This window comes from Blautia intestinalis (genome assembly GCF_014297355.1).
Lineage (GTDB): Bacteria > Bacillota > Clostridia > Lachnospirales > Lachnospiraceae > Blautia_A > Blautia_A intestinalis.
This window is the reverse complement of the sequence record NZ_JACOQE010000013.1, coordinates 1-57671: the sequence shown is the minus strand read 5'-3', so window position 1 is coordinate 57671 and position 57671 is coordinate 1. Positions and strand designations below refer to the sequence as shown.

Genomic DNA, 57671 nt, shown 5'->3' with positions numbered 1-57671 from the left:
CTGTAATATCACGCATCTTGACAGACGAAATTCACTCAGGGAACAGATCTTACAGGAAGTATTTGGCAAACAAACAGCACCCCAATGGAATGGGCGATGGTTTTTCTCTCTTTTCAATATATTATTTCTGCTTGGATATAATCCTGAAACAAGCTATGAAAAACTCCATCGTGAAACCTGGGTAACTCCGGATGAACAATATATTGATTCCCTCATGGAGCACATGCTTCCTTCTGAAGAATATACACAGGAAAACGCAAATAAAATCATGCAATGGATTCAATCTCACTTAAACAAAGATGGGCAGATCAAGGAAATAACTGATTCCACTTATGGAAGAATTCTCTGGGATGTTCGAAACAAAACAATACGACCTGACTATAGAACTATTATAAAATGAAATGGGACTTTACTATGACTCAACATATATTTTTAACTGGTAAAAAACACATTGGAAAATCTACATTGATCCAAAAGATATTAGATGATTATAAGAAAACCTCTGATGGATTCCTGACTGTCCGCACAAAAAACTATCTGAAGGATCAGTATTCAGTTCATATGTACCATCTAAAAGAGAAGGAGCTCCCAAACGAATCTAATCTTTTGTTTTTATGCGGAAAAACAGATGAACACACTGCCGATACCTTTGATCGCCTTGGATGCAATATTCTTTCCATGTGTTCTGACTGCTCTTTAATTGTTATGGATGAGCTTGGTCCACATGAAGCAGACGCAGCTTTATTTCGGAGAAAAATCCTAAACCTTTTGGATGGGCAGACTCCCATTTTAGGGGTATTGCAAGAACCTGCAGAATCTTTCTGGCCTGAAATCGTAAATCACCCAAAGGTAGAAATCATTATAATTTCTGAAGACAATCGAAATGATTGCTCTTTACTTAATCACATTCAATATAAAATCTCATCTCCTTAATAACTCTGCCCACTCTGTCGTCCTCCTTCTTTTCTGTAAATAAAAAGAACCGGCTTATTCATAAATGCCGATTCCTGGGTATAAAAAAACTGAGGTCATTGTTCCATAATTAAAAGAATCTGACCTCAGTAACTTTTGAAATATTTAGTTATCACAACGATATAATAGCGGTAGTTTTCAACGCATCCAGATATGCATTCATCTCAAATCTGATATCCAGATTTCTTTAACTCTTCCCTATACAATTCAGCTATATATGCCGGACCATTGCACCACAGCTTTGTTTTCTCATCATACAGTGCTTTTCCTGTCTTTGAACATAGAAAATCTGTCAATATCTCTTTTCTGTCCTTGCCCGTTTCTTCTGCAATCTCATCTGTCACCATAGTGATAAGAAGATCTATTGTATAATTCATTTTTTCCTTTGGAATTGTTACTTCAGCCATATCTTCTCACCTTTCACAAATTTCAGACACTTAATAGCGGATTCTGTTTTGAAGCAATATTGATCTTTTAGTTTATTGGGCAGCAACTGTCTGATGCAGAAATCGTCTGCTTCCTTATCTCCTGCTGTCCCGAAAGCCCCGGCAAGGTAAGCAGTAAGGGTAGCGTTTGTTGCATCATCCGCAATCTTTCCTGCAATGATATCATACCTCGCCATTTCACGTTCAACTTCGATAAACATTTTTTTCTTTCGATGAGCTGCAATGCAATGTAACCAGTCTACATCTGCATTTTCAAAAATATGCGTTTCAAGATTTTCTGAAAGTTTGAATTCAAAAGTTGAAATATATCCATACTTCTGTCCCTCTTCAATTGTTCCGGTTGCGATTGCTTTGGCTATTGAGGTTCTCAGGAAACTTTCTGCCTGCTCCTTTGATGTAATCAAATAAAATCCCTGCCCAAAGTCTTTTCTCTTTGCACATTTAGCAAGTTCTGGCTCTTTTACTTCACAATAACTTCCATGATAGAGAACAAATCCATCTTTTAACTCAAGCACTAATCTCTATCCCCTTTCCTTGCAAAAATTCAGTAATATCTTCAAGCACAGCTTCATCGCCTTCACAATGAAAAATTCCATAACATTTTTCTATATATCCAAGAACATCAGCTTCTTTAAACAAGTGGATAATCTGTTCAACAGGTAAATACCACTCTTCTGAAGCAAGCCGGATTAATCTTGTTTGCATGAAAGTAATCTCTGTTTTCTCACTCATAATGAATCCTCCTCATTTTCTTGGTCAACTGAAAGTTAACAAACAAACTCATTTTTTGCTCATTAAACACTTCTTAAATATCCAACTTACAGCAGCTCCAATAACAAAACCTATATTCGCTGTTGTTAAATCACCCTTGAAAGTACCTAGTGCAAATCCTACAACAGCACCTACATACCAATTACTAAAAAGTTTGGCTAATGTTAAAGTATCTTCTTCGTCATTTTTATTTTCATTATGATGTTCTTTGTTCATTTATTCGTTACTCCCTTTGAAAATTTCGAGTTGTTAAAGTCCACAAGTCGAAATTTGTTACCTTCTACATATTGTATTTCCCAAGACAATAATTATCACAACATCAGCTAAAATAATACCCAATGCAATATACACAAAAAATGCCGGTAAAATATTTTCAAACACTCCCATAATTAATAGAAGAATTGCTATAACAGACATTCCAATTCCCATTGTTCTACATAGTTTTTTTTCATTATATTTTGCCTTTTCTTCTTTTGAAGCTGTATTATATCCGGAAATTAACCAACTTCCGTGTCCAGAAATCAAAACTATGGAAAGTACAGCAAATATTATAAATCCAACATATACTACCCAGTCTGGTCCAGTTGATAAGTCTGCCAGTTTCATTTGTATAACACCTCCCACGAAATCCCGATTTTCTTAATTCTACAAATGGAATTTAACGTTCTCTTTTATGTCTATCAATAAGCAACAAAACAAACATAATAAGCCATATCCCCCATGCAATCAAACAACCAATTCCTAGATATTGGATATCTATGATTATTCCAATAATAAAAGGAACTGACATAAACATCATTCTTTTTCCATATGCCTTACACATAGCATTCTCATCGTATTTCTTTCGTTCATCCGCTGATTTCATATTATAACCCGACAAGAAATTAGCAGCTTTTCCTTCTGATTTATAAAACCACATTCCAAACAAAAACATAATCACTGCCATCATAAAGTCAAAAACAATATAGATCATATAATCATAGAACATATAATACAATTTCTCCTTTCAACCAATCACTCTTATCTCTTTGAATTTTCTACATTACTCCTCATCTTTGACCAAACATAGCAAATCAGTATATCCTGACTGCATAAGTAATTGCTTAAAACCAGAAAGCACTTCTTCTTTTGTATAATTGTTATTTTTCAAAAACTCACTATCCTTCTCACTAAGGTATTGGTAGAAAAGAGCTGCTGCCATTACCTCATTTCTGTCTGTATAATCAACGCTATCTAAAAGTATATTCTCTGCTTCGTTAATTTTCCCAGAATCAATCATATCAAGAAAATCTTTCAAATTTTTCCCTGATACTTCATATTTATTTTCTTTTTCAAGTTCAACAGAAACATACTTTTTCCCAAACATTAAAGAAAATAGTACTCTTACCATTTCTTTTATCATTCGCATAATATAGTCTTTTTCGTCTGTGAAATACATTTTTCACCTCCATAACTACCGATTTCTCTGTTTCAAAAACTGGAAGTTATCTCAGCATACTGTATATACATTCTAACAGTGTCAGTGCTAAAATCACATTGATGATTCTGTAATGTTTCAGGTAATATTTTTGAATCAAAACACCCATCCCGATCCAAGTGCCAGTTGCTATTGTTCCGATTGTGGCAATTACAAGCTCGAAGAACAGAAGTACAGCAAATGATGAATTCAAGTCAACAATATATCCCGTCAGCGCTGTAATACCAAACATATAAATTTTCACATTCACGAACTGGAGCATAAAGCCTTTCAAAAAAGAGGCGGACTTCTCAGCACTCTCAGCATGTGGCTTACTGATTGCTATATGAATGGTCAGCCACAGAATATAAGCTGCTCCTATGTATTTCGACACACTTATTAGATTCGGTAAAAACATGCTGACTCCATATACAAATACAGCACACAAAATCTGAACCACATAGTATCCTGTAAAGATTCCAAAAAACAGCGGTTTTCCTTTGTTCCAGCCATAGTTCGTTACAGTATTCAGGGCAAGTATATTTCCAGGACCCGGAGTAAATGCATTAACAATACAATATATCAGAAAATTTCCAATCACATAAGTCGGTATTATCATTGACCACCTTTCTATCAATCATCATATCAGATAGAGGCGTATCATATATAATACCTATTTTATATGCAACGTATCGATCTTCCAACAGTTCCATCTGCTGAATGACTTGCCTTGCATATCCAAGGAATTCCATTCCTTCTTTTGTGAGAGTGATACCTGCATGACTCCGAAGGAAGATAGCAATCCCAATTTCCTTTTCGATTTCTTTTACTGCATTTGAAAGGCTGGGTTGCGAGATAAAAAGCTGTTTAGCTGCTTCTGTAATCGATCCTGTTTCAGCCACAGTCACAATGTATTTTAATTGCTGTACAGTCATTTGTTTTTCACTACTAATTCTAATTTTTCTGATTCCCAAATATAATTTTTAGCATCTTCACACCATCAAATCCCGATTTGTTAATCACATAATATCACACTTCTCCTACAATTACATCTATCTATTTTCATTGCACTTCCACTCTGCTCACTTCTGTCATCAGCATCCGGTTAATCTTCTCCTGCATGGTTTCTTTCGCATCTTCATTGAAGTGATAGCGGACAACATATACCGTCTGTCCGATCTTCTTTGTAAAAATGTGTCCCTGTGTCTTTGTATTCATCATTTTTTCCATAATCATCAAATTCCTTTCTGTTATATGCCCGACAGAGAGAGGTTCGTATTGTCTCTGCCGGAAGTTTATCTGTAAACTGTCAACGTAAATGTCAACATGAGTTTTCAAACTTCTTATGGGATGTTTTTTCCTATCTTCCAAATACATCCCAAGAATTTTTTGAATATCTGTAGGCAATCTTCATCAGAATATTACTGACATGGATTTTATTGACGCTCTGCCGGAAAGCACGGAACAGGAACGTTTCCAAAGGCACAACCGATTCCTGCGTTCTCTGAAATCTGATACTCTGTTGATCATAGATAATTTTAATGTCACTGCTACACAAGACAGCTTTCTGTCAGTAGTATTAAAATATCGCTGCCAGATTTTGTTTACAACCAGAAGCAAACTGGATGAATACTGTACTCTGCCATTAAAAGAAATATCAGATATGAACGCTCTCTTCCAGCTGGCATCAGTATTTTATTCAGAGGCAGACACGTACCGGGCAACAGTTGAAAAGATCATCGAAACTGTTCACTCTCATACTTTTGCTGTGGAACTGGCAGCAAAACTTCTGGAAAATGGAATCTCGACTCCAGACCAGTTATTGACAAGACTTCAGGTGGAAAAAGCATCTTTCCATAACGAAGATAAAATTAAAATAATCAAAGATGGACAAAGCAACAAAGCCACCTATTATAGCCATATCCATACGCTGTTTTCTTTATACACTTTATCTCTTAAACAGCAGGATATCCTGTGTAATATGTGCTTTCTTCCTTCCACCGGTATTTCTGCCCGTATATTTGCCAAATGGCTGGAACTGCCCACACTAAATGAAATCAACGATTTAGTTGAGACTGGTTTCGTTCAGACAACAACACGACGCACTATCTCTCTGCATCCGATGATTCAGGAAATCACTCTTTCAGAGACAAAACCATCTGTAAGTAGTTGCCACAATATCAACCTTTTCTTCCATGTTTCAGTTCCTCCACGATCTCGTTATAACGTTTTTTATTCAGCCGGTAGAAAAATAATACAACTGCCGTCACAATCCATAGTACACCAGGAATCGTCGTAAATGCATGCTTCATAATTGAAAGTACAATTGCATTTTGTGCCTGATTTGCAATATAACCATATTTTCCAAGTAATCCTGCTAAAAGTGCTGTTCCAACTGCCATTCCGATTTTATTTCCAAGTGAAATAAATGCATACTGAAACCCATCATTTCTAAGTCCGGTTTTCCACTCCCCATATTCCACACAGTCTGGAATAATTGCATAGATTGCGGTATTAAATCCAGAGAAAAAAAACTGTGTGAGACCAGATAATGCGTAAAAAATAGCTGGTGATTCTTTGGCATTGAAGAAAAACATAGACAACATGGAAATTCCTGTAAATAAAGCAAAGAGAGATGCCGTTCTTCCTTTGTTATTCAACTTGCGGAATAATGGTTGAAAACAAGCTGCCCCGATGATAGAAGGAATAATGATGCACATCGAATAAGTTGTGTAGTAGGAGGCATTCCCTTCCACATATGTAAAATAATACAGAATATCTGCGTTTCTACCATATAATGTAAATCCAAATAATATCTGTCCTGCCAATGCAAGAAGATATGGTCTATTCTGCATGACTGCTTTCAACTGTACCTTTACAGAAATTTTTTCTTTTTCCGGAGTAATCACCGCCTCTTTCGTCTTCGCAAAGCAGAAAAAATGACAGGCTGTAAAAATACATCCATATATGACCGCAACCGTCAGATATCCTGTCTTTGCACTGTGACTGCCGAATTTGCTGAGCAGTGGAACTGTGATAATATTTAACACACCAATTGCAATCATCGCTGCAACCGAACGAGATGTATTTATTTTTGCACGTTCATCAATATCCTGTGTCATAGCACCACACAAAGTTCCATATGGAATATTCACACAGGTATACCCCAAAACCAGCAGACAATATGTAATTACCATATAAATGATCTTTCCATTCTGCGGCCAGTCAGGTCTTGCCCAGAATGTCATGACAAGAAGAATCGCTGTAATTGGTGCCGCTACTAACAGCCATGGACGGTACCGTCCCCATCTCGATTTTGTTTTATCTGTAAGTCCCCCGACGATTGGATCATTGATTGCATCCCAGAATCTTGAAAAAAGCATAAGTGCTGATACAGCCGCCATACTGATTCCGAACACGTCCGTATAAAATATCATCAGAAAATTACTGACGAACATCCAGCTGAAATTACATCCAACATCACCAAACCCATATGCAATCTTACTAATCAGCGGTACTTTTCCATTTTTGTTTTCGCTTCCCATATGTCCCTCCTGTTTTTATCAGAGTTTCTGACAGAACTCTATTCTTTCCTCATTTGGTCCCTTAATCATAAAAAACTTCACACCATTTTCCCAAAATGGCAGTTCTTCGATTCCATCGGTAATAACTTTGTATTTTTCATTGCAGATTTTCTGATACATACTTTCAATGTCTTCCACATCAAGTGCAACATGCTGGTATGCACCGTCTGACATTGTCGCCTGCCCATTTTCAAAAGTCTCTATACAGTAATTTTTTATCTGTAAAAATGCCACTTTTTCCCCTGCTTTTTCATTATAAGACTGCATAATTACTTCAAATCCAAGACTCTTATAAAACTCAACTGTTTTCTGTAAATCATTTGTCGGAAGCCCGACATGGGCAACTCCGACAATTCCATATTTATTTTTCATATGAACTCCTTACTTTTCACTGACGTTGATAATTACTTTCATCGTTGTCTCGCGGTTATCATCAATATACTGGTATGCCTTCAGATAATCTTTAAAAGCAAATGTCTTTGAGATGAGCGGTTTCAAATGAACTTTGCCCTCATTTACCAGTCTGATTCCATCTATATAATCATCATGGCGGTACATCATCGTGCTCTTAATGTCAAGTTCGTGGTCATTTGCCACTGCAAGATCTACTTCTGCCATTCCTGCAAAAACAGCCACCAGTACGATCGTGCTTCCTTTTCTTGCATATTTAATTGCCTGTCCCATTGTGATATTATTTCCGGCACAGTCGTAGATCACATCCGCCTTATCCGGTCCAAATGCTTCGATCATTGCCTCACCAAAGTCTTTATTTTGGGTATTCACACACACATCAATTCCACATTCTTTTGCCTTTGCCAGTCTAAGATCACTGATATCTGTGATCAGCACTTTCGCTGCCCCCATTCCTTTTGCTGCCTGTGCCACGAGATTTCCAATCGGTCCTGCTCCAAGGACTGCAATATTCATGCCAGCCACATCGCCCATCTGTTTTACACCATGGACTGCCACAGCAAGAGGCTCGATCATAGCTCCTTCTTCATAGGACATATCTTCTGGAATAGCTGTTACTTTAGATATATCCACTGCAAAATACTCAGATGCTGTCCCTGTCGTCTGAAATCCCATTACTTTTAATTCCTCACAGAGATTATACTTTCCATGACGGCATGGATAGCAGTGTCCACAATATACCTGCGGCTCTATCGTCACCTTCTGTCCCACATGAAACTCTGTGACATTTTTTCCAAGTTCTGTAATCTCACCGGAAACCTCATGTCCCTGTGTTACCGGATATTTTGTAAACGGATGTTTTCCATGATAAACATGAATATCTGATCCACAGACACCAATATTCATAATCTTTACCAACACCTGATTTTCCTTTACCTCCGGAACCGGAACCTCTCTGAAAATAATTTCTCCTGGATTTGTCATTATCTGCTGTAACATAATTGTTTCCTCCTTTTTTATATTATTTTATTTTATGTTTTATAAAATATTTTATTAAAGTAATTATATTATTGCCATGTAAACACAATTTGTCAATACGTTTTTTCATATTTTTATATATTTCATAATTTCAAAATACATTTTTTGTATATTTTTAACAATTAACACGCAAAAAAAACGGAAAGGAAACCGTAGTTACCGTTTTCTTTCCGTTTTTTACTATAATATCTTTTTCTAATTTTACACAACTTCTCGTTTTTCACACATATAAAGCGGACATCTGCATTCAAAAAATTTACAATTCTACCATATGTTTTGTAAAAAAGTATTTCGCGGCTCCAACAGCTGACGCTTCTTTCTTATACGAACAATTTTTCAAGTATGAAACATCATGCTCAAAGCCATTATATGCCATCACTTTTTCTCCCAGCGGTATCATATAATCTGACAATACCCCTCCCACATCACCTCCTAGTATGATATCCATATCATATGCCATCCGCAGATTTGATATCAAAACAGCAAGATGATCCAGATACTCATTCCATGTCTGCAAATTTTTTTCATCACCACTTTCAACTTTTTCCATAAATGCATCCAGTGACTGCCTGTTATCTTGTGTCAGTACACTTGCAGCACAATATGCATCCGCACATCCTGATTTACCACAATAACACTTTCTTCCACCGGGAACGAGTATCATATGACCAAACTCCCCTGCTTTCTGGTTCTGCCCTCGAAACAGCTTTCCATCTATGCAGAATGCACCTCCTAAGGTGTGGTTCAAAGACAGATATATCGCATTTGGATACTTTTGCTTTTTTTCTGCAAGCATTGCAGCATTAGCATCGTTTTCAAAATATACTGGAATTTCCAGAGCCTGCTCTAAAAAACGCAGACTATAATTTTCTATCCCTAAAGCATGGGATTTTAAAACGATCCGTTCTTTCTGATCAATAATTCCTGGGATTGCCACTCCAATCCCAAGTAGCGTATCCTTCGCTAATTCGCCTTCAAGAAAAGTTTTGACCTTTTGTGCCACCTCTGTACAATAGGATAACTCTGCCGTAAATTTTAAACGGATGCGATCTTTTTTTATAATCTCATCTCCAAGATTTACTAATACCATTTCTATATGATTCGCTGTAATCAAAATTCCCATTGCATGACAATATGACTTATTAATCCCTATACTTTTTGCCTTCCGTCCACCGGTCGAAGCATATTCCCCAGTTTCCTCCAACACCTTTTTTTCTAACAGGTCATTCACATTTGCTAACACAGTCGGCATACTCAAGTTTAACTCTTTTGCGATTCCCGCCTTGGATGTAACATGATTGTTCAGCACATAATTAATTATTTTTTTTCTTGTTGTATTTTTTTTATCTTTATTTTCCGTTTTCTTATCCTCTTTTATCAAATATATTATAAAAGAATTATATGCTTTTTTATTCTTCTTGTAAAGTAATGTTTTATAATAGGAATTTACATTAAACATAGAAATGTCCCCTTTCAGATTTGACTAATAGAACTTTTAGATAAAGATTAGGGTGTCAAAAGGTTTATTACCTTTGATATAAATTTATACCTTGAAAACTTAACACGATATGTAAAAACATTGGATTCTTTGGTAAAATGTAGGTAGCATTTTATGAGGTGATCCATATGTCTTTTGTTAAAAATGATAATCAACAGCTTACTGTTTTAGACAGTACTTTTAATCTTACAGAACGTGAAAAACGAATGTTAGAAAAATCATGGGCAAAAACTTTTGCTGACAAAGTTTTTCCTGCTATTGATGAAAATATTTTTTCTGTTCTTTACAGTGAAAAAGCATCCAGACCTAATACTCCGGTCAATGTGATTGTTGGGGCACTGATTCTTAAAGAAGCTCTTAATGTTACTGACTATGAGATCGTTGAAGCTATGGCATTTGATATTCGCTATCAGTACGCACTGCACACAACCAGTTTTGAAGAGCAACCAATTAGTGACAGAACCCTCAGCAGGTTTAGAGCACGAGTTCTTTCTTACGAAACAGAGAATGATGTTGATCTTATTCATGAATGTGTTGTAAAAATGGCAAAAGAAATATCTGATTTTATGAACATCACTCCGGATAAACAACGTATGGACAGTTTAATGGTTGCTGCAAATATCAGAAACCTCTCATTGCTTGAATTGTTTTACACTTGTGTTGCTAATCTTTGCAAAATAATGGATGAGCGTGGAACAAAAATTCCGGATGAACAACATCATTATATTGAAAAAGATGATTATAATAAATGCATTTATCACAAGCGGGATATGGATGCAACTGAGAGAACCTTTATCGTGATGAAAGATGCAGATATCTTGATAAAGATTTGTGATTCAACCGGTGATTTTGATGATACAAGTGAGTACCAGCTTCTTATTCGCCTATTAAAGGAACGCACGATCATTGATGATGATGGCTTAAGGCGGCTTCGACCAAAAGAGAAAGTTGAAAATCCTTCTGAAGTATTGCTTAATCCTTCTGATCCAGAAGCTACTTTCCGATATAAAGCATGTGCACGCATCTTGTCTGTTCAATGATATTTTCTCTTTCTATTTCTGCAACCGCAGACAAAACAGAGATTAAAAGTTTTCCACTTGTCTGTGACGAGTCAATTCCTTCTTCAATACAAATACTGCATAAAGCATAACAAGATTGCTCGGCTCAAACTCCCGCAGATAGGATAACAGGTCAATCTGTCGTACCCGTTCAAGCACATCAGGGTCAATCTGCACATAGGGTCGGTTAGTTCTCAATGGATAAAATCACCTCCAGAAAATAGAAATAGCCGAGGGCTTTCGTTAAATGAAAACCTCTCGGCTATGTAAGTTCTATTTGTTATTCTTGTGTTGTTGAATTACTTTTGTCATAACAAAAAGTAGCATTACTCAGATATGGATAATAGTGAAACTCTCCTGAACATATAGCATTAAACATATCTTGCCGATAATCTGAAGTTATGCTTCTATATTTTCGATAAATTAAGTTATGCTCATCTCTTAATTTGTATGTTTCATTATCTTCTGGCTTTAATATGCCTACAATTTCATTATTACAATCTTTAAGCATAATAATCGGATATACTGAATTAAACATTTCAATGCGTTTATCTTCATCATTATCAGCTTCCGAGCCATCACAAACAAGCATAATTTGGTATTGCGGTAATATATTGTTCGCATCTACTTCAATAAAATGATAATGATTTTTTGCATTTTTCAGTTGCTTATAGTCCTCTTCATTTTCAAAAAACATATATAGATGCGTCCTCCTTTCGCATAGATTTAGCCACTTTGTCAAGGTGGCTATGTAAACAGTACCAGAGAACGCAAAAAAGCCGCCTACTCTTAAAATCAATAAGAATAAGCGGCTTTGTAATTTGCCTTAGACATATTCAATTTTCATTCTCTTGGTCGGTGCATTTATGACCTTAAAAATAAGCTCGTCAACACAATCCGTATATCTGCCTTGCTGAATGAGCTGACTTTTTAACTCTACAAGGCTATGTATCAAAAGTTTTCTTTCGTGGCTATCCAAATACAGATGATTAAATTTCTCTCTCATAAGCACACCTCCACTTCTTTAGCTTCATTATATTGGAAAGCAGGGGAAAGGACAAATCTGCAAAAAGGGACAAAAATAAGCGTACCACTGTTTTTAATGATACGCTCATCATTATTAAATTACCTCAAAATGCTTCAACGCATCCTTTATCGCTTCCACTTTCTCCGCTGTCGGATGCTTCCTCGGCTGTTTCAATTCTTCTACCGCATTAGGAGCATCATACATTGGCAAGCCTAAATCTCTCTTTACCTCTGCGATATATGCGGTATGTACTTTGAAGCCGTATTTAGCTTCTATGTACTCCTTTATCATTTTGTAGGTCACTCGTTCCTTGGGCTTGTACTCTTCGGCTCTTTTAGCGATATTATCAAGCGGAACTTTTCCCTCACCTTCGCCAAACTCAACTTTTACGTTGATATGTCCGTCTGGCTTTTTGTGGGAAAGCAGTACTACCGTCTCCACATGTTCGGTCGCCGGGAACATATCAAATGGTACAGCGGTTCTTACACGATAGCCATGCCTGGTAAGATATTTGAGATCTCGTGCAAGTGTAGTTGGTTCGCAGGAAACATACACGATTCGTTTCGGATGTAACGTTACTACAGAAGATAAAAACTTCTCATCACTTCCACTTCGCGGCGGATCCATAAATACAACATCTGCACTTTCACCCTCATCAGCCATCTGTCTCATAAACACACTTGCATCGTTCCGGTAGAACCGTACATTCCTGATTCCGTTCCGCTTTGCATTGACGATTGCGTCTTTGACTGCATCCGGATTCAATTCTACACTGATAACCTCTTTTGCTTTATCACTCGCAATCAGACCGATCGTCCCAATTCCGCAGTATGCATCAATTACACGCTCTTTTCCTGTCAGGCCGGCAAGTTCGATTGCTTTTGCATATAGCTTTTCCGTTTGAACCGGATTAACCTGATAAAAGGACTTTGATGAGATACGAAATGTATGACCACAAAGTTCATCCTCAATGTACCCTTTACCGTACAGTACAGTTTCTTTTTCGCCAAGAACCATACTTGTCTTCTGATCATTGACATTCAAAATAATCGTCGTAATCTCCGGATGAAGTTTACGAAGTGCTTTTACAAAATTGTTTTTGGATGGCAGAATCGGGGAGCCAAGTACAAGAACCACCATCACCTGTCCACTGTGATAACCGGTGCGTATCAGCACATGACGGAATAATCCGTATCCAGTGTCCTCATTATAGGTCTTGATCTTAAATGATTTCAGAAGTCCGCGAATATCGCAGATGATCGCATCTGCTCTCTTATCTTCAATCAGACATTCATCAACGGGTACGATAAAATGCGTTCCCTGCTGGTATATTCCCGAAATCACGGTACCGTCCTTTCGATGGCCGAATACAGCATGTACTTTGTTTCTGTAATGGAACGGATCCTCCATTCCAATGATCTTCTCTGTCCTGCAATATGGCTGAACAAGTTTACTTACATGATTCTGTTTCTTTTTCAGTTGTTTCTCATAAGGCATATCCAGAAGCTGACATCCACCACATTTTCCGTGCACCGGACAAAGTGATTTTTCATTCTTCTTTGAAGTCACTTTTTTAGGCTCAGATTTTTCGTCTGTTATCTTCTTTTGCTTTTTCGCCGTTTCTTTATAAGTTTTCTTTTTCATATATGTGTTGTCTTTTATCTTCTTTTTTTCACTTTTAAAATCTCGTTTCTGTCCAAATTTCTTCGTTGCTTTTTTCTCGGCCATTTATACTCCCTCTCCGTCAAATTCCGGTATAAAACTTTCTTTTGCCGTTTCACCTTCCTGAATAAAACCATTATTCAATCCCAGCGAAATCGCATAATTAATTAGTCTCTCATATTCTCTGTCTGTTACTTTTCGCGATAACTGCGGATCATCTTTCATCGCCGGCATCGGTGTGTACTGATTCATCATGCTTATATAGATTTTATCTCTGTAAGTTTCATACAGATACTTTAATACATTTTTGGAATTTTTTACATGTCCCGGTAATAACAGATGCCGAACGATCACACCTCGCTTCATCATCCCACAGCTGTCAAATTCCGGCATTCCCACCTGCCGAACCATCTCCTCCAGTGCCAGTTTCGCCACCTGCGGATAATCCTTCGCATGAGAATACTTCCCTGCAAGTTCTGGATCCATATATTTAAAATCCGGCAGATAAATATCCACCAGACCATCGAGCATTTTAAGCATCTCTGCTTTCTCATAGCCGCTGCTGTTATATACGACCGGGATATGCAGTTCCTGTGCCTTTGCTCTTTTCAGTGCTTCCGCCACCTGTGGCAGAAACTGTCCAGCCGTCACCAGATTAATATTATTTGCCTTCTGTTCCTGCAGATTCAAAAAAATATCCACAAGGTGTTCGATCGTAATCTGCTTCCCACACTGTCCTCTTGATATGCGTCTGTTCTGGCAAAATCCGCATCCCAGCGAACAGCCTGAAAAAAACACAGCTCCCGATCCTTCTTTTCCGGAAATGCAGGGTTCCTCCCACATATGAAGAGCAGCCCTTGCAACCATCACTTTTGCATCTACGCCACAGAATCCTTTCTTTCCTTCCAGCCGGTTCACGTCACACTCTCTCGGACAGAGCCTGCAGGCTTCCATTAAATGCAGGATCATATCTGTTTCGTTCATCTGATTTTTATCTCCAAATATCATTTTTATGCTTCCTGATACTGCCCATTCTGTCCACAGTATTCACACTTTTTTCTATTCTATCAGAAATTGTGAACATTGACAAATATAGTCTCTTATTTTATAATTATCTCCATAGTTGTACCGCGGATTTTCGGTCCTGAGTGTTTTATATGCTTGGGATTTTTTTATAGACTTTAAAGCAAATTTATCCGCTTTATGGTATAGAAGGAGGTAGTCTATTGAGACAGATTACAGGAAATAAATTACTGGTAAAAGCCTTAAAAGAAGAGGGCGTAACCACCTTATTCGGTTACCCGGGCGCATGCACCATCGATATCAGTGATGAATTATATCGTCAGAGCGGCATCGACATCATCCTGCCGCGCCATGAACAGGCACTTGTCCATGAAGCAGATGCTTACGCAAGAACTACGGGAAAGGTCGGTGTCTGTCTGGTAACCAGTGGTCCGGGTGCCACCAATCTTGTCACCGGACTTGCCACTGCCAATTACGACAGTGTACCGCTTGTCTGCTTTACCGGACAGGTTGCACGGCATCTGATCGGAAATGATGCTTTTCAGGAAGTCGACATTGTCGGCATTACACGTAGTATTACAAAATACGGTGTTACTGTCCGCAACCGTGAAGATCTCGGTCGCATCATTAAAGAAGCCTTTTATATCGCAAGAACCGGCCGCCCCGGTCCTGTCCTGATCGATCTTCCGAAAGATGTCATGGCAGAACTCGGCAGTGCAGAATATCCAAAGAACGTCAATATCCGTGGTTATAAACCAAACACCAGCGTACATATGGGACAGCTCAAGAAGGCTCTGAAGATGCTTCAAAAAGCCAAAAATCCTCTGTTCCTCGCCGGCGGTGGCGTTAACATTGCTAATGCAAATGAAATTTTTACCTCCGTTGTAGAAAAAACTCAGATTCCGGTCGTTACAACCGTTATGGGCCGCGGTGCTATCTCCACGAAGCATCCTCTCTTTATCGGAAATCTCGGCATGCATGGTGCTTATGCTGCAAATATGGCTGTTACCAACTGTGATCTTCTTTTTTCCATCGGTACACGTTTTAACGATCGTATCACCGGTAAACTCCACGAGTTTGCCCCGAATGCCCAGATCGTTCATATCGATATCGACACAGCATCTATTTCCAGAAATATCCATGTAGATGTCCCGATCGTTGCCGATGCTAAAGAAGCCATCACAAAAATGGCTGAATATGTTACTGAATGTAATACGAAAAAATGGCGTGCGGAAATCGATGCATGGAAAAACGAACATCCGCTTACTATGAAGAACCGTCCGCTGATGGGGCCTCTGGATATTTTCAATGAGATCAATAAACAGTTTGACAAAGTGATCATCGTAACCGATGTCGGACAACATCAGATGTTGACCTCCCAGTTCGTAGATATCACTGAGAACCGTAAACTTGTCATGTCCGGCGGACTCGGAACCATGGGATACGGACTTCCGGGAGCAATCGGTGCACAGATTGGTAATCCAGGTACTCCTGTCATCTCCATTTCCGGTGATGGCGGTATGCAGATGAACATTCAGGAACTGGCAACTGCTGTTCTTGAAGAACTGCCAATCATCAACTGCATCTTCAATAATACTTACCTTGGCATGGTACGTCAGTGGCAGAAACTTTTCTACGGAAAACGTTACTCCATGACTAACTTAAGATCCGGTGCACTTTCCCGCCGTACAGACGGACAGGAATATCCAAAATATACTCCGGATTTTATCAAGCTTGCTGAAAGTTATGGTGCAAAGGGAATCCGCGTAACTTCACGTGAAGAAATTGCAGCTGCATTTGAAGAAGCACGTAAAAGCACAAGGGTACCTACCGTGATCGAATTTATCATTGATCCGGAAGAAATGGTTTATCCGATGGTCAAACCAGGAGGAACACTGGCTGATCTGATTATGGATTGTTAGGAGGAATCAAAAATGGATAAAGGAATGAAAACTAGATGGATCTCTCTTTACGTTGAAAATCAGGTCGGTGTACTTTCCAAAATCTCCGGACTTTTTTCCGGGAAGTCCTATAATCTGGACAGTCTTACTGTAGGTACTACAGAAGATCCAACCGTCTCCAGAATGACGATTGCAACCGTCAGCGATGATGAAACATTTGAGCAGATCAAAAAACAGCTCAACCGCATGGTAGAAGTCATTAAAGTCATCGACTTCACCGATGTGTTTGTCCGCATGAAAGAAATTTTATATATAAAAGTACGGAAATGTTCTCCTGCTGATAAAGTAGAACTGTTTCAGATTGCAGAAACCTTCAAAGCCAGAGTCATTGACTATGGCAAAGACAGCCTGCTTCTCGAATTTGTACAGACAGCAACCAAAAATGACGCGGTTGTCAAACTGATCAAAGAAGAATTCAAAAATATAGAAGTGGTACGCGGAGGCAGTGTGGGTATCGAATCCATCAGTATGATGGAACGCTGATACCCCACCGGTCCGCTTTTATCAGTCGATCAGATCGTTCTGAAATCTCGAAAGATGTTCATATGGAAGGATCAGGCGGCCGCGGTACAATCCGCAGCCGTCATTGATCAGACTGTTATTTACTGCCGAAAATATATTCACATCCAATTCGGACAGCTCCAGTCCGAGCAGCTTCATCCCCCGCTCATAAGCTTCATCAAAATAAATGCACTCCCCTTTCGGAATGGCATCTCTTCTGACTCTTTCACTCTCCTGCTTTTTCTCATATCCGAGATGATTGGCAGGTCCGATTTCCGCTATGTCATCCATTGTCTTTGTACGAAGCTGAACCTCCATATAAGACCTTGAACTGTTATCATAAAATGTAATATGTAAAGACTGATATTCATCCGGCTCTGTCCCGCAGATATAATCCCTGTAGTATGGTCGTACATCTTCATTTAAAAGCGAAGAGGTACTTTCTTTTACACCATTTGCCGGTTCCGCCGTAAATCCTCTCTCCTCAAGAAAACCCGGAAGTACATTGGCAATTTCATATAAATATTTCAGTTCTTCCTTCTCACGATCCCCTTCACATTTCAGATGACACCTCGGCATCGCGATCACAATACGATACGCAATGAAATCACGAAAACAACTGAGTCTATTCTTCAGCTCCGTAAGCGACGGATATTGCCCGTGTTCTGTATAATAATTATAAATATACTCTACAACATAACCATTGAACTTTTCTTCTGCACGTATCAGTGACTTGATCCGCCCCCGAAATGTAAACGCAAGAAACGGATATTCTTTTGCCATATATTTATAAAATTCTCTGATCTGTTGAGACTGCGCAGTAAGGAAATCATTATGTTCCAGAAGTTCTCTGATCAGAATCAGGAAATTACAGTGAATCATATCAATTTCATTGTGCGTTTTCTTTGCATCTTTTCTGAGATCATGAATATAATTATGTAAAATACGAAGGATCGTATCTCCTGAATAAAGGTAATCATTTAGCGTAATCATAACTGTCGCCTCCTTCCCCTCATTTTACCAGAAACTGTCACTTTATCAAGCTTTATGTTTCACTTCCCCTGATTCTTTTATTGACATTTTCCCTCCCCCAAAGCTAAAATAGGCAATAGCAGACAGGACTGACAGAAAGGATTTTTGAGACATGGATGGTTTACAGTTTGAACATCGCTGTGCAGAATTATTACGTTACCGTGGATTTCACAAAGTTACCGTAACCAAAGGAAGCGGTGACCAGGGTGTTGACATTCTTGCGCAGAAAAACGGATTGAAGTATGGCATCCAATGCAAATATTACTCTCATCCCGTTGGTAACAAAGCCATTCAGGAAGCCTATGCCGGTGCAGATTTCTATGACTGCGATGCCGCCATGGTCATGACAAACAATACCTTTACCAGAGCAGCAAGAGAACTCGCAGAAAAGCTTGAAGTCGAACTCTGGGAATACTGCTCGCCAAATGGCAGTTCACCATTTATAACACGCCTGATGCGGATTTTTAATGTTTTTTTCCTGCTGACCGGTGTTGCCATGAGTATTTCCGCAGGTCTGCTTGATTTTCCGCAGAATACTCTTACAAATTATATGGCATTTCTCATGCTGATTCTTGCCGCATTGTCCGGCCTGATCGGCTGGAATCATTTCCTGCCATGTATACTGTCCGGAATGTTGTACTTTGGTTTTTTTCTGGCTTTTGTGCTTCCACTGATACTTTTATCCGATTCCAACTGGTACGGAATCCTGATGTTGCTTCCGGCTCTGATCACCGTCGTTCACGCACTGTACGCAAGATTTCGGAATCGAGAACCGGCTCAGTAGCAAAGTTCCTGCATCAGATCATGCACGGTTGTCATCTCATGAATACGGTCCACATTTTCTCCGCAGAAAATGAGACCGTTCTTTATGTCTCCTCTGACTGCAACGATCAGTGCTTTCGTGATACAATACGGCACTGACCGCGGATCACATTTCTCAAGACAATTGTAACATTTTGTGATCGGTTTTCTGTCACTTTCCAGATCTTTGATAAATTCATTTCGAAGAGCTCTTCCCGGCATTCCGACCGGACTCTGAATAATCTGGACATCTTCTTTCTTTGCATTTATATAAGCCTGTTTATATTCTTCAGCCGCATCGCATTCCTTTGTAGCCACAAATCTGCTGGCAATCTGCACTCCATCAGCCCCTAATTCCAGTGCATGATCAATGTCACTTCTGTCAAAAATCCCCCCTGCAACAATTACCGGAATCTTTGTATGAAATTTTTCTTCATATACTTTTTTACATGCAATAATTTCTTTAATCTCCTGATCATAATCAAGTGCTTCCACATCCTTTAACTGCTCTCGCGAAAACCCCAGATGTCCTCCGGCCTTTGGTCCTTCGATCACAAGAAAATCAGCTGTACGCTCATAACGGTGCGCCCACATTTTCAAAATCAGCTGCGCAGCTCTTTTGGAAGAAACGATTGGCGCAATTTTTGTTACACTGTCTCCGACCAGTTTCGGCAGATCCATCGGAAGTCCGGCTCCGCTGATAATTACGTCTGCGCCAGCCTTCACCGCTTCCTGCACATGCTCTTTGTAATGTTTCAGTGCCACCATGATATTGACGCCAACCAGACCTCTGCCGCCGGCGATCTCTTTTGCCCGACGGATGTGTTTACTTATAGCAATACGGTTACATCCTGCCTGATCCCGTTCAAAGCCTTCCTCGTCATATCCGATCTGTGCCGTCGAAATAATCCCGATGCCTCCCTCTGCCGCCACTGCACCTGCAAGAGAGCTCCGGCTGACACCGACTCCCATACCGCCCTGGATGATTGGTTTCTCTGCTGTCAATTCTCCTATCTGAAGTGGTTTTAATGATGTATTGTATGTATACATGGTATCTCCTTTTTCTTTCCTGTATTTATTTTGATTATCAAACTATTTGTTAGTATAAATCTTTTTACCATGCATGTCAATGTTTTATTGTTTTATTTTCTTTGTGATGTAGTTTTTATTACTACATTTGTTTGTAAAAAAGGAAAGACTACATCAGTCTTTCCCGTTCGTCCCAAACATTTTTTTCATATGTACATTCATGATGAAGAAATACATCACGATCAGCAATGCTGCCGCAAGTGACCAGGCCGCCGGTCCTGCCAGACAGACACCTGTATAGCTGCGCATTTCTCCGGCAATCACTGCCACAACTCCACGTCCGATCAGCTCTGCCACGCCGGCCAACATCGGAAGAAGCCCATAACCAAGTCCCTGAATTCCGTTTCGATAAATGTTTACGATTGCAAGCGGAATGAAGAAAACTCCGATGCACTTCAGATAAACCTCGACAGAGCTCATGATCACATTTACATCTTCTGATACAAACAGATAGGTCATATATTTTCCAACCGTCATAATGAACGCCGCTGCTGCAACAGAATACACTGCGCCGATGATCGTACAGGCACGGAATCCTTCACGGATACGTTTCACAGATCCGGCTCCCATATTCTGCGCACCATAGGTCGCCATAGTTGTTCCCATAGCTACATATGCCTGTGTAACAACCTGTTCGATTTTTCCTGCTGCAGTATATGCCGCAACCAGTGTAGATCCCAGAATATTCAATGAAGACTGTACCATCATCGTTCCGATAGCTGTGATCGAATACTGCAGTGCCATCGGAATCCCTATACGAAGCTGAGTTTTGTATATATCACTTTCTACATAGAAATCTTCCCTTTTCAGATGAAGCACCGGCACCTTCGCAATAATATAAAACAGACAAAGCACTCCGGATGTTCCCTGTGCAATCACGGTCGCTACTGCCGCTCCTTTTGCGCCCATGTGGAATCCCATGATAAACACCAGATCCAGTACAATATTCAAAAGTGCACTGATAATCAGAAAATACAGTGGAAGTTTACTGTTTCCCAGTGCACGCAGAATACTGGACAATAAATTGTACAGCATCTGAGCAAGGATTCCGCCACTGACGATCATGATATATGCATACGCATCCGCAAAAATATCAGACGGTGTATTCATCAAAGTCAGAAGAGGTTTCATAAATACCATAAACAATACTGTAAGCAGAGCACCCACAATAAAGGATAACACTCCTGCTCCTACTACTGTCTTGCGCATGCTTTTCATATCTCCGGCCCCGAATTTCTGTGCCGTAAGTACGGTAAATCCCGCAGTCATGCCGACAACAAACCCATAGATCAGAAACATGATCGTCCCCGTACTTCCAACTGCCGCCAGCGCTTTATTACCGACAAATTTACCGACGATTACGGCATCGGCCATATTGTAAAACTGCTGAAATACATTTCCAATAAAAATCGGAAGCGTAAAGCTTAAAATGATCTTCATTGGATTTCCAACAGTCATGTCATTTTGCATTGATTTCATATTTAATTATCACCTTTCAGTTATCTTTTTTGTCTGTATACAATCCGTAAATCATAGCACTACAACCTTGTTTTTCTTTGCTCTGATACATTACACTGTCAGCATTTTTGTACAGCTCATCAAAAGAAACTTCCTCAGTTCCCTCGTAAAAACATGCTCCCATACTTATTTCTATACTTTTCCCCTGCATTTCCTCAATATCGATCTGTCTGATATTCTCAAAAAGTCTTGCAAAAAATTTCTCTGCTGCCTTTTGCTCCATCATCCCCGGCATAAATATTGCAAACTCATCGCCTCCAAGTCGAAAAATTACATCCTTATCGCGGCATACTTTCTGTAAAGTCTCTGCAATGGCTATAAGCACCTTGTCCCCTACAGCGTGACCATATGTATCATTTATGGATTTAAATTTATCACAGTCGATCAGGCAGAGCAGTCCTGCTTTTCGTTCCTTCAAATATGCAGAAATCCTGCATTCTCCACTTCCACGGTTACATATTCCAGTCATAAGATCCGTCTGTGCCAGATAGAGCAGACGATTCTCACGTTTTTTCTCTTCGTCTATAGACTCGATACAATAAAGCACATGCAAAAGGCTGCCATTTTCATCATAATCTACAGGAATAAACCTGCTGCGGCACCAGCCTATTCTTTTATCTTTAAATTCATGTGTGATACTGATTTTCCCCTGAAGCCGTTCTTCAAGCGTACGGATATCTATAAATTCAAGTGCTTCTTCAAGTTGTGATTCTATACATACTTTTTCTGTAAAGTGTTTGATATGTCCATAAAAATCATCCCTGATTTCATATTCTCCCATGTTTCCAACATACTTTTCCAGGTTTCTGGTAAACTGTACTGTTGTCTTCACGACATGATATCTGCCCGTCTGTACATTAATATAATGCATGGCTTCATAAATTTTTGAAAGTGATGAGTAACTTCTGAGCTTTGCCATATTATTTGATTTTATAAACGAATTACGCAGTTTCAAAAACGAAACAAGAAGCGTTCCCACCATATCCAGAAATGTGGTAAGTCCTCTATAATCACTCTTTGGAGGATTATCTACACCAAAAAATCCCTTTATCTCATCCTTATAGTATAAAGGACATACTACCACATTTTTTACATTCTGTGCCTTCAGCATATTATAGGATATGCAATGTTCTTCTCTGATTTCTTCTACATCAGTGATGATTATACTTTCTCCTTTAGAAAATGCCTCGTACCACCAGTCTATGATATAAAATGTAGCCAGTTCCCCTCATGCGTTGATTTTACTGGGTTTAACTGTATACAAAACTGTGTTTACTGTTACTATCTTTCATTCTTTTCCAAAATAGCTTTGAAGCATAGGCCACATTATTTTCATATATGACACAAAGCTCAGCTCTACTTGTGCTTCATTAAACCATCCAACCATAAAGCTATTTATCTCTTCAAATAATACTTTTGAAAGTTTCTGAATAATAATTGTGTTATCCACTTCTTCAGTATAATCTTTCGCATACATTTTACATATAGAACGCACTCCAAAATAATTATATAGCACACCTACCGTTGTTTTTAATGCTTCAATATCTCTTGGAAAATCTGTTCTATTCATCATATTCACTACTAATTGATGTCTTGAGTTTAGGTAATTCCTAACTGTACTATTACCTATTTCAACATCAACTGTAAATGAAAAATCTTGAGTTTGTATACTATCTGCTCCTAACATTATCATCAATTCAACTTGTGCTGCATGATATTCTGTATAACCAGACAAAGCCATATATTTCCAAGAATCTTGCTTTGCATACATTTCCGTATCTAAAATATGCGTAAATTCATGAAACACAATATACCTTGGTATTTCCGAACTTTTGCATATCCTTAATATATGTTCATCTGTTTTCGTATTATAGTAAGCTTGGGCGGCTGAAGCGAATCCTGCTGCATCGCTTTCCTCAACATTAATTTCAAAAAAATCTATCTTATACTGTGGTAATTTCTCAATTTCCATAAACTCAATATATTCTTTTTCATATTCTTTAATTAAATTTTTAATTTGTATTTCTGTCATATTGTTTTATACCTCATATCAAAGTTAGCATTTCACTTTTAGTATACCATAAAACAATCCCATTCTCATTCTATATATTTTATCCTCAACGATGAAAAGATGTGTCTGCACACATCTCTTCCATCTTATTATTTTCAATGTTATAAGTTCTTAATAAAATTCAAATCCTGTTTCCGTAATGCCTTCTGTAACTTTTCGTTCTTTCTCTTCAGTTCCTTATTTTCTCTGCTCAGAGCTGCCACCTTCTGGTTCAACAGTTCAATCTGTTTTTCCATCGCCATGTTCAGAATTTCTCTTCTTGGATCTATCATTCCGGCCTGTTGCTCTACTGCTTGGTTCAATGTATCCCGGACGGTTGGATTTTTATAAAAGAATCCTCTCGACAATCCAGTTTTCTTCATCAGCTTTGGAACGCTGATACGTTCTTTATTTGCCAGCATATCTTGTATTGCTTGCAATGCCAGTTCAATTTTCTCTTTACTTTTTCTCTGATTTTCCTCAATCATCTTGTCGTATTTGCTCATATTCTTCACCCCATCTTGCCAGACTCATATATATGATGTCACTCATCCTCTGTCTTACTTCTCTGGTTTCGTCTGCCATTCTTTGATTGCTCATTTTCCGGTAATGCTGTACATTATTCAGTCTTTTATGCCCCAATAGTCTCGCTATCGTCCAGTCATCCAGATGCATTTCTGTAAGTTTGACGCCATAGTAGTGCCGGAACATGTGCGTTCCAAACCCGAATAATTCGCCATGATCATCTTTCAACTGCTTTTCCTGTATCATGGACATGACTTTTGTTTTTATAGCCATATACTGCATCGGGCGGTCAGGTTCTTTTTCATTAACAAATATGTATTCTGTATCACCGAACTTTTCCTGTGTATATTCAATAGAACTCTGTAACAGTTTTGCAAGTTCTTTACTGATCGGTTTTTTATATCTTTTAGTTTTAACTTGATATATTTCAATCATATCTTGGCCATTTTCTCTCGTCAGACAATCTGGTCTCAGTGTAAGGGTATCTGATATCCTAGTTCCAAGCATCTGATGTATCAGAAGACATCTTGCAATCTGTACATCCATCTGTGTAATTTCCGCATTCAGTCGTTTCATTTCATCATCAGAATACACTCTAAATTCTGCATTTACTTCCGGTGGAATATCCGTATTAATAAATAAATGCTCCAATCTTTCATAGCTGTAAATTTTTCCGATTGTCTCTAACTGTCGTCTTAATGAAATTACATAAGAACTATTCGCACTATGGGAAGTATCTTTTGTTGACAGATGTATCAAAAATTCTTCCAACACTTCTCTGTCTATTTCACTGCAGCTTTTTATTTTGGAATACTCTTTTTGGAGATATTCTGAGAATATCCTCATTATTGTCAATTCTCCCTGTACAGTTCCTATTGCTTCATACTGCAGATTCATATAAACAGCTTTCTTACATTCTTCCCTGATATCTGGCTGATATATTTTTCTGAAATCCAGTGTTTTTACATTATAAATTGGATTGGATCTGATTTTAATATCCAGATTTTTTAGTTCCCAAACATCTTTTTCTATCTCATCCCGTAAATCTTCTGGCCCTAAAAATTTCAGTACGTTTCTGAAATATAATATCGTCACTGCTTCGCCATAGCTTACTGTACTATAATTCCTATACTTATGCACAAAACACAATTCTTCTTTTGCATATTCTCTCCTTCACGCTTTATTTATCTTCAATTTTTATCGAAAATAACATTTTTAAATACTGTTCTATTGACTCCTTTTGAACTTTTCTTTCAATATTATATGGAATGCACATAAAAAACTCCACATAACCATTATCAATAAAACTCAGCAATACTTCTCCATTTTCTGTTAAAAAATGTACATATTTTTTATTACATTTACTTTCAAATTTAATATTCGACATTTGCTTGTATATTTTTTTGTAATGATTTTTTATGCTTACTTCATCTGTACAATCAGTTCCATCACCTATCAAAAAAGAAATATACAACTTATCATAATCTTCATTTCTATATGTCATATAAGAATCTGTATGACCATCACCAATATTTTTATAATGCTCATTTGGAATCGAATAACTAATTATTTTCCCCTCTAATGTTTCAAATCTTTCTGTTTCATCAATTCTAATTTCACATGGTTCAAACATTTTTTTTATAAACAAGCCCAATTCATAATCCGACATTTCTATAAAATTAATATAATCTTTTTCTTCCGTTTTTCGCGAATATCCCCCTCTATTATTCCGTTCCCATCTTCTAATTTCTAATTCATCTCCATTTTGTTTCAAATCAATTCTTTGATAATTCTTGGAAAATGTTGGAAAACTTTTATATTTTGTTTGTTTCCAAAAATTGTTTAATTGAGATTCGTCTACTTTTGGGGAACTTTCTGCAATTTTTATTCCTTTTCTAATTGCACAGCCTATCTTATCTATTGTTTCTTCAGCCATAATTTCAATTGTAGGTTCGATAGAAATATAACATCCCATAAACCTTTCAATGGCATTAGGCACAATTAAGAAACCATATTTTTGATTATAATATACAGAAATCATATCCGTTTTCTCCTCTCTATTACTTAAGGGGAATAAAATATTCCCCTTAAGCTATTTACTTTGCTATTATTTTCCTACTGTAATAATGAGTTTAACACCTTTATCAATACCATGTTTTGTAGCATTATTAACTGCATTTATCTGAGCTTCGCTTAATGTTACATTTGGAACAACTACTTGTAATTGTCTACCCACTATTTCTTCCGCATTAACAAATTTACCATTAAATGTTTCTCCTATAAATCCTGAAACTTTATTAATGTCCTTGACAATTACCTTTTCCAATTTATTACCATTTTGATAAGTCTTTGCACCTAAGTCTCGGCTTTTAACACTAGTCACAACACCATTTTCTACTTTATCTATGGTCGGGAAATTGTGTCCCAAGTTATTTCCCATAGCTTTGTCAATAATATCTCCTCGCTCTAATGGTGGTTTTTCCCAAGTGCCTTCTGGCAATTTTGTTTCGGTTACTTCTGCAACTAATTTTTTAAACGATTTATCAATCCCATCATTATGGGTACTTCCTGCACTCCTTACTACATTCAAAAGTTTCCCAGCCCCATAACTAAGGCCACCCATAACGCCACCTGTCACTGCTCCTGCAATACCACCGACTAACGTATCTTTTGCTACTTGTTTCAGACTATTTCCAGACAAACCTGAATTCACTGCACTATATGAAGCTCCACCAATAGCTCCAATAACTGCTCCTGAAACCATCGCCGTTCCTAAGCCACCCATTGCTGGCAATGCTGCCAGAACTGCTCCTGCAGCCAAACCGCCTGTTGCAGCAACTACAAGACCAGAAACTGTAACCGCAGTTATACCAATGGCTACTTTTTTCACCGCATTCCAGTCTACTTTTCCAAGCTTATCTGTAATACGATTTGTTGTCGTACACATATGTCGTACCACTTCTGAGCGGATTTCTGCCGTTCTTTCTGAAACATAGGATTTGAAAGATGTATAAGTTTTTCCAATTTTCTGTACCCCATTGCTTACAGAACGAATAAACTGACTTCCTCTGGATGTGATCTTTTGATATGTACTGCTACTGGTTACACGATTTTTCACAGATTGATATGTCTGTTTTGCATGTTTAGCTGCATTTTTGGCAGTTTTTGCTACCCCCTTCACTGTGTTAACAATAGTTTTTGCTGCTTTCTTAGCTGTATTTACTACTGTTTTGACTACCTTTTTCGCAGTATTAACGATTTTCTTGCCGACACTCTTGACTGCTTTCGCTGCTTTTTTAGCTGTACTCTTAATCCTGCTCCACAATGAATGTCCTGTCGGATCACTGTAATTCAGCGGATTATTGGTCGTATAATCGTAGCGGTTTCTGGTCAATGGATTTTCTGTCGTTCCAAGGTCACTATCTTCAGTTGTAAAGGTTCCGTTCTCTGCGTTATAGTATCTTGCCCGCAGATACTGAAGTCCTGTTTTTACATTTGTGGACTCCCCATTGTAACCGTAGTAATTGACACCGTCTGCTGTTCCTGATGTAAGGTTACCGTATGAATCATACTGATAACTGTTCGTCAGATTAGCTGTTTCGGTCAGGATTCCGGTCACGCTGTTTCTTCCGTCATATAAATAATAACTGCTTTCTTCCGATTTATCAACGCTTACCCGTTCTCCGATTCCACTTTCTCCATAAGTATAAGCCTGACGTACTTTCTCGTCTGCTCCATACTCTGCAAGGACTTCTGTATTCTCGCGATTGATATCGTTGATATACTCTGTCAGTGTGTATCCTTTGGCATTGGAACCGCCTTTTACCAGAGAGGCAAGCTGCTCTTTCGGGCTGTTTCCATCTTCGGTACGCTGGTTCGCCGGGATCAGGACTTATCAAGGAATAACATATCGTAGGATTCTTCTTCCAGCCTGTTAAGAAGCTGCTCCGCAGAATAGTATATTTCTATAGATATCTGACAGTCATTCGCTTTCCCATAATGGAGCAGCTTCTGTTCTAACCAATTACATAGGATGATGTCATCATCACAGATTGCAAGTTCTAGCATATTTTCTTACCCTCAGTCTTTCGTAACACGACAAATGGGGAAAAGAATCCCCTTCAATTCTTTTCCCGAATGGACATCACTAATTTTGTGTCATTTTTCCGATGCAACAGCACCACTTCCTTTGCTGTCTTATTTTGTCCTCTATATAATAAACACTTGAACAAGAAAAAACTGTCGCCATTTTATAATTTATTTATATTTTTTATGTTTTATTTATATTTTATCCAAATATTACAGCGATAACTAATAATGTCACCCCCTGCATTATTCTTTTTATTTTTAGCGTCATTTGATAAAACATCAACGTTTTTGATGGCAAAAAGGGAACCTGCAAAACCAGATTCCCTTTAAAATACATGCTCTTCTCTAAAAGGATGATAAATCCACCATCCTCTGCTTATTTTTAAAAACTTTTTCCTTTTTTACAATACTTATAAATATTAAATGGTTTTTCTTTTTTTTCAAATAAAATCCCTGTTGTTTTAATAATTTTTATAAGTTCATCCGACTCCATATCTGTCGTTTTAAATATAAATATTTTCTTTTCATTTGTTATGAAAAAAAAGAAGTTTTTATATAAGAACATTCTATCAATATTTTTAAATTCATAAATTTGATCTTCATCTATTTTAATTGCGTTTTCATCGATATCCACCGTTTCATATCCTGATCTACCCCAGACAAATTCATGAACATTTTTTTCAAAATTTTTACCAATCATTTGATACCAAATAATCCAAGCCACACAAGCCACACAAGTTCCAATCCCTATTCCAAACATCAAATAACTTTCCGACAGATAACAATTAATCGACAGTAAAAATTCTACAGGTGTAAAAATATAGATAATCATTCTACTTTTCTGTCTTGTTTTAAATAATTGATTAGGAATTATAAACCCAAGCGAAAGCATTCTTTCTAATTCTTCCCTATCCTCATCTGACACAATTGATTTAATATGCATTCTTCTTAATCCCCCTTTTGCCAGAGGTCCTCTTTATAAAATCGAACCTCTGGCCATTGTCTCTTTTATTCTTTTACAATTTACAGCGCTTGAATCAACAAACCAAAAACAGTACCTGCTCCAGCTGAAAATAAAGCAATAATTGACGGAATTGCATTTACAACTAATGCACCCGCAAGAACTAATATTACGGCTCCTGCCAGTATATTACTATGCTCTTTTGTGAATTCTACAACATTAAATTCAAGACCACTATTAGAATTTAATGTCATTGTAAAAATCAAAGCAACCGATATTGTCCACTCTTTTTCCTCTTCTGGCAGCAAATCTGATGTACTAAATACAATGGAAAACTCTACACTATTGGCAAAAACATTATTTATTTCAAAAGCAATATTACCAGATTTAACCGATAAAGCAATTTTTTCTATCGTATTTCCAAAGTTATCTGCTCCCTCTATACCTGTATCTGATAAATTTGATGAAATCTCCATAATTTGATTTTTGCAAGTTTGTGTCAATTCTCCATCATTTCCTATATCCACTTTTATATTATAAATTTTACCAGTTGAACTTTCAAGCGATGTGGATATTTTAGTAGAAATATCAATTGCTCCTTGAGGACTCATCATTGTTCCCAGTGAAATTTCCTTATCATACTCCACACCCACATCCATAATTTTATTCAGATAACCAAGCGGCTCCATTACATTATAGACATATTGATTTCGTGCTATTTTTACCTTTGCCCGAAGATTTTCTTGCGCTATTTCCTCATCTGTTTTTGTCGATACGGCATCGAACTTTTTAAATCCAGTATCTCTCCCTGAATATGCATCTTTATCCAGTGGGAACGAAGGTGATGAAGAAAATGAGTTCAACTCACAAAATTGATCAAATGCCCAGTTCTTCGGCATCGAATATCCCAAATTACAGCTAAATCCAGTTGACATATCTGCCACAAATGATTTACTTGCCAATCCTGCTTCATAAACTTTAGTACATACATATCTTGGTGCATAAATGCCGACTTTATAATTTTTATCATTTGTCGAACTGAAAAAGATCATGTGAATCTGTTCAAAATAAGGTATAATAAATGTATCAATCTGATATGAATAACAATCAAAATCCACTGCAAAGTATATAGTCGTTCCACTTGGTATACCGATTCTCTCGGCTGCTAAAATTGCTGTCTGTGCATCAACACTTCCCTGGGACGGATCCTTAAAATAGTTTAATTCATATCCTCCATCCTGATATATCGGGAATACCGATAATCCTGCATTTTCAATGTTTTTCACTTCTGTTGATGTCAAATATTTCGGTGTATGTTCTTTTCCAACAGAACCTGTCAGATAACGTCCTACATGAGTATACCCTGCATTTTTTATATCTAATGCCTGTTGTTTATTTAATACTGTTGCACAGTCACACGCTTTTGCTGCCCTGTTTGTATCGCCTTTACTCGTAAGCAATGATTTCATAGTAGAAACATTTACTTTTCCTTTTGTTACAAGTCCAATTCCTGTCAGACCATAAAACTCCTGAAATTCTGACACCTTTGACTCTGTAGTCGAATCAAACACGCCATCGAATCTTCCCGGATTATATCCGTTAAAATATAGTCCGTATTGAGCAATCTTATTAAATGGAACATATTTCGTCGAGTTCTGTCCGTTCTGTAATGTACCCGGAAACGCATTTGTTGTTGCATCGCCAAAATTAACTGAATTCAAATCTGTAATTAATTCAGTTGTAACTCCTTCAGCCGCCTGCAATGCACCAACTAAAGACAAAATTGTCTGTCTTGAGGCAATTCCATCACAAGGTCCAACACCAATAACATCTGACCAGTCACTATTTAATTGCTGTTGAATAAGAACAATATTGGAATCCCCACCAGAAACCTTTGTAAACCAGTTTAGGGATAACAATCCAGACCAAACTTTCCAATCAATTTTGCCCGTAACTTCCAGTCCTGCATTTTCCTGCATCTTTTTAACTGCATTTACTCCTGATGTATAATAAATTCCAGTAATTCCTCCAGCAGCATATCCTTTGCAAAACAGAGCACACTGAATCAAGCATACATTAACCTGCGGAGTATCATTCGGATCCATTTTTGTAATAATGGCTAACTTCTTCATGGTATTAATAGTAAGTGGTCCAACCGTTCCTGTAATCGTTGAGATTCCATTCTGAATCTGAAATGCACGAATGATTCCCTGCATCACGGCTGTTCCGGTCTTTCCATCTTCATCCAGTTTTACCCAATCCTTATGTCCACCAAACATCGCATTTAAATATTTTTGTGCTGCTTTTACATTCTGATCACTCATATTCACTACCTCCTAATTCAAGTCAATTATAAAGATTTCTAACTCTTTATATGTCTATCACTAAAAGTTACAATAACAATTTATCAATCAACTGTGACTATTTTGTGACTATTTTCCAAAGGATTCATTAACTCCCTTATAAAATCCTTAACAAATTATGAAAGAAACCATCAATTTATCACCCCATATCCCATTATAGAACTGTAATCTACTGCATAATTTCTCTGCCGTACCTGATCACTGGAATTTCCCTCAATCGTGTAAACTCTTCCACCTTCACACTTTTCTACTATTCCTACATGATCCGATGTTCCATCATGATCCCAGTCAAAAAAGATGATCATTCCAGCTGTCGGAGTTGTTCCGCCACTCTGCCACTTATTCTTTCCCTGAAACCAGGACACTCCATCACTGCACAATGAGAATTTAGGAACATTCCCACTTGCAATCAGACCGCTCTGATCCGCACACCAGCTTACAAAACAGGCACACCATTCTACCCGACTGTCAAATCCGTACCAGCTCCAGAACTTCTGACCGCCACTGTTTCCAAGCTGCCCCATTGCAACCGACACAATCTGCTGATTACCAAACAAACCAGCAAACAGGCTGCCACCGGAATAATACCGCATCACATGGGGAACGTATTGGGGATCTCCGTAACTGCTCCATCCATGCGAAGCTGCCTGTTCCTGTGAAAACTGCAATGCATTGGCTTCTGTATAACCGCCTCTTTGCAATGCCCATCCTATGTAGCCATTTCCATAGTTATATCCCTGCCATGCAAGTTTCAGCTTGTCCAGATCCTGTGGACTGCTGCATCCTGCCTGTCTGATACAGTCTGCAAAGGTCTGTACTCCAACCTCTATCGAATAATCCGGATCAGTAATAGAACCAGGAGTGTGTGGGAATCTTGTATTATATGGACTTTCCGAACACTGCATCGGGTCTGTTCCCCTGCCTCCAGATTCCTGCATCATGATGGCCTGTATCGCAGACACATATTCCGGAATGCCGTATTGGGATGCATACTGCTGTATCACAGAAGTATACGCAAGCACTTCTTCACTTAGGGATTCGGAGCTTTCCGAATTACTGCTGAAAGCTGCTCCTGCAATGATTCCCACAATCAGAATAAATACCAGAAGAAATGCACTACCTCCGGCAGCAATCCATTTTCCCATTTTTTCAAGAGCTACTACCCCTTTTTGAATCGCTGCTGTAATTCCCTGTACGGATAACTTTGAACCCTTTCCAGTTACCTGAAGGACTGCTTTTCCACTTTCTGCCGATGCCTGTGCTGACTTTCTTGCCATCTGGGCTGCTCTTGCTTTCTGCATCGCCTGAAGACTTTTTTCCATCTGCTGTTTCTGCATGGATGCCTGTGTCTTTATTTTTTCTTGAGACAGACCGGATACTTTTACCACTCTCGGTGCTGCTTTCACCTGCCGTTTACCATTCTCCTTGGCAAGTGCTGCCTGCTCCGGTTTCAACTTGATTAATTTCTTTCCGCTTTCTGCCCCCTGCTCCATTGCTTCTTCGGCAGCTTTCGCTTCTTCCTGTCTGCTTTTTCTTTCTTTTATCTTCCTGTAGGTCACTCCGGCAAGTTTTTTCCCACCTCGATATGTGGTTTTCCCTATGGTTTTTCCTGTCACACTCGCCGCCCTGTACTGTACGGATTCTATTTTTTCAATGCCATACTGTGTTGGAGAGTCTGACTGACCACTGCTTTTCTCATGTAGTTCCCTTGGCTTTTCTTTTGCTTCCAGTACAGCCGAGCGAATCAGTTCTTTCGGAAGCCGGGCAGCCGGATTTCGAATCTTCGGATTCTTATCCCTTACCCGTTCCTTGATATCTTTCATCCGGTCACCCTCTTTCCGTAGTTTTTATCTCATCGGGCAACATCCCGATGTTTCTTTTTTTCCTGCTGTTTCTGTAACTTTTCCAACTGTCTGATTGCTTCATTTACCAACGGATGCTCGTTGTAATATGGCACAAGTTCCAAATCCCCCCTGTCTTTGGATGACAACGGCAATGGATATTCCATATCCGAATAAATAGAGTCCGGATCATGGATAGAAAATTCAATAGCCGGACACATATTGGCAGATGTTCTACAATACTTCTGGTACTTTTTATATGCCTCTTCCAGCGTTCTGCATTTTGTATATTCTCCTAAATCATGGAACTCACCGCACTCTGCAGCATAAAAAGTTATCGTTACTTCTTCTTTTTTCTTCATTATGATTCTCCCGGTTTTGTTGTCATTAGTTTATAAAGGTCTGTATTCTTTGGGAACGTATTCTCAAATGGTACGATATTTCCAGAGCAACGGATCAGACCACTGCCAACCGATACATTTGTAATATAGGACAGTTGGTTTTCGGAAATATTCAAAAGAGCTGCCAATTCTTCCCTGTCTGTACTTGCCTGATTCAAAAGAATCAAAAACTCACTGTTTGCCAACATCAGTCTTGCAGTGTCCGATTTCAGAAGTTCCTCAACATTTTGGGTTAAACCTGTCACGAATCCATTGTATTTTCTGATTCTCTTGTACAGTCGGTAGAAGAAATTTGCACTGTATTCATAGCGGAATAACAGATAGAACTCATCAGCAAATATCCATGTCGTTTTTCCTTCTTTCCAGTTCTGAATTACCCTGTTGAAAATACTGTCTAAGGTAACCAGCATTCCCAGTGGCATAAGCTGTTCCCCCAGTTCCCGGATATCATAATCCATGATCCTGTTCTTCTTATTCACATTGGTCGGCTGTGCAAAGGTGTTCAGGCTTCCATTGATAAAAAGTTCGGATGATAATGCCAGTCCTCTTGCCTCTTCTTCCGGCTGTAACATCAGCTGTCGGTACATATCTTTCAATGTCGGAACTTCTCCGGTATAACCACTTCGGATATAATCCCGGTACACATCTGCAGCACAGCGGTCCAGGATTGACTTTTCTTTTGCTGACAGGTTTCCTGCTCCAACCAACTGTTCAAATACAGACAGAATAAACTCCGATTTTTCAATCAGTGGATTCTTTTCATTGCCGTAGGCTGCGTCCATATCCATTGCATTCAGGTGATTGTCTGATGTCGCAGATACTTTTACAACCTGTCCACCCAGAGCCTCTACTAATTTTGTGAATTCGGACTCCGGATCAAGAATCAGGATATCGTCATCGGTACTCAATGCCAGATGCACAATCTCTTCTTTTGCCGAAAAGCTCTTTCCTGATCCACTGACGCCCAACCGGAAACTGTTTCCATTCATCAGTTTCTTCCGGTCGGCTACCAGAAGGTTCTTGCTGACTGCATTCTGCCCATAATAGATACCGCCCGGCTGCAGGATTTCCTGTGTATGGAACGGGATTAAAACAGCCGTTGATTCCGTTGTCAATGTACGCAGGGCATTGATCTTTCGCAGTCCGTAAGGAAGCACTGTATTGAGTCCGTCCACTTGCTGCCACTTTAATGTTGCCATCTGGCACAGATGCTTTCTTGCTATCGACAATAATAATTCCGTATCGGAATCCAACTGTTTTTTACTGTCTGCCAGATGTACCATTGTCAAAATTCCGAACATCATACGCTGGTCTCTGGTTGTCAGATCATCGAGCATTTCCTTGGTTTCTTTTCTCTGAAGTTCCATATCGTATGGTACGATTGCCGAGAAGTTATTATTAGCGTTCTGCCTTCTCTGCCAGTTGGTCACGTTGGTTTCCACACCAAGCAGTCGGTTCTGGATTTCCCTTACCGCTTCATCCGTAGGGACTGGCAGGATATCAATCGACAATATCAGATTCCGGCTGAAGTCACACAGTTCTGAAATCATGTCATCTTTAACATAACTTGCATAATCCTGCATATACAGGACTCTTCCGTACCTGTCACCGATTTTAAAATGGTCACGTTCAAATTCCATAGAATCCGGACACATCCAGTCCTTGAAACTTGTTCCCTTCTTGGCAAATTGTTTCAGATCAAACGGAAATGCCTGTGGGACATCTCCCTTGAAGAAGTCCCTGAAAATCTGGAGCCGGCTCTCTGCGTCCAGTCCTTCTGCTGTGGACGATAACTTTCCAGACTTCTGCACGTTGCTGCATTCGGAACAGCATTGTCCAGCCTCATAAGGTCAACGGTCCAGCCACCAATATCAACAAGCAGAACAGACGGTTCATTCTTCAGATACTCTGGATGCAGAGCAAGCGCAGAGTATCCCTGTGGGAACAGTTTCACATCTTTTATTGTTATCTCATATAACTCACTTTCATATAAAAATCGCACTGGCTGCTCTTTCCGCAACAGATACTCCCTGAATCCCTGTTTCTCTCTTCCAAAACTTGAAAGCGGAAGTCCAACAGCCAGAATTACCTCTGTCTTTCGTTCCGCTTTCCGATGCTTGATTTCTTCTGCAATGGCTGCCAACGTCAGCAGATAATAATTATCATTGGACGTTTTATTTTTTACCAGCGTCTGTCTTCCCGTACCGCAGACATAATACTTTCCTTGATATTGCAGAACATTCTGCATGGTATACGGCTCGTAATCATACCCAATAATTCCACTTGGGAAAGACACTTGTCTTGTTTTAATGGCATAATAGCCATGATCAATTCCTATGATTATCGCAATCACATCCTTTCATTTTTTCTGTTTAACGTAAGGTCAAAAATGTTGTCACTGCTGCAACGGATCGTTGCAAAAGTGCCATTCGTGAACACTTTTCTATGTTCCAGCGTCCCAAAACCTGCGGAAAATCTGGTTTTTTTATACCACTATCGCCAGAGGAACACTACTGTTCCTTCCCAGCCGGTTATAAAAGATCCCTCTCCCGGCGGCGGTCCAGCCTGTCCGGGGGAGGGATATATCGCAAGTTTCCTTTTTGAACAATTGCCTGTCTTTTTATTTTTATGAGATGTTTTTCCTGCTTTTGTAAAATGGGAAGATACTCCGGTTCTGTCAAAAACTTCCGTATATAATTGCCCTTTTTTCCCAGCTTGTTATCATTTTTCAGCAGTTCTATTTCTACCATGTAATGGGTATCTGGATGAAATCTCTTCTCACACAAAATGCTGTCCCCTTTTATATAATCAGATTTAGCCGATTCTCTTGCTGCCGCCAAGAGTTCATAAATACTTACTTCCACCTCTTATCACCTCCCAAAAGACCAGAAAAAAGCAGACCTCTTAATCGAAGTCTGCTCCTGTCGGATATGGTAATCCTCTTTCTTCATATTTTTTATCGATATAATTTCGAATCCATTCCCTGTATTCTTCCGTTAATGCCAGTTCCTGAAATTCTAACAACCACTTTTCCCCTTTTGCTTCGTCATCAAGCCATCGATCTTCTATGCACTCCGGCTCATCTAACATTTTCATCATCGCTTCAAATGGCTCTTTTACATCATCACCAAATTCTTTCCATAAGGCGATTCCATAGTTCTCCAGTTCAAAAAATTCTGTCAGATATGTCAATCGTTCCATATCCCCCAATGTCATTCTTTTTTCATCTGACAATAATGCTCGATCTCTTTTGCCACATAGATTTAAAAATTTTCTCTTTTCCATCTCCACATCCATTATACTTTTACCTCTTCCTGTTAAAAATAATTCCTTATTACGAAACATTATAAAATTTAAATTCTTTAGAATCAATATATATGTTTCTGTATTACGAAACTTTTTATTTTATAAGGGGAGTTCATCATTATGCAAAAGATTAGACCAGATATGGATATTGGTAAAAATATCCAAGCAATTCGATATAAAAACAATATGACTCAAGACCAAGTAGTTGCAAAATTAAATCTTATGGGTATCTCCATCACCAAAAGTACCTATGCCAAACTGGAAACAAATCGCATGAACATTAAGGCATCTGAATTAGTTGCACTTGCAAAACTCTTTCATACCGATATCAATGCTTTCTTTTCCGGCTTGCTATAGTTCGACATTCCCCGACTCCCTGTGTATATAATAGCATATTAAAAATAAGAACCAGTCTATATTCTTATCGGATATAAACCAGTTCTTTTTTCTTATCAAATAATATAAAAGTGACAGGGAATTCAGATTCTTATCTTCTGTCACTCATGTAATTATTATTCTATTTTAAATTTAATGAATTTACCCATTCTTGAATTTCTTTTTCAATGTTATTTTCTATATAAACGTCATACACATTTTTCCACATTATCTGTGTATACTGTTATTTTCAACCCCATAATTATAACTTGGTACACGCTATACACTACTATAAACTGTACTCCATTTTAATGATATCCATATTGACATTCTGCAATTCATCAATCTCAGTAATTATCCCATCAGCACACCATTCATAAGTATTATCGGTAGCATGTCTTTTATCGCAATCCTCGAAAATATATATCCTGTCAGAACCGATATGTTTACCAAAAAAGCGAATAAATTCATTTATCTGTTCATCAGGTGTATCATAATTAAGTGCTGATCGAAGTGCTTCATTTATAACCAATTCATACTTTATAATTGTCTTCATATATATTTTCCTTTTTCATACTTTTTGTTAAAGCTCAAAAAAGCCATCTGCGAAGACAAACTTACACAGATGGCTCATTTGATTTTGTGTTGCTGCCGTTCGACAGGTTTAACTAAATACTAATTTTTCCATTTAAGTATATTACTGTAAAAAAACATACCACTTAATCAATACTATTTTACATAATATTAAATGCGGTGTCAATATCATCATCTATGCAAATTGCCCACTATGTAAATTGCGTCTGTATGAAGCCAATGCTGCCCATTTCCCACAAACTTCAGTTGGCAATTATTTCCTTCCGGTGAATCACTCCATGGATATCCCGACATATCTTCCCTTGCTGACGCAAGTAATTCTTCAGCATCTGATCTAATTAATTCCTGATTTCTTTCCACCTTGAATGGATGTCCTTCAAATCTATGAATCTCGTCCAATTTCATCAGTACAATGCCTGCACCCGGCTCGTTGCTCTTTAATGAACACATTTCTTTTCTTCTTTCCATTTTTTATCTGCTTCTTTGATTTTGAGTAAAAGAAAAGGACACTCATCTTTCAGAAACTCTGAAAACAAGCGCCCTTTCGGTTCTTTTCTATGCTATTGAATAAAAAATGTTAATTCCATCCGAATGTGTTTCCTCATATCAGATGCAATACTACTGACACTTCGATGCCGTTCATAGTCTGCTTTTTCTTGCCTTGTTTGCCTGTTAGTGTGAAACTCATATACCTCGCAAAGTGCCTAAAATTAAGGACTTCTACGATTTCACCTGATGTAGACAACATACCGTCTCCACATGCGTTGATTTCATCTTACATTCCTTCCTGTCTCGTCCATCTTATCCAACAGTTTTTTATAAATATGTGCTACAAACCAAGGTTCCGAAGATTTTTTTAATGCTTCTTCCGGAGCGAACCAAGCTACTCCACTGTTCTCGTCTTCTTTTATTGAAACAGTTTCTTCAGAATCCGCTTCAAGAAGATAGGTTATATTAAGATGCAAATGACTGGAAATATAGCTGCCATTTTTAATATGACCATCTACTGTAAGTGATTCTAGAGAAAAAATATCCTCTGTTACAGGACAGACTTTTTTAATTCCTGTCTCTTCTTTGACTTCGCGCATGGCAACTGCCAGAAGATCTGTTTCTCCATCTGCATGTCCGCCAACCCATGACCATGAATCATAAATATTATGATATACCATAAGGACTTTGCTTCTGTCTTTGTTTACCACCCAACCAGTTGCTGTAATATGAGCAATTTTATTTTCTCTTGAAAATGCATCCTCATTGTCCATGATCCACTCTAAAAGAAGATATTTATCTTTTTCTTCCTGTTCATTAAAAGCTTTATACTTTTTTATCTGACTTATCAATTCGAATCTGTTCATTCTGTCATCTCCCTATGTAGTCTATATTGCTATTCCTCCGGCCATACAAAATGCGCATTTCCAGCCTCAAGTCCATCAATCAAGATGTTCTGTCCTGTACCAAAACGGTTTGTTACAGTTATAAAATATGCTCACTTGCAGAACCAATTATCAGTACTGCCTTTATCCCTGGATGAATTCCATATATTTCTTAATCTGGTTGCTGCCCATCGTGTGCCAGCCACTGACATTTCGTCAGCTGCATATTCTTAAATATTGCTTTAAAGGATGACTCTTCCGGTGAGCAGGCATAAACTCCAAACCGAATTTGATTTCCACCTTCATGAAGATGACAGACACGCATCTGGGAAAACTTAATCCCATCTGCTGAACACTCTATACAATAATCATCTTCCCTTCTGCTTAAACGATACCACATTTTCTTTACATCTGCACGAATTTCTGTAGTTGCCCAATCTGAATAACCATGATTGGTTACCACACTTCCAAGATGTTGAAATTTTTTATTTTCATATTCGATAGAACCTTTTAACCAATTCTCACTATCCAGATAAAGTACAATCCCACACTGATCAAATCTCGTATGACTATCCATAAAATCGGTCTCAACTACAAAACTGAAATATTTTTCATTCGTTTCCATCTGCAGAACAGGCGCATTATCATTCCTAAAATGATAATATGTTCTCTGCCATAAATCTGTATGAGGTTCTGTGACAATCTCAATCTCATTTTCCGTAATTTTATATTCTTTTGGTTCACGAATCCATTTGAAATTCTTAATATCAATTTTCATCCATCATATCCCCCATAAACTTTATTGAAAGAAATTTTTGCCTTGCAAAAATAAAAAGCATGATTAATAAAATAACCGGGAACAAAAGTCCAACTCCCATACCTGCACGAATATTGTCTCCTGCACTTTGTGTAACACGTCCAACAATCCCCGGACCTATGCTTCCACCCAGATCCCCCGCCATAGCAAGCAAAGCAAACATAGCCGTTCCACCTGCCGGAAATCTTTCTGATGAAATACTGATTGTGCCGGGCCACATAATCCCAACAGAAAAGCCACAGATAATACATCCAATCAAACCTGATATCGGATTCGACGATACAGAAGCAAGCAGGTAGCATATCACGCATAAAATTCCAGATCCGATCATAAATTTCATCAGATCTATTTTATCACCATATTTTCCGAAAATTATACGACTGATTCCCATTGTAACAGCAAACATGCAGGGACCGGCCAGGTCACCAACTGTCTTTGACAGCCCCAGAGCAGCCTCCGCATAAGCAGATGCCCATTGTGCCATAGCCAGTTCTGATGCACCGGAGCAAATCATTAAACATATGGAAATCCAGAAAAGAGGTTTTCGAAACAGTTCTTTTATTCCCATTCCTTCCCCCTCATCTACCAAATGCTCGATCGGACAGGTTGCAAAATTATAGATATTTATGGCCGGAACAAGTGCCCATAAGACAACCAGCCATTTCCAGCTGTCCATGCCAAACACCGCAAAAAACAGTGTGGAAATCACAATCGTTCCCACTGCTCCCCAACAATAAAAAGAGTGAAGCAGACTCATCGTTGCCTCTTTGTTATCAAATGGACACGCCTCCACTATCGGGCTGCAAAGTACTTCAATCAGACCACTTCCAACTGCATATACTATCACACTCAGGATAATTCCAACAAGCGGTTCCGGCAAAAAATCCGGCAAAAAAGCCAGACCAACCAACCCTGCTGCGGAACACACCTCAGAAATAACAATACAGATACGATACCCTATTTTGTCCACAAACTTAGCACAAAACAGGTCTACCAACAACTGTGTAAAGAAAAAGCAGGTAGAAATCAATGCGATTTTTCCAAGTGCAATCTGATAATCATTATGAAATTTTAAAAATAACAATGGGGCAAAATTAGCTGCAATTGCCTGTGTAATAAATCCCATATAACAGGCTCTTTTTGTTTTCTGATAATTTGACATGATCATCACTCCTTTTGTTTTCTACAACATATTTTAATCACATTTCCATCCTCACACAGAAAGCATCCTTCATAATTTCCCGATATATAACGAGGCTCATAATTAACGGTAAATCCCGCTTCTATCAGATTGATCATTAATTTATTTACCTTCCTCTTATTGCCAACATACAGAGAAAGACTCTTTCCTGATATGGAATTTTCTATTTTCACCATTATTTTCATAAGATATTAGGAATCACCAATCCTTTTTTCCAGCTCTGATATTTTTTACTGTTCTTCTCTTAATAGACAAATTTTCATATACACGTTTTCCCCATCCCTGTAGGAGCGAATATTTCAATATTATCCCCCTCCATCATTATTTCACTTTCATTTAACCATTTAAATATCATGTTCTTTCACCTCATTTTTTATTGAATTATATAACATAATATCTTTGTTTTCATTGATTTATTTCCGAAATTTATTGTATAATATCGTAAAGCATGTTTCAAAGAAGGAAGTTTCTATGAATATAAATACAACCTATACTAAAATCATTACAGATGAAGATTTGATGGAAACAATTCAGCACGGAAGCAATCTCTATCCTTTTCAGTTTTATTATGAAGATCTGTCAGTTTTTGATTTCAACTGTGTCGAATGGCACTGGCATACAGAATTGGAGTTTATTTATATTGAATCCGGAACCGTTACTTTGTGGATTGGAGAAGACCAATTTAATTTAACCGAAGGAAATGGTATATTCATTAATACAAAGGTAATCCATCGCCTTTATTCTTCCTCAAAAGCCCTCATTCCCAATTTTGTATTTATGCCTTCTTTTATTGCCCCTTGCGACAGCCTGATTTATCAGAAATATATTCTGCCGATCATTTCTTACCCATTGCCATTTCTCATATTTCATAAAGAAGTATGCTGGCAAGCAAAGGTTTTATCTATCATGCGGCAAATTATTTCTGCACAGGATTCCGTTTCGTCCAAAGAACTCCTTACCAGTTCTCTCCTTCAGAATCTCTGGCTGGAAATATTTGAAAACACAGACATTTCATACCAGGAAGAGCACAAGGAGCATTCAACCGCTTCTCAAGCCCGGTTACAGCTCATGATGCAATTTATCCATCTAAATTACTCACGGAGTATCTCATTGGATGACATTGCAGAACAGGCAATGGTCAGTAAGAGTACCGCTTTGAATCTGTTTCGGAAATATTTACATATAACGCCGGTTAACTATCTCATTAACTACCGTTTAAAACAGGCCGGTCAGTTGCTTTCAAAAACTGAGAAAAAAGTCAGTCTCATTTCTTCTGAGACAGGATTTCATAACGTCGACTATTTTTGCAGATTATTCAAAAAACGCTACAAATTAACCCCAACGGAGTACCGGAAACAGAAGCACTTTCTGTAAACCTGTTTACCATATTTCCTGAAAAAAAGGCTGTATTTTATCATCCATAACCAGAAAAAGCGGGTGCACTGCACTCCACATTCATCGTGAAACGCAGCACGCCCGCCAAAATATATGTATTGATTTCCTTTTCTGTTTTTAGATATGCTGTAGGAAATTCTGACATCCATCCCTGTCTGTCATACAGGAATGGCTCCGGTGCAAAACCAGATTTCTATGTCGGAAATACAATCTGTGCATTTACACATGTCATAATCGTAACAATTACTGCATTAATGATTCCTCCAAGGTACGGATTTTTTGTTTTCCTGTAGATTGCCCTTGTAATAAACGGCGTGATAAACAACAATAGTAATGGCGGCACCATCCAGTCTGAAATCTGGTTATTTGTTCCATAAAAGCTATTTACTCCTGTAGCAAGAAAATATCCATACCCCAACGCTGCTAAGATGAATGGAGACAAAATATTCAGCAATGATAAAACCACAATATTTTTCTTCTCAGTCTTGCCAAATGATGTATTAAAATTCAGACAATTAATAAATACAGAAGCCGTTACATATGCCACCATGAACAACGGCAGAAGCTTCAATGATTCCAGCAGACGTCTGGCATTAAACGGACGTACTGCCCAGTACAGGATGCGAAAATCCGTATTAAAGAAAAACTTTACAACAAACAATAATGTTAAAGCAAGGCCCGTCACTGTCAGGGCTGTCGCCACTGTTTTTCCCAGATGAGCCGCAGAAATCTTTAAATCAATTGAATCCAGACTGATTCCATTCTTTTTGGCATAACATTGATACCAGACTACTGTCGTTAAAATTACAAACAGGGCATTCACGGTACCCCAAACTCCATAAAACAACGGCATGCCCTGCATAAAGAAACCATTCACCACTTTGTCTACTTTAAAGTGGAACAATATAAGAGCGCTGAGTAAGGGAAATACAGTATTTGCCAGCAGACAGCCTCCAAGCCACAGCTTTCCCTCTTTCTGGTCGCCCGCCTGACGCATGACTGCGTTTTCACCTGCACTGGCACCCGAAAACGGCTCGTACTGCACAAGTAGGAGTGCCATGCAGGCAAGGAACATGAAAAATCCTACAAACCCCATTAAATTTCCTACTGTTTTTAACGGATAAATATGCGCACCTGCCGTCAATGTGCTTTCAGTACCAAAAACAGGAAAGAAGCAATAAAGAAAAATGTAATATGATGAGGTAGAATATGGCTTCACATAAAGAGTATTTGAATTTTATATTAGAACAGATATCCGAACTGGAAGAAATAACATATAGAGCAATGATGAGGGAGTACATCATCTATTATCGTGGAAAAATTGTTGGTGATATATATGATGACAGACTGCTTGTAAAGCCTGTTAAATCTGCCATTTCACTTATGCCAGACGCAAATTATGAATTACCTTATGAAGGTGCAAAAGAAATGCTGTTGGTTAATCTGAGTGGCATGTCATTATCAAAGGCTGCTACGGAAGCTGGGATACCAACCTATCACGGAACAGCAAAACGATTGATGGAAACTGCCCATTATCTTGGTGATAGTTTCTACCATGCCATCCTCGATTAAGTAATCGAGTAGGAGGGAGTGATTAGCTCCCGTCCTCTCACACCACCGTGCGTACCGTTCGGTACACGGCGGTTTCAATAGTTATTATCTTACACTTATAATAAGTTGAAATCCACATAATTTCACTATCACTTATGCTAGTAAATGAATTTTGATGCCAAAAAAGAAACTCAAACTATTTGCCAGTAAATGCAATTATCACCGCCTCATAAGGACGCAATATATTTCCTTCTCTGTCGTCCTCATAATTCCGGATCCAGACTTCCCCGGCTTTCCACTCATCAAGCAATGGGCAGCTAACTTCCTCATCCGTAAAGTTTGTACATACCAGCATCTTTGTATGCTCATCTGTTCTCGTATAGGCGAAAATTCTCTCATCTTCCGGCAGAAGAAGTTCAAATTTTCCATTCACGAATACTGGATTTTCTTTTCTTAAACGAATCAGCTTCTGATAATAGTAAAATACCGAATTTTCATCTTCCAGTGCCTCTTTGGCATTGATTCTGGTATAATTTGGATTCACGGCAAACCATGGTTCTCCTGTTGTGAATCCTCCGTTCTCATCCCCGCTCCACTGCATCGGAGTACGGGCATTATCACGGCTTCTTGCGTAGATAGACTGCATGATTTCTTCTGGCTGATATCCTTTTTCCAGACGCTCTTTGTACATATTCAATGTCTCAATATCTTCATATTCCTCAATGCTGTCAAACTGCACATTCGTCATTCCCAGCTCTTCTCCCTGGTAAATGTAAGGAGTTCCCTGCATTCCATGAAGCATTGTCGCCAGCATTGTTGCCGACTCTTTTCTGTATTTTCCGTCATTTCCCCAACGCGACACGATTCTAGGAAGATCATGGTTATTCATGAACAGACTGTTCCATCCTGTCTGATATAAAGTATTCTGCCACTTTGCAAGGCATTTTTTCAGCTTAACCAGATTCAATGGAATCGTATCCCATTTTTCTTTTCCTTCTTCCTGATCAAGCATAATGTGCTCAAACTGAAAAACCATAGAAAATTCACTGCCATCTGGATTACTATATTTCTTTGCAATTTCCGGTGTTGCTCCCCAGGCTTCTCCAACAGTGATCATATCCCCTTTCTGAAATGTTTCTCTGCTTAGTTCACGCAGAAATTCATGCAGCTTTGGTCCATTATTTGTGATCTTAAGATCTGGCTCTTTTGCAATCTGATCGATTACATCCAGACGAAATCCACCTGCTCCTTTTTCCATCCACCAGAGAATCATATCATAGAGCTCTCTTCTCACTTTCGGATTCTCCCAGTTCAGATCTGGCTGTTTCACTGAAAACTGATGAAAATAATACTGTCCCAGTTCTGGAACCCACTCCCATGCCGGTCCTCCGAACACAGAATTCATATCATTTGGGTAAATACCTTCTTCTCCGTCACGCCACACATAATAATCATGATACGGATTGTCTTTGCTTTTCTTTGCCTCCAAAAACCATCTGTGTTCATCTGAAGTATGATTCAGCACAAGATCCATCATAATTCGGATTCCGCGTTTCTTTGCCTCCGCAAATAACTGTTCCATATCTTCCATTGTTCCGAACATCGGCTCAATATCCTGATAATCTGAAATATCGTATCCATTGTCATCCTGTGGCGAACGATACACCGGTGAGAGCCAGATTGCATCTATTCCAAGTTTTTTCAAATAATCCAATCTGTTGATAATTCCTGGAATATCACCAATTCCATCTCCATCCGAATCTTGAAAGCTTTTCGGATAAATCTGATATACAACTGCATTTTTCCACCATTTATTCTTATTTCCCATACTCATTCTCGATATCTCTCCGGCAGATTTTCTGATTCTACCGGGATATCCTCTCCTTTCTAATCATATACCTGGCTTATTTTTTTCTATATTTTAACGGAGAAACTCCATATGTTTTTCTGAAGCTTCTGATAAAATAGCTTACATTCTGATATCCACTCTGCATTGCAATCTCTGTAACAGGAATATCCGTATCTTGTAACAGCTGTTTTGCATGCTCTAACCTTAAATGTGTTATATATTGCGAAAGGGTAATATGAAAATGTTCCTTAAAATATCGCGATATATATTTTTCCGAAAGATGAAACTGCTCACTAAATTCTTTTAATGATATCTTTTCCATAAAATTCTGCTGTATATATGAAATCATTTCTTTTTCTATCGTATTTCTCCCGCTTTTATCATTTTCGATTACAAAGCCCTTCTCCCACATTTCAAGAATAAACTGTAAAAGAATTATTTTTGTCTTTATCTGAGCAGTTATTTGGGGCTCAGTAATCCACTGTACCAGTCTGTGAACCCATGAAATGCAGATTACCCGGCGACACTACAAAAGCATCCCCGGGGGTTCCAACATAATTTTCTCCTGATATACTTACAGTCAAAAACCACTTTTTACATATATAATTTCCAGTTCATCATGCCAATGGACCGGTATCTGAAATGATCGTCCTTCATTTTTTATATGATATGTACTAAACGGATCATCCTTTGTACCATGTGGTTTATTTTCCTTTAATTCAAAGTACATAATCTCTCCTATACTTCTATAAGACCTTTACTTTTCCATTTTCCACTCTTCCATCTAAGTACCATTCCCACAGCTCTCGCACATTCGTCACCTGCCATAGCAATATATGATCCTACAGCCAGAAGTCCCATGTGTATTCCGAGAAAATAAGTTCCGCCAACTGCAAACAAATACATAAATATTGCACCTAATATAACCGGGAAAAGTGCGTCTCCACTCGTTTTTAATGCCTGACCATATACAAGGTTTGTTACCCTTCCAAGTTCAAGAAATATATCTACTATTAACAACTTTACCACAAGATTTATCATCTGTGTATCATCCGTAAATATATGCACGATAAAATGTCCGGCAAATGCAAAGGTCACGGAAAAGCATGTCGCTGTGATGATACCATATATCGCAGCTTTTCTCGTCCCCCTGTTACATTCCTCAAACTCTTTTGCTCCAATTCTCCAGCCGGTCATAATTGCATTTGCCTGAGCAAGGGCAGCTCCCACGCAATACGAGAAATTTGCAATCTGTATCGCATATGAACGCGCTGTAACATTCATTCCATCCACATCCATCTGATTCATAAAACGCACTATAAATGTCATTGCGATGTTGTAAAGTGCTGTTTCAAGCGCAGAAGGAAAACCAATCTTAACAATCTGTGCAAATATCTTTCTTGATGTAATTCGCTCAGGACTCTGCTTTGCTTTTATAAGTACAGCCCCCATGCCAGCTACAATAATAAGATTTACAACTCTCGAAATAACCGTGGCAACAGCAACTCCCATCACACCCCAGTTGAATGCAAATAAAAATACTGAATTAAGTATTATATTGAGAACATTTCCAACAACAGTTCCTATCAAAGAATGTTTTGTATATCCAAACACTCTCAAATAACTGGAGAAAATAGGAATCAGTGCATTTAAAAAACATGTGCCGCCAACAATTCTAAGATATATTTCAGCCGGCTCAAGCAAAGCCGGAGCAATACTTACGATTCTAAGTATCCCACCAGAAAAAGTAGCAAGAACGACAGACATTACGATACCTATCAATGCGTTGAATATAAGTCCAAGTTGCCTTGCCTGATATGCTATCCCCGGTCTTCCAGCTCCGATATTTTGTGACATAACGGCTATCATACCCGATGATATTACTCCAAACATAATAATAAAAACACCTATATATGTATTTGCTGTTCCCACTGCTCCTACAGCCTGATCACTTACAGATGATAGCATAAGCGTATCAACCATACCTGAAAGCATATAAAATAAAGTTTCTAAGCATATTGGCACAGATAGCTGTGTTAATGTTTTTCTTTCCGCTGCCATAGTTTTTCTCCTCACATACAATTCAAGAATACCATATCAATAATACGATATATTTCTATGTAATTCTTGTATAATATCATGTGAAAATTGCACTATTTCTACTTTATCTTAAAGAGCACTGGGTGCGAGCTATATGGAATAAAAGAAAAAGACTACATTTTATATTCTGTTCAATCCATTTAGTCGGCGTCATAACAATTGATTACTCATGCTTACAAGGATTTGCAAATCAGGATAACTTTTTCCGTTTTCCCAATTTGAAACAGTTTGCCTGGTAACATGAAATAATTTACCAAACTCCTCTTGTGTTAATTGATTGTCTTTATTCTTTTAACACCAGTTCTTTTTCTTATTTTCTATGCAGTTTTCCAGTCTTCTACACTAAGGATTGCTTCATGTTCGCGTCCACATGCATGGCAGTAGATACTCTCATATATATGTAATGTTGCAAATGCACTATAGTACATGGCATTTACCTGATAATACAGATTCTTTTGTCCATGTAAATTTTTGACCATGCCTCCGCGGGATACAATCCGGTCAATTAACGACTGGATCTCCTCTTTGGGAAGCAGTCCCTTTAAATCCAGAAGCGGGATGCCGTCGTGACAGCCGAGCATGTTGACCGTGGAGATCTTCTTTTCCACAATCTCCTTCGCCCATGCCGCAAGGTGCGTTCCCCGCCGGTTCTCAATCGCATCAATGACCAGTCCCGGCAGGAAAAAGTCATAGGTTGCATAGCCTTTTTCTGCAAGTGTCTCATATATTTTTTCATCATACGCTGCGTGGATCTCCGGCAAAAGCGTAAGTCCCAAAGGTTCTGCCAGCGCATGGATCTTCTGTAAAAGTTCCCACGTTTCCGGATCATTGAGAAAGTTTTTTCCCCGGTGTCTTCGGCGCATAGGCAAAAGCATCCAGCCGCACAATCGCCGCGCCGTAAGAGGCTATTTTTTCCAGTGTTTCACGATAAAACTCCCACACTTTTGGTGACTGGATGTTTACATCCATCTGTCTGAGATACTGTCTGCCATGCCCTTCCCAGAAATGGTTCCAATCGATGAAACAATCGCGGTATGCAGAAGCCTCCCCTTTTTCCACAAGATCCCGAAACTGTGGGGACTGTGCGGAAGCATGGTTTAAAATAAAATCGAGTTTCAGATTGATTCCCATATTCTTTAACTGGTCAAGGTCTTCCCGGTCGGCAAGCTGCTCATTCAGGTCATAGTCGATCACGGAAAATCCCCGGTCGAGATCGGAATGGTACAGGCTCGGCAGAATGTAAAAAGAAGAAAATACATCCTGCATTTTTGCGCTGCACTTCGAGTTTTTCCTGTTCCAGTTCCACCACACGGCAGATAAACGGACTTGCGGCATTCTCGTCGCGGTTTCTGCGGATGCGCCGCTCCTTTGTCTCCTCCGGGGAACTTTCCAGAAAGACGGATAGATCCACACCATGTAAATCGTCACTGCCTCCGTGCGTCCACTCCAGAAGCAATACAGATATTCCGGAAAAATCGGTTTCTTCCGATGAAATCTCGCCATCTTTCCGTTCCAAATGCCGCAACGTGATCGTATCTTTTCCCTCATGAAATGCCGCAAGCACTTCATTGATCCGGGCGAAATCAATCTCTTTCTTTGTTCCGAGATATCCTCGCAATCCGTCTTCCCCGGCTTCTTTATACACACGCAGCTGTTCTTCATCGTTGCGTTTTGGGATCCGGTGTGGATAATCATCGTCCGAGAGCAGGTAACAGCCCCTGCCGTCATTTAAAAAATACTGCTGCAATGCCGTGGCAAGTGTTGTTTTTCCGGAACCGGAGCCACCGTAAATGCTGATGACCATGCGATTTTTGGTATTCCTCTCACACCATTTCTATACTTTTTCGTATAATGCTCCAGCCTCTTTCAGCTCTGTAAAAACAAACTGATACGCCTCATATTCTCTGGTAAACGGCGGAAGCGGAATTCCCGCATGCATCAGTGCTGCACCGGAATACTGTCTACCGCTCTGTTCTTCCAGATACACGGCATCCGGTTTTAACCCACGCAGGCGGACATAAACGGCTGCCTGATTTGCCTCTACCCTAAGACGCACTGCGCTGACTAATGCATGATTCTGTTCCTCTGACACCGTCATCCATGCCGCAATTTCATCCATAAACGGATCGGACAGCCGCCAGTAGGTTCCCTCGTTAATGAGCGTTTCATACTTCTTGTATGTTTTAATCTGTTCCCGGATCTGCTGTTTTTCCTCATCGGATAAAAGCGCCGGGTTTAATTCGTAACCGAAGGTTCCAGCCATCGCCGTCACCCCTCGGGTGTGGAAACTTGTCACCCGTCCGGTCTGGTGGTTCGGCACCGCTGAAACGTGCGCCCCCATTACGGAAACCGGATAGAAAAACGACGTTCCGTACTGGATCCTTGTGCGGTTGATTGCATCGGTATTATCACTACACCAGATCTGTGGGGAATAATAAAGCATTCCTGCGTCAAATCTGCCGCCGCCACCGCTGCATCCCTCAAGCAGAAGATCCGGATACCGGCTGCACAGGCGCTCCATAAAATTATAAACACCAAGCACGTAATCATAGGAAAGATTTCCGGCATAGACATCTGCCATACTGCGGTTCATATCCCACTTGACATAATCAATTTTTCCCTGATCCAGCACGGCACAAATCTGATCAAATACACAGTCGCGCACTTCTTTTCTGGAAAAATCAAGCAGTAACTGGTTTCTCGAGCGCACCGGCTTTTTCCCCGGAATCTGAATTGCCCAGTCCGGATGTGCCCGGTAAAGGTCGCTGTCTTCATTGACCATCTCCGGCTCAATCCAAATGCCAAATTTCACCCCCTGATTATGCACACGGGTAATAAGCTCTGCCAGGCTTCCCCCCAGTTTCTTTTCATTGACCTGCCAATCCCCTAGGGAAGAATTATCATCGTTTCTTTTCCCAAACCAGCCGTCATCCATCACTACCATATCAATTCCAAGGGAAGCAGCTTCTTTTGCCAGATCCACGATCGTATCTCCCGTAAAATCGAAATATGCTGCCTCCCAGCTGTTGATCAGCACCGGGCGCTGCATATGGACATATTTGCTGCGGCACACATGGTTGCGGATGCAGTTATGATATTGCTGCGACAGTGCAGACAATCCGTCTGCCGAATAAGACAAAATGACTTCCGGTACCGTAAAGGTTTCTCCTTTCGCAAGCGGATAGGAAAACAGTTCTTCATTTAAACCGAGAAGCAGGCGCGTCTGGTTGAACTGATCTTTTTCTGCCTCACAGGAGAAATTTCCGCTGTATACAAACAGCATTCCATAGCAGATGCCTGCGGTCTCTGTTGTTCCTTTTTCTGCCAAAATCACTGCCGGATTATACTGATGGCTGGACGTTCCCCTGCGGCTGCCAAACGCAATGGTTCCATGCCCCAGCGACGTACGCTCCAGATTGCGCTCCATGGCATGCTTTCCATAAAACCGCAGGACATCAAAATCTCCCTGTACAAAATCCAGACAGGCTGCCGCTGCCTTTTCGATCGTAATCTGCCCAGTTCCCGTATTTTTAATCTGGACGCTCCTTGTAATGACATCGTTTTCTTCCAAAACACCATACAGCAGATGAACTTCAACCTGTGCGTTTTCGTCTGCAAGGACAATTTCCAGTGTCTGTGCTTCCTCTTTGTCTGCCCAGACAGCTGGAAGTCCCTGTAACTGGTACTTGCCGCTTCGGATCTCATAACTTTTAAAAAGCAGATCTGCGCTTTCCACCCCTTTTTCATTTTTGATATTCAGCGCAATATTGCGGTAATCCCCAGTTCCAATGGAAGGATACTCCTGTGGCAGCGCATCCAGCGAATAGGTGCGGTCCATGCCCGCTGCATAAGGATTTCCGGAAAATCCACGGTCTGCATAGGTTAAAACATAATCCATGGGGCTGTTTGTTTTATCTCCATAGTACAGATGCAGCAGATATCCCAGTGGATCGACCTGCATCTGATAAGTTGTATGCGCTGTATGCAGGGTAAAGATTTTTTTATTTGGATGATATATAATTGCCATAGAAGCCACCTCGTTTTATTTTTTATCCTTTAACTGCGCCGTTTGCCACACCATTCAAAATCTGTTTCTGACAGATCATATAAAAGATCATGATCGGGATCAGTGCCAGAATATAGGAGGCAAACGCCAGATTGTAATTGGTTCCAAACTGTGTCTGGAAGTTAAGCTGTGCAAGCGGCAGCGTATTCTGTCCGGTTCCGGACATGATCACAAGCGGTGTCATAACATCGTTCCATGTTCCAAGGGCTGTCAGAATCGCAACCGTCGCATGCATCGGTTTCATCATCGGGAATACCACTCTCCAGTAAGTCGTCCAGGTACTTGCCCCATCAATATCTGCTGCTTCTTCGAGTGCTTCCGGAATATTTTTTAAATATCCACTGTAAAGCAGGACATTCATTGGCATGTAAAATACCAGATACAACACGATGACACCGGCACGGTTTCCAAGTCCCATGTGTGCCGTCTGTTTTACCAGAGGCATCATTAAGATGGAAAATGGAACAAACATACCACTGACAATATACAGATAGATAAAACGGAAACTTTTTCTTCTTGCCATGCCCCGCCCGATCACATAGCCTGCAATCGAGTGGATCAGAATTGCCAGTACGATCGTTACCAGAGTGATCAGTAAACTGTTTCCAAGAGAACGCCAGAAATCGGTCACTTCCATTGCCTGACGGAAGTTTTCAAAACTCCATTGTTTCGGGAAAGAAAGTGCACCCGCCACATCGTTTGTCATCTCACTCGGTTTCTTAAATGCAATAATCACTGCCATATACAGTGGGAAAAATACAGTTAATGTCCCCAGAATCAGAACAATTGTAAGTACTAAGTTTGTTTTCTGCTTTTTTTTCATCATAACTGCTCCTCCTTCTTATTCATAACTGTCATCTGGAAAAGTGAAATCGCCACGATCACAATAAAGAATATAACTGCATTTGCACTCTGGAATCCAAACTGTCCGCCATCCATACCGTTTTTATATATCAGATAAGAAATGGATTCCGTGCTCTGTGCCGGACCTCCCTTGGTCAATGACATAATCTGATCGAATACCATGAGGAAATTCTTTGTGCTCAGCACCAGATTGATCGTTACAAACGGCATAACCAGTGGAAATGTTACTTTCCAGAACTGTTTCCATTTACTTGCTCCATCAAGCATACTCGCCTCGTAAACTTCCTCCGGGACGGTCTGCAGACCGGAAATATAAATAATGGTATTCATGGCAACTGCCTGCCATACACCAACAATCAGCACACCAATCCATGCGTATTTTTCACTTGCAAGAATACTGTTCTGTAAAAATCCAATATGGAACACATTTCCCACAGTTGGAAGAATGTAAGTAAAAATAAAACTAAAAATATAACCGATGACAAGTCCTCCTAAAATATTCGGCACAAAATAAATACCGCGCAGTGCACTTTTAAAACGGATTGCACTGTTTAATCCAACGGCCATGATCAGACTTAGCACATTTACCAGTATCGTTCCTGCCAGTGCATATTTAAACGTAAACAAATAGCTTTTTCCCACGCGGGAATCCGTAAACAGATCTGCATAGTTCCGGAACCCGACATAATCGTAAGTTCCGTATCCTTTATAATTGGTAAAACTATAAATCACACCTTTGATCATTGGAAGTGTATTGAATGCAAAAAATAAGATTACAACCGGTATGATAACCGCCCAGAATGTTTTGTCCCTGTTTGACATTTTCTTTTTCATTGTGCATCCTCCTGTTCTTTCTGATAATCCTGTACTTTCCGAATCAGATCCCGGTTATAGCGCTTCCAGTCGGAATCAAATTTTTTCAAAAACTTTTCCTGTGCATTATCGCTTGTATCCAGCAGGAACGTCTGGATCATGGCATCCACACTCATCTCACTCGGATAATGGTGATCCTGATAATCTGCCATGCGGTTGTTTTCAATGTAAGGACGCATATCCTTGAGTGTTTCCGGAATTGCAAAATCCCCGTCTTTGCAGGCAATTCCGCCCTGATCATCCAGATAAATCTGAATGGTCTCATCGTCATACAGATATTTTAAAACTTCATATGCAGCCTCTTTATTTTTGCATGCTTTCATTACGGAAAACTGCAGATCAATTCCTGAATTTAATACATTGTCTGATTCGTTATCATTTGCAGGAAATGTAAAAGAGCCGATATTCATGTCCGGGTTGACCGATTTAATCTGCGGAATTGCATAGCTTCCGATCGGATACATGGCAGCTTCCCCACGGGCAAATGCTGTACAGGCATCGTTATAACCGTATGCATACGGATTTTTTTCGGCGTAATCCAAAAGCGCACGCATCTTTTCTGCTACCGGTCCATACGTATCGGAAAATGTGGTATTTCCCATATTTACCTGATTGCAGGTGTCCGAATCGGTAAGTCCGACCGCCAGCGCATTCCACGGAGCCAGACAGGTCCAGGTATCTTTAAATCCCAGATACAGCGGAAGTGTTCCGCTCTGTTTTATTTCATCACACAGTGTGGTAAATTCCTGCCAGGTGGTCGGAACTTTCCAGCCATTTTCCTCAAACAGATCTTTGTTATATAAAATTCCTGCCGCGTTTGCCACATATGGAAGTGCATACGTGCCATCCTTTGGAATAAACTCCAGTTCCTTATCCATATCCAGATATGCCTGTTTTACGGTCTGGACTTCATCCAGATCGGAAATATCATCAAACAGATCTGCATCTAAAAAGTTGGAATAGTTGATGTCTCCTCCGATTGCGATGATATCCGGATAATCCTCCCGGATAAAACGTGTTTTTAAAATGGTCATTGCTTCATTTGGAGATGAAATCGTCAAATGAATGTCATCATGTGTTTCATTGAACCGCTTTTCAATTTTTTCAAATGCCTTAACTGCTTCTGGTTTGTAGGAAACCACTTCAATCTCCGTTTTTCCATCCGCCCTTTTTTCGCTTCCGCATCCAGCAAGTCCTGTCATACACATACCAAGTGCAAGCACAGCCGCAAGACCACGGAAAATATTCCTTTTTGCCATATTCCTCTCTCCTTTTCTTAAATATATCCGCTTGCCTTTTTGATAATCTAATTATAACATACCTTTATGCGTCCTTAAATACCCATATTTTTTTAATTTTATACCTAAATGCAATATTTTGTGCTATAATAGATACTAATATCGCATTTTGGTATATAAGGAGTGTTTTATGAGTAATACATTTTTTAATATTTTTCCAAATGAAAATTTTATTGATCTGTGCATGTATCAGTTTGGATACGAACAGTGTGATCCCGGTCATTCTTTCGGACCTGCAACACGCAACCACTACCTGTTTCACTACATTCTTTCCGGAACCGGAACACTCATGGCAGACAATTCCAAAGGAGAAACACGGACCTATTCTGTAAAAAGCGGACAGGGGTTTATGATTTTCCCGGGGCAGATCAATACTTACATTGCCGATGAACAGCTTCCATGGGAATATATGTGGATCGAATTTGACGGCTTACGTGTAAAAGAGGCTTTAAGTGTCACAGATTTGTGCAAAGACGCGCCCGTTTATCATTCCCATTCCAAAGAATTACGGGAAAAACTTGCCGATGAAATGCTTTATATCGTCAATCATCCGCAGGAATCCTCCTTCCATCTGATCGGGCATCTGTATCTGTTTTTGGATTATCTGCTACAGTCGGCAAAGTCAGCAACGCTGATCTCCAGTGGGCGCATGAGTGATTATTATATAAAAGAAGCGATCAATTATATGGAACAGAATTTTCAGAATAATATCTCGATCGAAGATATCGCTGCGGTATGTGGCATCAACCGGAGTTATTTCGGAAAAATCTTCCGCAACTCTATTGGCCGCTCTCCGCAGGAATTTCTTATGAACTACCGCATGGTAAAGGCTACCGAATTGTTAAAGCTGACATCCTTATCTATTGCGGACATCGGTTCCGCTGTCGGATACGAAAATCAGCTTCATTTTTCCCGTGCATTTAAAAATATTTATGGTGTCTCCCCACGGGAATGGAGAAATCAGAACAAGTAACAATAGATAAGATAGATATCATTCCTATCAGTCTTAATATCTCTCAGTATCATTACCTTGTCCATTGAACACTTCCATATCAGCAAAAAGGACATCCCCTGACCTGTAAAATCTACAGTTCTGGAATGTCCTTTTTACCCATACTTCACTATATTTTTAACACATGATGCTGTTTATCCACAACCTATATGATTCCAAAATGCCTAAACGCCTGCATAATTGCATCTTCCTTTTCTGGTGTACACTTAGGCTACCTTGCATTCTCTGATTTAGCTAGATTAAAGTTCTCACCGACATCCAATCCACACTTCTTCTTAATCTGTGCGATATACAGTGATGAAACCTTAAGTCCCGTCTGCTCCAGCACATATGCCTTTATCTGCTCATATGTCGCTTTTCCTTTAAATTCAGATAAATCCATATCCTCCAGAGAGAAGTCCACCTTCACTTTTCTGCTGTCGACCATTCTCCGTTCCACTTCGGTCCGCGCTGAACAAAGGTCCACCGGACCTTTAGCGCCCTTGGAAAGTAAGGCAACCGTCTCACAGAACATATTTTATCGCAAGGCTTTTAAAAGTGGAATAGATTTTACCAAACGACAGTTTTCAAAAAACTTATCTGTCAAAAATTAATTTCTCCCACGGTTCATATCCTGCCATGTAGCCGAATTCTTCCTCATTTCTGAATTCTTCAAGAAGTTTTTCTTTTACACCATCTAATATAGCTTCATCAATATCTCTGAACTTCCTATGCTTATATAAACCGGACTTTCTAAAATACTGTTTAGATTTATCATACATACAAAATGGAAGTTATCTATTTCTCCTCTTCATTAAGACCTAGTATATTGGATAATAAATAACTGCTATATTAAATTGAAGATGCTTCAGCTTCGCTGATTTCATCCATTTTATATTTCCAATGGTAAACTACTGGCTCGCGGTTAACTTCTTCAAAA

At 39.2% G+C, this 57671-nt stretch carries 58 protein-coding genes and 9 pseudogenes (1 of these 67 running past the window's edge); 11 read left to right on the top strand and 56 right to left on the bottom strand.

Annotation, left to right across the window (positions count from 1 at the left end):
* Positions 1-400, top strand: partial view of a class I SAM-dependent methyltransferase gene (locus H8Z79_RS14775; RefSeq protein WP_225877020.1) — the final stretch only. It extends 473 nt beyond the left edge of the window; only the last 400 of its 873 coding nucleotides appear in the window; its start codon lies off the left edge, out of view; its stop codon occupies positions 398-400.
* A gap of 14 nt (positions 401-414) precedes the next feature.
* Positions 415-933, top strand: coding sequence for a nucleoside-triphosphatase (locus tag H8Z79_RS14770; RefSeq protein ID WP_225877019.1), 519 nt, complete (start codon positions 415-417; stop codon positions 931-933).
* 203 nt (positions 934-1136) lie between these two features.
* On the opposite strand, the gene H8Z79_RS14765 is transcribed toward H8Z79_RS14770, so the two are convergent.
* The 10 genes and pseudogenes from H8Z79_RS14765 to H8Z79_RS14720 form a co-directional block, all read right to left on the bottom strand.
* Complete coding sequence (locus tag H8Z79_RS14765; RefSeq protein WP_055307231.1) at positions 1137-1379, bottom strand: hypothetical protein; 243 nt, start codon at positions 1377-1379, stop codon at positions 1137-1139.
* Complete coding sequence (locus tag H8Z79_RS14760; protein WP_118040890.1) at positions 1367-1933, bottom strand: DUF3990 domain-containing protein; 567 nt, start codon at positions 1931-1933, stop codon at positions 1367-1369. Before H8Z79_RS14760 ends, H8Z79_RS14765 begins: the two co-directional genes overlap by 13 nt.
* A complete protein-coding gene (locus tag H8Z79_RS14755; protein WP_015542407.1) occupies positions 1926-2150 on the bottom strand; it encodes a DUF3791 domain-containing protein in 225 nt (74 codons plus the stop codon). The genes H8Z79_RS14760 and H8Z79_RS14755 overlap by 8 nt, the downstream gene beginning before the upstream one ends.
* A gap of 48 nt (positions 2151-2198) precedes the next feature.
* Entirely contained in the window at positions 2199-2405 is a 207-nt protein-coding gene (locus tag H8Z79_RS14750) for a hypothetical protein (protein ID WP_015542406.1), read from the bottom strand.
* 57 nt (positions 2406-2462) lie between these two features.
* On the bottom strand, positions 2463-2795 hold the full coding sequence (locus H8Z79_RS14745; protein ID WP_015542405.1) for a DUF3784 domain-containing protein: 333 nt from the start codon (positions 2793-2795) through the stop codon (positions 2463-2465).
* 52 nt (positions 2796-2847) lie between these two features.
* Entirely contained in the window at positions 2848-3177 is a 330-nt protein-coding gene (locus H8Z79_RS14740) for a DUF3784 domain-containing protein (protein ID WP_015542404.1), read from the bottom strand.
* 54 nt (positions 3178-3231) lie between these two features.
* Positions 3232-3627: a DUF6483 family protein gene (locus tag H8Z79_RS14735; RefSeq protein WP_015542403.1), complete on the bottom strand. Its 396-nt coding sequence runs from the start codon at positions 3625-3627 to the stop codon at positions 3232-3234.
* Positions 3628-3673: 46 nt separating this feature from the next.
* The gene (locus H8Z79_RS14730) at positions 3674-4258 is read right to left on the bottom strand and encodes a LysE family transporter (protein WP_118040948.1); all 585 of its coding nucleotides are present in this window, start codon (positions 4256-4258) and stop codon (positions 3674-3676) included.
* Between the two features lie 70 nt (positions 4259-4328).
* Positions 4329-4580 (bottom strand): annotated as a pseudogene (locus H8Z79_RS17520) (LysR family transcriptional regulator); the annotation flags it as partial.
* 127 nt (positions 4581-4707) lie between these two features.
* Positions 4708-4875 carry a transposon-encoded TnpW family protein gene (locus H8Z79_RS14720; RefSeq protein WP_118040950.1) on the bottom strand — a complete coding sequence of 56 codons (168 nt, stop codon included), beginning with the start codon at positions 4873-4875 and terminating at the stop codon, positions 4708-4710.
* A 172-nt stretch (positions 4876-5047) separates the two neighbouring features.
* Between H8Z79_RS14720 and H8Z79_RS14715 the strand changes: the two are divergent.
* Positions 5048-5821, top strand: a pseudogene (locus tag H8Z79_RS14715) (Archaeal ATPase); the annotation flags it as partial.
* Between the two features lie 4 nt (positions 5822-5825).
* Here H8Z79_RS14715 and H8Z79_RS14710 read toward each other — a convergent pair.
* From H8Z79_RS14710 to H8Z79_RS14695, 4 genes are all read right to left on the bottom strand, one after another.
* Positions 5826-7190, bottom strand: coding sequence for an MFS transporter (locus tag H8Z79_RS14710; RefSeq protein WP_015541058.1), 1365 nt, complete (start codon positions 7188-7190; stop codon positions 5826-5828).
* Between the two features lie 18 nt (positions 7191-7208).
* A complete protein-coding gene (locus H8Z79_RS14705; RefSeq protein WP_118040894.1) occupies positions 7209-7601 on the bottom strand; it encodes a VOC family protein in 393 nt (130 codons plus the stop codon).
* A gap of 9 nt (positions 7602-7610) precedes the next feature.
* Positions 7611-8639, bottom strand: a complete 1029-nt coding sequence (locus H8Z79_RS14700; protein ID WP_118040896.1) for a zinc-dependent alcohol dehydrogenase — start codon at positions 8637-8639, stop codon at positions 7611-7613.
* A 295-nt stretch (positions 8640-8934) separates the two neighbouring features.
* Positions 8935-10137 carry an ROK family transcriptional regulator gene (locus H8Z79_RS14695; protein ID WP_330421917.1) on the bottom strand — a complete coding sequence of 401 codons (1203 nt, stop codon included), beginning with the start codon at positions 10135-10137 and terminating at the stop codon, positions 8935-8937.
* A gap of 167 nt (positions 10138-10304) precedes the next feature.
* Here H8Z79_RS14695 and H8Z79_RS17015 point away from each other — a divergent pair, with 167 nt between their 5' ends.
* On the top strand, positions 10305-11216 hold the full coding sequence (locus H8Z79_RS17015) for a transposase (protein WP_225877018.1): 912 nt from the start codon (positions 10305-10307) through the stop codon (positions 11214-11216).
* Here H8Z79_RS17015 and H8Z79_RS17515 read toward each other — a convergent pair.
* From H8Z79_RS17515 to H8Z79_RS14660, 6 genes and pseudogenes are all read right to left on the bottom strand, one after another.
* Positions 11203-11310 (bottom strand): annotated as a pseudogene (locus H8Z79_RS17515) (recombinase family protein); the annotation flags it as partial. The gene H8Z79_RS17015 and the pseudogene H8Z79_RS17515 overlap by 14 nt on opposite strands.
* Positions 11259-11432, bottom strand: coding sequence for a hypothetical protein (locus tag H8Z79_RS17705; RefSeq protein WP_330607619.1), 174 nt, complete (start codon positions 11430-11432; stop codon positions 11259-11261). The gene H8Z79_RS17705 and the pseudogene H8Z79_RS17515, both read right to left, overlap by 52 nt.
* Positions 11433-11514: 82 nt before the next feature.
* Entirely contained in the window at positions 11515-11931 is a 417-nt protein-coding gene (locus H8Z79_RS14675; protein ID WP_187002912.1) for a hypothetical protein, read from the bottom strand.
* Between the two features lie 129 nt (positions 11932-12060).
* Positions 12061-12240, bottom strand: a complete 180-nt coding sequence (locus H8Z79_RS14670; RefSeq protein ID WP_117889566.1) for a hypothetical protein — start codon at positions 12238-12240, stop codon at positions 12061-12063.
* Between the two features lie 114 nt (positions 12241-12354).
* Positions 12355-13989 carry a 23S rRNA (uracil(1939)-C(5))-methyltransferase RlmD gene (gene rlmD, locus H8Z79_RS14665; RefSeq protein WP_118040918.1) on the bottom strand — a complete coding sequence of 545 codons (1635 nt, stop codon included), beginning with the start codon at positions 13987-13989 and terminating at the stop codon, positions 12355-12357.
* Complete coding sequence (locus H8Z79_RS14660; protein ID WP_015541053.1) at positions 13990-14931, bottom strand: radical SAM protein; 942 nt, start codon at positions 14929-14931, stop codon at positions 13990-13992. It abuts the gene before it with no gap.
* Between the two features lie 218 nt (positions 14932-15149).
* On the opposite strand from H8Z79_RS14660, the gene ilvB reads away from it, so the two are divergent.
* Positions 15150-16868: a biosynthetic-type acetolactate synthase large subunit gene (ilvB, locus tag H8Z79_RS14655; RefSeq protein ID WP_118040920.1), complete on the top strand. Its 1719-nt coding sequence runs from the start codon at positions 15150-15152 to the stop codon at positions 16866-16868.
* Between the two features lie 12 nt (positions 16869-16880).
* Positions 16881-17390 carry an acetolactate synthase small subunit gene (gene ilvN, locus H8Z79_RS14650; protein ID WP_117943606.1) on the top strand — a complete coding sequence of 170 codons (510 nt, stop codon included), beginning with the start codon at positions 16881-16883 and terminating at the stop codon, positions 17388-17390.
* A 21-nt stretch (positions 17391-17411) separates the two neighbouring features.
* Here the strand turns inward: ilvN and H8Z79_RS14645 are convergent, their stop codons facing one another.
* Entirely contained in the window at positions 17412-18401 is a 990-nt protein-coding gene (locus H8Z79_RS14645; RefSeq protein WP_118040922.1) for a nucleotidyltransferase family protein, read from the bottom strand.
* 151 nt (positions 18402-18552) lie between these two features.
* On the opposite strand from H8Z79_RS14645, the gene H8Z79_RS14640 reads away from it, so the two are divergent.
* Positions 18553-19224: a restriction endonuclease gene (locus tag H8Z79_RS14640; protein ID WP_015541050.1), complete on the top strand. Its 672-nt coding sequence runs from the start codon at positions 18553-18555 to the stop codon at positions 19222-19224.
* On the opposite strand, the gene H8Z79_RS14635 is transcribed toward H8Z79_RS14640, so the two are convergent.
* From H8Z79_RS14635 to H8Z79_RS14555, 17 genes and pseudogenes are all read right to left on the bottom strand, one after another.
* Positions 19218-20291, bottom strand: coding sequence for an NAD(P)H-dependent flavin oxidoreductase (locus H8Z79_RS14635; protein WP_015541049.1), 1074 nt, complete (start codon positions 20289-20291; stop codon positions 19218-19220). The genes H8Z79_RS14640 and H8Z79_RS14635 overlap by 7 nt on opposite strands.
* 153 nt (positions 20292-20444) lie before the next feature.
* Positions 20445-21809: an MATE family efflux transporter gene (locus H8Z79_RS14630; RefSeq protein WP_118040926.1), complete on the bottom strand. Its 1365-nt coding sequence runs from the start codon at positions 21807-21809 to the stop codon at positions 20445-20447.
* Between the two features lie 16 nt (positions 21810-21825).
* Entirely contained in the window at positions 21826-22959 is a 1134-nt protein-coding gene (locus tag H8Z79_RS14625) for a GGDEF domain-containing protein (RefSeq protein ID WP_225877017.1), read from the bottom strand.
* 177 nt (positions 22960-23136) lie between these two features.
* A complete protein-coding gene (locus H8Z79_RS14620; RefSeq protein ID WP_006426953.1) occupies positions 23137-23880 on the bottom strand; it encodes a hypothetical protein in 744 nt (247 codons plus the stop codon).
* 140 nt (positions 23881-24020) lie between these two features.
* Positions 24021-24404, bottom strand: coding sequence for a DUF6262 family protein (locus H8Z79_RS14615; RefSeq protein ID WP_015513361.1), 384 nt, complete (start codon positions 24402-24404; stop codon positions 24021-24023).
* On the bottom strand, positions 24379-25563 hold the full coding sequence (locus H8Z79_RS17350) for a tyrosine-type recombinase/integrase (RefSeq protein WP_330607616.1): 1185 nt from the start codon (positions 25561-25563) through the stop codon (positions 24379-24381). The genes H8Z79_RS14615 and H8Z79_RS17350 overlap by 26 nt, the downstream gene beginning before the upstream one ends.
* Before the next feature lie 40 nt (positions 25564-25603).
* Positions 25604-26464, bottom strand: coding sequence for a contact-dependent growth inhibition system immunity protein (locus H8Z79_RS14605; protein WP_007884653.1), 861 nt, complete (start codon positions 26462-26464; stop codon positions 25604-25606).
* Between the two features lie 66 nt (positions 26465-26530).
* Positions 26531-28042 carry an RHS repeat-associated core domain-containing protein gene (locus tag H8Z79_RS14600; protein WP_242972160.1) on the bottom strand — a complete coding sequence of 504 codons (1512 nt, stop codon included), beginning with the start codon at positions 28040-28042 and terminating at the stop codon, positions 26531-26533.
* Positions 28043-28308: 266 nt separating this feature from the next.
* A complete protein-coding gene (locus H8Z79_RS14595; protein WP_225877016.1) occupies positions 28309-28491 on the bottom strand; it encodes a hypothetical protein in 183 nt (60 codons plus the stop codon).
* Positions 28492-28894: 403 nt separating this feature from the next.
* Positions 28895-29455, bottom strand: a complete 561-nt coding sequence (locus H8Z79_RS14590) for a hypothetical protein (protein ID WP_006426967.1) — start codon at positions 29453-29455, stop codon at positions 28895-28897.
* 80 nt (positions 29456-29535) lie between these two features.
* Positions 29536-31797, bottom strand: coding sequence for a glycoside hydrolase domain-containing protein (locus tag H8Z79_RS14585; protein WP_007884642.1), 2262 nt, complete (start codon positions 31795-31797; stop codon positions 29536-29538).
* 170 nt (positions 31798-31967) lie between these two features.
* On the bottom strand, positions 31968-33659 hold the full coding sequence (locus tag H8Z79_RS14580; RefSeq protein ID WP_117482323.1) for a lysozyme family protein: 1692 nt from the start codon (positions 33657-33659) through the stop codon (positions 31968-31970).
* Positions 33660-33688: 29 nt separating this feature from the next.
* Positions 33689-34039: a hypothetical protein gene (locus H8Z79_RS14575; protein ID WP_117482322.1), complete on the bottom strand. Its 351-nt coding sequence runs from the start codon at positions 34037-34039 to the stop codon at positions 33689-33691.
* Positions 34039-35874 (bottom strand): annotated as a pseudogene (locus H8Z79_RS14570) (VirB4-like conjugal transfer ATPase, CD1110 family); the annotation flags it as partial. The gene H8Z79_RS14575 and the pseudogene H8Z79_RS14570, both read right to left, overlap by 1 nt.
* A pseudogene (locus H8Z79_RS14565) lies at positions 35874-36422 on the bottom strand (ParM/StbA family protein); the annotation flags it as partial. The pseudogenes H8Z79_RS14570 and H8Z79_RS14565, both read right to left, overlap by 1 nt.
* A 187-nt stretch (positions 36423-36609) precedes the next feature.
* Positions 36610-36942, bottom strand: a complete 333-nt coding sequence (locus H8Z79_RS14560) for a DUF5720 family protein (protein WP_005341391.1) — start codon at positions 36940-36942, stop codon at positions 36610-36612.
* Positions 36943-36982: 40 nt separating this feature from the next.
* A complete protein-coding gene (locus tag H8Z79_RS14555) occupies positions 36983-37375 on the bottom strand; it encodes a hypothetical protein (protein ID WP_225877015.1) in 393 nt (130 codons plus the stop codon).
* Positions 37376-37504: 129 nt separating this feature from the next.
* Between H8Z79_RS14555 and H8Z79_RS14550 the strand changes: the two genes are divergently transcribed.
* Entirely contained in the window at positions 37505-37741 is a 237-nt protein-coding gene (locus H8Z79_RS14550) for a helix-turn-helix domain-containing protein (protein WP_005341369.1), read from the top strand.
* 307 nt (positions 37742-38048) lie between these two features.
* Here H8Z79_RS14550 and H8Z79_RS14545 read toward each other — a convergent pair whose 3' ends face one another.
* The 5 genes from H8Z79_RS14545 to H8Z79_RS14525 all read right to left on the bottom strand — a co-directional run bounded on the left by H8Z79_RS14545 (position 38049) and on the right by H8Z79_RS14525 (position 41705).
* Positions 38049-38315, bottom strand: coding sequence for a hypothetical protein (locus H8Z79_RS14545; RefSeq protein ID WP_225877014.1), 267 nt, complete (start codon positions 38313-38315; stop codon positions 38049-38051).
* A 209-nt stretch (positions 38316-38524) separates the two neighbouring features.
* The gene (locus H8Z79_RS14540) at positions 38525-38821 is read right to left on the bottom strand and encodes a ParB N-terminal domain-containing protein (protein ID WP_182279258.1); all 297 of its coding nucleotides are present in this window, start codon (positions 38819-38821) and stop codon (positions 38525-38527) included.
* 302 nt (positions 38822-39123) lie between these two features.
* Positions 39124-39708 (bottom strand): NUDIX hydrolase, encoded by a 585-nt coding sequence (locus H8Z79_RS14535; RefSeq protein WP_118040930.1) that lies wholly within the window; start codon positions 39706-39708, stop codon positions 39124-39126.
* A gap of 190 nt (positions 39709-39898) precedes the next feature.
* On the bottom strand, positions 39899-40504 hold the full coding sequence (locus H8Z79_RS14530; protein ID WP_207726386.1) for a DUF1349 domain-containing protein: 606 nt from the start codon (positions 40502-40504) through the stop codon (positions 39899-39901).
* Positions 40494-41705, bottom strand: coding sequence for an MFS transporter (locus H8Z79_RS14525; RefSeq protein ID WP_118040932.1), 1212 nt, complete (start codon positions 41703-41705; stop codon positions 40494-40496). The genes H8Z79_RS14530 and H8Z79_RS14525 overlap by 11 nt, the downstream gene beginning before the upstream one ends.
* Positions 41706-42215: 510 nt before the next feature.
* Here H8Z79_RS14525 and H8Z79_RS14520 point away from each other — a divergent pair.
* Positions 42216-43118 (top strand): AraC family transcriptional regulator, encoded by a 903-nt coding sequence (locus H8Z79_RS14520; protein ID WP_117943623.1) that lies wholly within the window; start codon positions 42216-42218, stop codon positions 43116-43118.
* A 214-nt stretch (positions 43119-43332) separates the two neighbouring features.
* Here the strand turns inward: H8Z79_RS14520 and H8Z79_RS14515 are convergent, their stop codons facing one another.
* A complete protein-coding gene (locus H8Z79_RS14515) occupies positions 43333-44235 on the bottom strand; it encodes a hypothetical protein (protein ID WP_117943625.1) in 903 nt (300 codons plus the stop codon).
* Between the two features lie 113 nt (positions 44236-44348).
* Here H8Z79_RS14515 and H8Z79_RS17505 point away from each other — a divergent pair.
* Positions 44349-44582 (top strand): annotated as a pseudogene (locus tag H8Z79_RS17505) (TfoX/Sxy family protein); the annotation flags it as partial.
* Between the two features lie 304 nt (positions 44583-44886).
* Here the strand turns inward: H8Z79_RS17505 and H8Z79_RS14505 are convergent.
* The 10 genes and pseudogenes from H8Z79_RS14505 to H8Z79_RS14460 form a co-directional block, all read right to left on the bottom strand.
* Positions 44887-46518 carry a glycoside hydrolase family 13 protein gene (locus H8Z79_RS14505; protein WP_117943681.1) on the bottom strand — a complete coding sequence of 544 codons (1632 nt, stop codon included), beginning with the start codon at positions 46516-46518 and terminating at the stop codon, positions 44887-44889.
* A 76-nt stretch (positions 46519-46594) separates the two neighbouring features.
* Positions 46595-47269, bottom strand: a pseudogene (locus H8Z79_RS17500) (AraC family transcriptional regulator).
* Between the two features lie 8 nt (positions 47270-47277).
* Entirely contained in the window at positions 47278-48600 is a 1323-nt protein-coding gene (locus tag H8Z79_RS14495) for an MATE family efflux transporter (RefSeq protein WP_118040936.1), read from the bottom strand.
* Positions 48601-48789: 189 nt separating this feature from the next.
* Positions 48790-48903, bottom strand: a pseudogene (locus tag H8Z79_RS17495) (helix-turn-helix transcriptional regulator); the annotation flags it as partial.
* Positions 48904-49052: 149 nt separating this feature from the next.
* A pseudogene (locus H8Z79_RS17490) lies at positions 49053-49908 on the bottom strand (alpha-amylase family glycosyl hydrolase); the annotation flags it as partial.
* Positions 49820-50443: a uridine kinase family protein gene (locus H8Z79_RS14480; RefSeq protein ID WP_118040938.1), complete on the bottom strand. Its 624-nt coding sequence runs from the start codon at positions 50441-50443 to the stop codon at positions 49820-49822. The gene H8Z79_RS14480 and the pseudogene H8Z79_RS17490, both read right to left, overlap by 89 nt.
* A gap of 30 nt (positions 50444-50473) precedes the next feature.
* A complete protein-coding gene (locus H8Z79_RS14475; protein ID WP_118040940.1) occupies positions 50474-52666 on the bottom strand; it encodes an alpha-galactosidase in 2193 nt (730 codons plus the stop codon).
* A 22-nt stretch (positions 52667-52688) separates the two neighbouring features.
* The gene (locus H8Z79_RS14470) at positions 52689-53531 is read right to left on the bottom strand and encodes a carbohydrate ABC transporter permease (protein ID WP_072521425.1); all 843 of its coding nucleotides are present in this window, start codon (positions 53529-53531) and stop codon (positions 52689-52691) included.
* The gene (locus H8Z79_RS14465) at positions 53528-54403 is read right to left on the bottom strand and encodes a carbohydrate ABC transporter permease (RefSeq protein ID WP_072521426.1); all 876 of its coding nucleotides are present in this window, start codon (positions 54401-54403) and stop codon (positions 53528-53530) included. The genes H8Z79_RS14470 and H8Z79_RS14465 overlap by 4 nt, the downstream gene beginning before the upstream one ends.
* A complete protein-coding gene (locus H8Z79_RS14460) occupies positions 54400-55701 on the bottom strand; it encodes an ABC transporter substrate-binding protein (RefSeq protein ID WP_118040942.1) in 1302 nt (433 codons plus the stop codon). Before H8Z79_RS14460 ends, H8Z79_RS14465 begins: the two co-directional genes overlap by 4 nt.
* A 169-nt stretch (positions 55702-55870) precedes the next feature.
* Here H8Z79_RS14460 and H8Z79_RS14455 point away from each other — a divergent pair, with 169 nt between their 5' ends.
* Positions 55871-56713: an AraC family transcriptional regulator gene (locus H8Z79_RS14455; protein ID WP_117943635.1), complete on the top strand. Its 843-nt coding sequence runs from the start codon at positions 55871-55873 to the stop codon at positions 56711-56713.
* A gap of 250 nt (positions 56714-56963) precedes the next feature.
* Here the strand turns inward: H8Z79_RS14455 and H8Z79_RS14450 are convergent, their stop codons facing one another.
* Positions 56964-57179: a hypothetical protein gene (locus H8Z79_RS14450; protein WP_330607605.1), complete on the bottom strand. Its 216-nt coding sequence runs from the start codon at positions 57177-57179 to the stop codon at positions 56964-56966.
* A gap of 148 nt (positions 57180-57327) precedes the next feature.
* Positions 57328-57513, bottom strand: a complete 186-nt coding sequence (locus tag H8Z79_RS14445; RefSeq protein ID WP_225877013.1) for a hypothetical protein — start codon at positions 57511-57513, stop codon at positions 57328-57330.
* Between the last annotated feature and the right edge of the window lie 158 nt (positions 57514-57671).

Coding starts and splice junctions, on each gene's coding strand:
- H8Z79_RS14645 (WP_118040922.1), bottom strand. CDS start 18,401: ATGATTACGCTAAATGATTACCTTTATTCAGGAGATACGATCCTTCGT.
- H8Z79_RS14740 (WP_015542404.1), bottom strand. CDS start 3,177: ATGTTCTATGATTATATGATCTATATTGTTTTTGACTTTATGATGGCA.
- H8Z79_RS14455 (WP_117943635.1), top strand. CDS start 55,871: ATGAGTAATACATTTTTTAATATTTTTCCAAATGAAAATTTTATTGAT.
- H8Z79_RS14475 (WP_118040940.1), bottom strand. CDS start 52,666: ATGGCAATTATATATCATCCAAATAAAAAAATCTTTACCCTGCATACA.
- H8Z79_RS14750 (WP_015542406.1), bottom strand. CDS start 2,405: ATGAACAAAGAACATCATAATGAAAATAAAAATGACGAAGAAGATACT.
- H8Z79_RS14640 (WP_015541050.1), top strand. CDS start 18,553: ATGGATGGTTTACAGTTTGAACATCGCTGTGCAGAATTATTACGTTAC.
- H8Z79_RS14710 (WP_015541058.1), bottom strand. CDS start 7,190: ATGGGAAGCGAAAACAAAAATGGAAAAGTACCGCTGATTAGTAAGATT.
- H8Z79_RS14695 (WP_330421917.1), bottom strand. CDS start 10,137: ATGTTTAATGTAAATTCCTATTATAAAACATTACTTTACAAGAAGAAT.
- ilvN (WP_117943606.1), top strand. CDS start 16,881: ATGGATAAAGGAATGAAAACTAGATGGATCTCTCTTTACGTTGAAAAT.
- H8Z79_RS14520 (WP_117943623.1), top strand. CDS start 42,216: ATGAATATAAATACAACCTATACTAAAATCATTACAGATGAAGATTTG.
- H8Z79_RS14480 (WP_118040938.1), bottom strand. CDS start 50,443: ATGGTCATCAGCATTTACGGTGGCTCCGGTTCCGGAAAAACAACACTT.
- H8Z79_RS14575 (WP_117482322.1), bottom strand. CDS start 34,039: ATGAAGAAAAAAGAAGAAGTAACGATAACTTTTTATGCTGCAGAGTGC.
- H8Z79_RS14465 (WP_072521426.1), bottom strand. CDS start 54,403: ATGAAAAAGAAAATGTCAAACAGGGACAAAACATTCTGGGCGGTTATC.
- H8Z79_RS14720 (WP_118040950.1), bottom strand. CDS start 4,875: ATGGAAAAAATGATGAATACAAAGACACAGGGACACATTTTTACAAAG.
- H8Z79_RS14635 (WP_015541049.1), bottom strand. CDS start 20,291: ATGTATACATACAATACATCATTAAAACCACTTCAGATAGGAGAATTG.
- H8Z79_RS14505 (WP_117943681.1), bottom strand. CDS start 46,518: ATGGGAAATAAGAATAAATGGTGGAAAAATGCAGTTGTATATCAGATT.
- H8Z79_RS14735 (WP_015542403.1), bottom strand. CDS start 3,627: ATGTATTTCACAGACGAAAAAGACTATATTATGCGAATGATAAAAGAA.
- H8Z79_RS14675 (WP_187002912.1), bottom strand. CDS start 11,931: ATGTTTTTTGAAAATGAAGAGGACTATAAGCAACTGAAAAATGCAAAA.
- H8Z79_RS14660 (WP_015541053.1), bottom strand. CDS start 14,931: ATGATATTTGGAGATAAAAATCAGATGAACGAAACAGATATGATCCTG.
- H8Z79_RS14705 (WP_118040894.1), bottom strand. CDS start 7,601: ATGAAAAATAAATATGGAATTGTCGGAGTTGCCCATGTCGGGCTTCCG.
- H8Z79_RS14445 (WP_225877013.1), bottom strand. CDS start 57,513: ATGTATGATAAATCTAAACAGTATTTTAGAAAGTCCGGTTTATATAAG.
- H8Z79_RS14450 (WP_330607605.1), bottom strand. CDS start 57,179: ATGGTCGACAGCAGAAAAGTGAAGGTGGACTTCTCTCTGGAGGATATG.
- H8Z79_RS14470 (WP_072521425.1), bottom strand. CDS start 53,531: ATGATGAAAAAAAAGCAGAAAACAAACTTAGTACTTACAATTGTTCTG.
- H8Z79_RS14605 (WP_007884653.1), bottom strand. CDS start 26,464: ATGATTTCTGTATATTATAATCAAAAATATGGTTTCTTAATTGTGCCT.
- H8Z79_RS14550 (WP_005341369.1), top strand. CDS start 37,505: ATGCAAAAGATTAGACCAGATATGGATATTGGTAAAAATATCCAAGCA.
- H8Z79_RS14555 (WP_225877015.1), bottom strand. CDS start 37,375: ATGGATGTGGAGATGGAAAAGAGAAAATTTTTAAATCTATGTGGCAAA.
- H8Z79_RS14590 (WP_006426967.1), bottom strand. CDS start 29,455: ATGCATATTAAATCAATTGTGTCAGATGAGGATAGGGAAGAATTAGAA.
- H8Z79_RS14540 (WP_182279258.1), bottom strand. CDS start 38,821: ATGGAAAGAAGAAAAGAAATGTGTTCATTAAAGAGCAACGAGCCGGGT.
- H8Z79_RS14630 (WP_118040926.1), bottom strand. CDS start 21,809: ATGAAATCAATGCAAAATGACATGACTGTTGGAAATCCAATGAAGATC.
- H8Z79_RS14615 (WP_015513361.1), bottom strand. CDS start 24,404: ATGAGCAAATACGACAAGATGATTGAGGAAAATCAGAGAAAAAGTAAA.
- H8Z79_RS14545 (WP_225877014.1), bottom strand. CDS start 38,315: ATGAAGACAATTATAAAGTATGAATTGGTTATAAATGAAGCACTTCGA.
- H8Z79_RS14625 (WP_225877017.1), bottom strand. CDS start 22,959: ATGCTGAAGGCACAGAATGTAAAAAATGTGGTAGTATGTCCTTTATAC.
- H8Z79_RS14460 (WP_118040942.1), bottom strand. CDS start 55,701: ATGGCAAAAAGGAATATTTTCCGTGGTCTTGCGGCTGTGCTTGCACTT.
- H8Z79_RS14525 (WP_118040932.1), bottom strand. CDS start 41,705: ATGTCAAATTATCAGAAAACAAAAAGAGCCTGTTATATGGGATTTATT.
- H8Z79_RS14755 (WP_015542407.1), bottom strand. CDS start 2,150: ATGAGTGAGAAAACAGAGATTACTTTCATGCAAACAAGATTAATCCGG.
- H8Z79_RS14620 (WP_006426953.1), bottom strand. CDS start 23,880: ATGACAGAAATACAAATTAAAAATTTAATTAAAGAATATGAAAAAGAA.
- H8Z79_RS14535 (WP_118040930.1), bottom strand. CDS start 39,708: ATGAACAGATTCGAATTGATAAGTCAGATAAAAAAGTATAAAGCTTTT.
- H8Z79_RS14595 (WP_225877016.1), bottom strand. CDS start 28,491: ATGCTAGAACTTGCAATCTGTGATGATGACATCATCCTATGTAATTGG.
- H8Z79_RS14495 (WP_118040936.1), bottom strand. CDS start 48,600: ATGGCAGCGGAAAGAAAAACATTAACACAGCTATCTGTGCCAATATGC.
- H8Z79_RS14580 (WP_117482323.1), bottom strand. CDS start 33,659: ATGAAAGATATCAAGGAACGGGTAAGGGATAAGAATCCGAAGATTCGA.
- rlmD (WP_118040918.1), bottom strand. CDS start 13,989: ATGGCCGAGAAAAAAGCAACGAAGAAATTTGGACAGAAACGAGATTTT.
- H8Z79_RS14530 (WP_207726386.1), bottom strand. CDS start 40,504: ATGAAAATTGATATTAAGAATTTCAAATGGATTCGTGAACCAAAAGAA.
- H8Z79_RS14515 (WP_117943625.1), bottom strand. CDS start 44,235: ATGGGGTTTGTAGGATTTTTCATGTTCCTTGCCTGCATGGCACTCCTA.
- H8Z79_RS14770 (WP_225877019.1), top strand. CDS start 415: ATGACTCAACATATATTTTTAACTGGTAAAAAACACATTGGAAAATCT.
- H8Z79_RS14745 (WP_015542405.1), bottom strand. CDS start 2,795: ATGAAACTGGCAGACTTATCAACTGGACCAGACTGGGTAGTATATGTT.
- H8Z79_RS17015 (WP_225877018.1), top strand. CDS start 10,305: ATGTCTTTTGTTAAAAATGATAATCAACAGCTTACTGTTTTAGACAGT.
- H8Z79_RS14765 (WP_055307231.1), bottom strand. CDS start 1,379: ATGGCTGAAGTAACAATTCCAAAGGAAAAAATGAATTATACAATAGAT.
- H8Z79_RS14700 (WP_118040896.1), bottom strand. CDS start 8,639: ATGTTACAGCAGATAATGACAAATCCAGGAGAAATTATTTTCAGAGAG.
- H8Z79_RS14585 (WP_007884642.1), bottom strand. CDS start 31,797: ATGAGTGATCAGAATGTAAAAGCAGCACAAAAATATTTAAATGCGATG.
- H8Z79_RS14670 (WP_117889566.1), bottom strand. CDS start 12,240: ATGAGAGAGAAATTTAATCATCTGTATTTGGATAGCCACGAAAGAAAA.